38 protein-coding genes, 1 rRNA gene and 1 other RNA gene are annotated in these 41,501 nt (G+C 44.8%); 15 read left to right on the top strand and 25 right to left on the bottom strand.

Annotated features, from left to right (window positions below):
- The first annotated feature begins 146 nt into the window (after nucleotides 1-146).
- A 5S ribosomal RNA gene (gene rrf / locus MSP8886_RS21150) occupies nucleotides 147-261 on the top strand.
- 112 nt (nucleotides 262-373) lie between these two features.
- Complete coding sequence (locus tag MSP8886_RS22740; RefSeq protein ID WP_281197880.1) at nucleotides 374-502, top strand: hypothetical protein; 129 nt, start codon at nucleotides 374-376, stop codon at nucleotides 500-502.
- A 589-nt stretch (nucleotides 503-1,091) separates the two neighbouring features.
- Here the strand turns inward: MSP8886_RS22740 and scpC are convergent.
- Entirely contained in the window at nucleotides 1,092-2,585 is a 1,494-nt protein-coding gene (gene scpC, locus MSP8886_RS21155; protein ID WP_067020911.1) for a succinyl-CoA:acetate CoA-transferase ScpC, read from the bottom strand.
- Between the two features lie 715 nt (nucleotides 2,586-3,300).
- Between scpC and MSP8886_RS21165 the strand changes: the two genes are divergently transcribed.
- Together MSP8886_RS21165 and MSP8886_RS21170 are read left to right on the top strand one after the other, a co-directional pair.
- Nucleotides 3,301-3,738 carry a hypothetical protein gene (locus tag MSP8886_RS21165; protein ID WP_067020915.1) on the top strand — a complete coding sequence of 146 codons (438 nt, stop codon included), beginning with the start codon at nucleotides 3,301-3,303 and terminating at the stop codon, nucleotides 3,736-3,738.
- 127 nt (nucleotides 3,739-3,865) lie between these two features.
- The gene (locus MSP8886_RS21170; RefSeq protein ID WP_067020918.1) at nucleotides 3,866-4,177 is read left to right on the top strand and encodes a hypothetical protein; all 312 of its coding nucleotides are present in this window, start codon (nucleotides 3,866-3,868) and stop codon (nucleotides 4,175-4,177) included.
- Between the two features lie 259 nt (nucleotides 4,178-4,436).
- Here the strand turns inward: MSP8886_RS21170 and trxC are convergent, their stop codons facing one another.
- The 4 genes from trxC to MSP8886_RS21190 form a co-directional block, all read right to left on the bottom strand.
- Complete coding sequence (gene trxC, locus MSP8886_RS21175; protein ID WP_067020921.1) at nucleotides 4,437-4,856, bottom strand: thioredoxin TrxC; 420 nt, start codon at nucleotides 4,854-4,856, stop codon at nucleotides 4,437-4,439.
- Between the two features lie 131 nt (nucleotides 4,857-4,987).
- The gene (ppk1, locus tag MSP8886_RS21180; RefSeq protein ID WP_083201086.1) at nucleotides 4,988-7,204 is read right to left on the bottom strand and encodes a polyphosphate kinase 1; all 2,217 of its coding nucleotides are present in this window, start codon (nucleotides 7,202-7,204) and stop codon (nucleotides 4,988-4,990) included.
- A gap of 202 nt (nucleotides 7,205-7,406) precedes the next feature.
- Nucleotides 7,407-8,396 (bottom strand): porphobilinogen synthase, encoded by a 990-nt coding sequence (hemB, locus tag MSP8886_RS21185; protein ID WP_067020924.1) that lies wholly within the window; start codon nucleotides 8,394-8,396, stop codon nucleotides 7,407-7,409.
- A gap of 135 nt (nucleotides 8,397-8,531) precedes the next feature.
- A complete protein-coding gene (locus tag MSP8886_RS21190; protein ID WP_067020927.1) occupies nucleotides 8,532-10,457 on the bottom strand; it encodes an ATP-binding cassette domain-containing protein in 1,926 nt (641 codons plus the stop codon).
- Between the two features lie 246 nt (nucleotides 10,458-10,703).
- Between MSP8886_RS21190 and hslO the strand changes: the two genes are divergently transcribed.
- Complete coding sequence (gene hslO / locus MSP8886_RS21195; protein WP_175365334.1) at nucleotides 10,704-11,579, top strand: Hsp33 family molecular chaperone HslO; 876 nt, start codon at nucleotides 10,704-10,706, stop codon at nucleotides 11,577-11,579.
- Nucleotides 11,580-11,618: 39 nt separating this feature from the next.
- On the opposite strand, the gene MSP8886_RS21200 is transcribed toward hslO, so the two are convergent.
- Nucleotides 11,619-12,020, bottom strand: coding sequence for a CBS domain-containing protein (locus tag MSP8886_RS21200; RefSeq protein ID WP_067020930.1), 402 nt, complete (start codon nucleotides 12,018-12,020; stop codon nucleotides 11,619-11,621).
- Between the two features lie 454 nt (nucleotides 12,021-12,474).
- Here MSP8886_RS21200 and mqo point away from each other — a divergent pair, with 454 nt between their 5' ends.
- Both mqo and MSP8886_RS21210 read left to right on the top strand, forming a co-directional pair.
- Nucleotides 12,475-13,953, top strand: a complete 1,479-nt coding sequence (gene mqo / locus MSP8886_RS21205) for a malate dehydrogenase (quinone) (protein ID WP_067020933.1) — start codon at nucleotides 12,475-12,477, stop codon at nucleotides 13,951-13,953.
- Between the two features lie 151 nt (nucleotides 13,954-14,104).
- Complete coding sequence (locus MSP8886_RS21210; RefSeq protein ID WP_067020936.1) at nucleotides 14,105-14,374, top strand: YfcL family protein; 270 nt, start codon at nucleotides 14,105-14,107, stop codon at nucleotides 14,372-14,374.
- A gap of 101 nt (nucleotides 14,375-14,475) precedes the next feature.
- On the opposite strand, the gene MSP8886_RS21215 is transcribed toward MSP8886_RS21210, so the two are convergent.
- A complete protein-coding gene (locus MSP8886_RS21215) occupies nucleotides 14,476-15,216 on the bottom strand; it encodes an NAD(P)H-flavin reductase (protein ID WP_067020938.1) in 741 nt (246 codons plus the stop codon).
- A gap of 140 nt (nucleotides 15,217-15,356) precedes the next feature.
- Complete coding sequence (rho, locus tag MSP8886_RS21220; RefSeq protein WP_067021009.1) at nucleotides 15,357-16,622, bottom strand: transcription termination factor Rho; 1,266 nt, start codon at nucleotides 16,620-16,622, stop codon at nucleotides 15,357-15,359.
- A 499-nt stretch (nucleotides 16,623-17,121) separates the two neighbouring features.
- On the opposite strand from rho, the gene MSP8886_RS21225 reads away from it, so the two are divergent.
- Nucleotides 17,122-18,639 (top strand): Ppx/GppA phosphatase family protein, encoded by a 1,518-nt coding sequence (locus tag MSP8886_RS21225; RefSeq protein WP_067020940.1) that lies wholly within the window; start codon nucleotides 17,122-17,124, stop codon nucleotides 18,637-18,639.
- A gap of 15 nt (nucleotides 18,640-18,654) precedes the next feature.
- Here MSP8886_RS21225 and MSP8886_RS21230 read toward each other — a convergent pair whose 3' ends face one another.
- Nucleotides 18,655-18,954 carry a hypothetical protein gene (locus MSP8886_RS21230; RefSeq protein WP_067020942.1) on the bottom strand — a complete coding sequence of 100 codons (300 nt, stop codon included), beginning with the start codon at nucleotides 18,952-18,954 and terminating at the stop codon, nucleotides 18,655-18,657.
- Nucleotides 18,955-19,441: 487 nt separating this feature from the next.
- Between MSP8886_RS21230 and MSP8886_RS21235 the strand changes: the two genes are divergently transcribed.
- A complete protein-coding gene (locus tag MSP8886_RS21235) occupies nucleotides 19,442-21,466 on the top strand; it encodes a hypothetical protein (protein ID WP_067020945.1) in 2,025 nt (674 codons plus the stop codon).
- Nucleotides 21,467-21,613: 147 nt separating this feature from the next.
- Here the strand turns inward: MSP8886_RS21235 and MSP8886_RS21240 are convergent, their stop codons facing one another.
- From MSP8886_RS21240 to MSP8886_RS21285, 10 genes are all read right to left on the bottom strand, one after another.
- On the bottom strand, nucleotides 21,614-21,988 hold the full coding sequence (locus tag MSP8886_RS21240; protein ID WP_067020948.1) for a Na+/H+ antiporter subunit G: 375 nt from the start codon (nucleotides 21,986-21,988) through the stop codon (nucleotides 21,614-21,616).
- 8 nt (nucleotides 21,989-21,996) lie between these two features.
- Nucleotides 21,997-22,266: a K+/H+ antiporter subunit F gene (locus MSP8886_RS21245; protein ID WP_067020951.1), complete on the bottom strand. Its 270-nt coding sequence runs from the start codon at nucleotides 22,264-22,266 to the stop codon at nucleotides 21,997-21,999.
- Nucleotides 22,260-22,745 carry a Na+/H+ antiporter subunit E gene (locus MSP8886_RS21250; RefSeq protein ID WP_067020954.1) on the bottom strand — a complete coding sequence of 162 codons (486 nt, stop codon included), beginning with the start codon at nucleotides 22,743-22,745 and terminating at the stop codon, nucleotides 22,260-22,262. Before MSP8886_RS21250 ends, MSP8886_RS21245 begins: the two co-directional genes overlap by 7 nt.
- Entirely contained in the window at nucleotides 22,742-24,253 is a 1,512-nt protein-coding gene (locus MSP8886_RS21255; protein ID WP_067020957.1) for a monovalent cation/H+ antiporter subunit D, read from the bottom strand. The genes MSP8886_RS21250 and MSP8886_RS21255 overlap by 4 nt, the downstream gene beginning before the upstream one ends.
- Nucleotides 24,254-24,637, bottom strand: coding sequence for a Na+/H+ antiporter subunit C (locus MSP8886_RS21260; protein ID WP_067020960.1), 384 nt, complete (start codon nucleotides 24,635-24,637; stop codon nucleotides 24,254-24,256). It abuts the gene before it with no gap.
- A gap of 2 nt (nucleotides 24,638-24,639) precedes the next feature.
- Complete coding sequence (locus tag MSP8886_RS21265) at nucleotides 24,640-27,438, bottom strand: monovalent cation/H+ antiporter subunit A (RefSeq protein ID WP_067020964.1); 2,799 nt, start codon at nucleotides 27,436-27,438, stop codon at nucleotides 24,640-24,642.
- Nucleotides 27,439-27,935: 497 nt separating this feature from the next.
- Nucleotides 27,936-28,547 carry a Yip1 family protein gene (locus tag MSP8886_RS21270; protein WP_083201088.1) on the bottom strand — a complete coding sequence of 204 codons (612 nt, stop codon included), beginning with the start codon at nucleotides 28,545-28,547 and terminating at the stop codon, nucleotides 27,936-27,938.
- 344 nt (nucleotides 28,548-28,891) lie between these two features.
- Nucleotides 28,892-29,548 (bottom strand): hypothetical protein, encoded by a 657-nt coding sequence (locus tag MSP8886_RS21275; protein ID WP_067020967.1) that lies wholly within the window; start codon nucleotides 29,546-29,548, stop codon nucleotides 28,892-28,894.
- 280 nt (nucleotides 29,549-29,828) lie between these two features.
- Nucleotides 29,829-30,119, bottom strand: coding sequence for a hypothetical protein (locus tag MSP8886_RS21280; protein WP_067020970.1), 291 nt, complete (start codon nucleotides 30,117-30,119; stop codon nucleotides 29,829-29,831).
- A gap of 133 nt (nucleotides 30,120-30,252) precedes the next feature.
- Complete coding sequence (locus MSP8886_RS21285) at nucleotides 30,253-30,468, bottom strand: hypothetical protein (protein WP_067020973.1); 216 nt, start codon at nucleotides 30,466-30,468, stop codon at nucleotides 30,253-30,255.
- A 43-nt stretch (nucleotides 30,469-30,511) separates the two neighbouring features.
- Between MSP8886_RS21285 and MSP8886_RS21290 the strand changes: the two genes are divergently transcribed.
- Nucleotides 30,512-30,973: a helix-turn-helix domain-containing protein gene (locus tag MSP8886_RS21290; RefSeq protein ID WP_067020976.1), complete on the top strand. Its 462-nt coding sequence runs from the start codon at nucleotides 30,512-30,514 to the stop codon at nucleotides 30,971-30,973.
- A 324-nt stretch (nucleotides 30,974-31,297) separates the two neighbouring features.
- Here MSP8886_RS21290 and ssrA read toward each other — a convergent pair.
- Nucleotides 31,298-31,659, bottom strand: a transfer-messenger RNA (tmRNA) gene (ssrA, locus tag MSP8886_RS21295).
- A gap of 117 nt (nucleotides 31,660-31,776) precedes the next feature.
- On the bottom strand, nucleotides 31,777-32,256 hold the full coding sequence (gene smpB, locus MSP8886_RS21300; RefSeq protein ID WP_067020978.1) for an SsrA-binding protein SmpB: 480 nt from the start codon (nucleotides 32,254-32,256) through the stop codon (nucleotides 31,777-31,779).
- Between the two features lie 204 nt (nucleotides 32,257-32,460).
- On the opposite strand from smpB, the gene MSP8886_RS21305 reads away from it, so the two are divergent.
- From MSP8886_RS21305 to MSP8886_RS21315, 3 genes are read left to right on the top strand one after another with little or no spacing between them, the layout of a single operon-like run.
- A complete protein-coding gene (locus MSP8886_RS21305; RefSeq protein WP_067020981.1) occupies nucleotides 32,461-33,819 on the top strand; it encodes a sodium-dependent transporter in 1,359 nt (452 codons plus the stop codon).
- A gap of 1 nt (nucleotide 33,820) precedes the next feature.
- Nucleotides 33,821-34,252, top strand: a complete 432-nt coding sequence (locus MSP8886_RS21310) for a type II toxin-antitoxin system RatA family toxin (RefSeq protein ID WP_083201089.1) — start codon at nucleotides 33,821-33,823, stop codon at nucleotides 34,250-34,252.
- Nucleotides 34,212-34,532, top strand: a complete 321-nt coding sequence (locus MSP8886_RS21315) for an RnfH family protein (RefSeq protein ID WP_067020984.1) — start codon at nucleotides 34,212-34,214, stop codon at nucleotides 34,530-34,532. The genes MSP8886_RS21310 and MSP8886_RS21315 overlap by 41 nt, the downstream gene beginning before the upstream one ends.
- Here MSP8886_RS21315 and MSP8886_RS21320 read toward each other — a convergent pair.
- The gene (locus MSP8886_RS21320; RefSeq protein ID WP_067020987.1) at nucleotides 34,529-34,846 is read right to left on the bottom strand and encodes an outer membrane protein assembly factor BamE; all 318 of its coding nucleotides are present in this window, start codon (nucleotides 34,844-34,846) and stop codon (nucleotides 34,529-34,531) included. The two genes, MSP8886_RS21315 and MSP8886_RS21320, sit on opposite strands and share 4 nt — an antisense overlap.
- A gap of 69 nt (nucleotides 34,847-34,915) precedes the next feature.
- Here MSP8886_RS21320 and fur point away from each other — a divergent pair, with 69 nt between their 5' ends.
- Complete coding sequence (fur, locus tag MSP8886_RS21325; protein WP_067020990.1) at nucleotides 34,916-35,326, top strand: ferric iron uptake transcriptional regulator; 411 nt, start codon at nucleotides 34,916-34,918, stop codon at nucleotides 35,324-35,326.
- Between the two features lie 142 nt (nucleotides 35,327-35,468).
- Here fur and recN read toward each other — a convergent pair whose 3' ends face one another.
- The 3 genes from recN to MSP8886_RS21340 form a co-directional block, all read right to left on the bottom strand.
- Entirely contained in the window at nucleotides 35,469-37,139 is a 1,671-nt protein-coding gene (gene recN, locus MSP8886_RS21330) for a DNA repair protein RecN (protein ID WP_067020992.1), read from the bottom strand.
- A gap of 638 nt (nucleotides 37,140-37,777) precedes the next feature.
- The gene (locus MSP8886_RS21335; RefSeq protein ID WP_067020994.1) at nucleotides 37,778-39,043 is read right to left on the bottom strand and encodes a hypothetical protein; all 1,266 of its coding nucleotides are present in this window, start codon (nucleotides 39,041-39,043) and stop codon (nucleotides 37,778-37,780) included.
- A 31-nt stretch (nucleotides 39,044-39,074) separates the two neighbouring features.
- Nucleotides 39,075-39,473: a hypothetical protein gene (locus tag MSP8886_RS21340; protein ID WP_067020997.1), complete on the bottom strand. Its 399-nt coding sequence runs from the start codon at nucleotides 39,471-39,473 to the stop codon at nucleotides 39,075-39,077.
- A 139-nt stretch (nucleotides 39,474-39,612) separates the two neighbouring features.
- Between MSP8886_RS21340 and MSP8886_RS21345 the strand changes: the two genes are divergently transcribed.
- Nucleotides 39,613-41,409, top strand: coding sequence for a hypothetical protein (locus tag MSP8886_RS21345; RefSeq protein WP_067020999.1), 1,797 nt, complete (start codon nucleotides 39,613-39,615; stop codon nucleotides 41,407-41,409).
- Nucleotides 41,410-41,501 lie beyond the last annotated feature (92 nt).

The following is a 41,501-nucleotide window of genomic DNA, read 5'->3' on the forward strand; positions in this document are numbered from 1 at the left end:
TTCCAGCACTTCCTCCTTCCATGGAGGTCGTAAGACACACAAAAGACACAGAATACGATCCGGTTTGAGCTTGGTTGTCGCTATTTCAAAACAGAATTGTTAACAGAGACAAGTGAACGAATTTGCGCATTGCGCACACGAGTTTGCTTGACGGTCACAGAGGCGTTGAACCACCTGATCCCATCCCGAACTCAGAAGTGAAAAGCGCCATCGCCGATGGTAGTGTGGGAGATCCCATGTGAGAGTAGGTCGCCGTCAAGCTTTAATTTAGAAGGCCCTGATAGCTTATGCTGTCAGGGCTTTTTTTCGTCTTAATAAACGCTCTAAACAATCAACCGCATTGAACCACCTGATCCCATCTCGGAACTCAGAAGTGGCACTTTATTCGCCGCAGGCGCTTGCCATCGCCGATGGTAGTGTGGGCTTGATTGAATTAAAAAGTCATGTGATTGGCGATGTTCCAAAGGAACCAGCCAAAGACGCCGGAGGCGCTGCGAAGTAGGATAACGCATAGCGTTAGATCCGTGAGGTCGTTATCAAGATTTTAAATAGGAAGCCCTGATCAGAAATGGTCGGGGCTTTTTTTCGTCTCAAGAAAATCTAAAAACGTAAAAAGGGGAGTCAACCTCCCTAAAAATTGGGTTCGGGGCCGTGAGAGCGTCTCTTGCCATTCCTACAGATCCCGCATTCACAACGTCATTACCGCGAAGGCGGTAATCTATTGTTTTGCAGCCTTAGACTATCACCTTGCCATCGTATTCGCTTGCGCCTGTTTCGCAGGCTCAACGCGTCGGCGCGAATCCAATAGCAAGGCGACGATTGATCTGAGTTAATCTTTTCAAAGATAGAGTGTGAGATCAAGGGGTGTCATTCCTACAGCACCTGCATTCACAACGCCATTACCGCGAAGGTGGTAATCCATGGCCTTACAGCCTTTGCAGATTGCCACCTTGCCACTGTATTTGCTTGCACCTAAATGCGTCGGCGCGAATCCAATAGCAAGGTGGTTTCAATGTATTCCTATTTATCTTTTCAAATCATGAGGAGAGTAAACTTCCATAAAGTCTCCACCTCGGGTTCTGCTGTTTTAGTTAAAGCAACTTCATGGTGCCATTTTTCTCTAGGTTGATGTGCCAGCTAAAAGCCTCATCTAGAAGGTGTGGTGTATGGCCACCACGAGCGCAAGCACGTTCGAAGTAGTCGAGCATTTGGTTGCGATAGTCTGGGTGCACGCAGTGTTTGATGATTTGCACCGCACGTTCACGAGGAGCTAAACCACGAAGGTCAGCAAGACCTTGTTCGGTCACCAGAATATCCACATCATGTTCGTTGTGGTCCACGTGGCTGGCCATGGGGACAACGCTTGAGATGGCGCCGTCTTTGGCGATGGATTTGGTAACGAAGATGGCCATGTTGGCGTTACGGGCAAAGTCGCCAGAGCCACCGATGCCGTTCATCATTCGAGTGCCACAGACGTGTGTGGAGTTCACGTTACCATAGATATCAAACTCCAGTGCGGTATTGATGGCAATGATGCCAAGGCGACGCACGATTTCAGGATGGTTAGAAATCTCTTGTGGGCGTAGAATCAGTTTGTCTTTGTAATGCTCAAGGTTATCAAAGACTTTTGAGTTCATACGTTCTGATAAGATGACAGAACAGCCTGAAGCAAACGTCATTTTTCCAGCATCAATCAGATCAAATGTCGAATCCTGTAGAACTTCAGAGTACATAGTGAGGTCGGTAAAATCCGAATCCAATAAGCCCATCATCACCGCATTGGCGATATTGCCGATGCCCGCTTGTAGCGGCCCTAGGTTTGGCGCTAGGCGTTTTTCAGCGACTTCGTTTTCTAAAAAGGTAACGAGGTGTTTGGCAATGGCGGCCGTGTCTTCATCGGGCGCCCCAACGGTTGAGTAAGAGTCGTTTTGGCTGGTGAAAACAATCGCCGCAATTTTTTCCGGTGGAATTGGAATCGCAGTGCTGCCAATTCGGTCATCCACTTTAACCAGTGGTACTGGCGTGCGTGTTGGGCGGTAGGATGGAATGTAGATGTCGTGTAATCCTTCGAGCTCTGGCTTATGCGACGTGTTGATTTCGACAATCACCTGTTTAGCAAAAATGGAAAAGCTTGCTGAGTTACCTACAGAAGTCGTTGGCACAATATGACCTTCTTCTGTAATCGCAATGGCTTCGATAATGGCAATGTCTGGCAGTTTTAATTGATGGTTGCGCAGCTGTTCTACGGTTTCAGAAAGGTGTTGGTCAATAAACATGACGTCGCCATTGTTGATGGCTTTGCGTAATGTGGTATCCACTTGAAAGGGCATACGACGCGCGAGACTGCCGGATTCGGTTAGAATTTTATCAAGGTCATTCCCCAGCGATGCACCGGTCATTAAATTGATTTTTAGCGGGTGTTCTTTCACTCGCTCAGCCAGTGCTTTAGGAACGGCCTTGGCTTCCCCTGCACGGGTAAAACCACTCATGCCCACGGTCATACCGTCTTTGATAAATTCACTTGCTTGCTCAGCTGACATGACTTTTTCATGTAAGCCTGCATGTCTAATTCGCTCTAATTGCATCCTGAAACCTTTATGCTGTTTTTATTAATTAGGATCTACTTTAGATAATATAAATCGCTCTGTAGCCAGTTCTCTGGACTAGAGCACGGAGCCTATTTTCTAGGCCTCAGTTTTGGCGAAATTTATATTACGGATAAAAATGAAGAGGTGACTTACTATAAGGCTTCTGCTTTAGAGAGTAAGTTAGACATAAGTCTGAGATTCGGGAAGTGAATGTTGACTATATGCTTAGATAGCGCAATCAATGGGGACATTGATGGCTCTTACGCAAATCAATGAGACTGATCCTATTGGTATTCAGGAATCAATCTTGGATCACGATTAGCCTATACCAGTCCACCTTGCCATTCAATTCGCTTGCGCCTGTTTCGCAAGCTCAACGCGTCAGCGCGACTCAAACCGCCAAGGTGACTAAAAAAGCCTGCTATTGCTATAAATCACAGCCAATGGATCGATTTGTCGATAAAACTTTCTCGTTTTCCTTAGCGAAAATTGAAAATATGCTCTAAGATCAATCATTAAGCAAATTCATAGTCGAAATAACGCGCTGTGGATAAACGGGATAACGAGCATGCTCGTTTTTCTAATTTTAGTCTTTGTTGATATCTCTATTAATGGCTTCAGAGTCAGTGACTTATAGTTAAATCAATAAGATTTGAATGATATGTAAACGCACATGCGCACTATTAAACTGTTAGCTTCAAAGAGGAATTCTATGGAAGAAATAAAATTATTCAAGGAATTGGGCCTTGATGGCCATTTGCATGTTGCGGCTTATGTATTGCTCTTTTCTTTCATAGTTAAAACTCTCTATACGAATCATATTCAGCAGTTCTTATCTGATATCACAGGTTTGATATCACGCATAATGGGGAGAGTTAGAGAGGCAATGAGTCCAAGTCTGTATGACATACTCCCGGAGCGTGGGAAAAGGTTTTGTGATTTTATTGAAGTATTGTGGAGCTATATTGTAACTGTCGTTGCTGCCATTTATTTTGTTATTTTTGTTATGCTGTCGAAGTATATTGATTGGTCAACTTTTAACTTTGAAAAAGGTGTTCTGTATTTTGGAACTTTAATTGTATTTTTATCCTTGGTATTTGCTTCTATGGCAAGTGGTAACAGAGCCATCCAAAGTTTTAGAGGGGTGTAAGTTAACAAACCGCTGCACGCTGACACATACTGCTACGCTCGTTTTTGTGTATACCGCTGCGCTCCATTTTCACACAAAAACGCTCTTCACAGTATGCGCAGGTGAGCGGAGCGTTAGAAGGAGAGACATGGATACGGCATTCCGGCACCTTCATATGCCAAGTGATCTGGCGTGTGAGTTTCTGGTGGTGTTTGCTCGGATGGAGTATGCACTAAAAGCGACAAGATTCGCGTTTCGGAATCGAAACGATATTTTTGCCTCGTGGGATCGATTTGCCAATGAGGCTCATGAACGGTTCCATGCTGAAACCAGTGAGGAGTTGAAAGCAGCCGTTGATTTTCTTTGGGATTTTCCTCCCCGTAAACAGTTCCTTGCTGACGATGAGCGAGTCCGCTTTCGAGATTTTGAAATCGATCCAGCCCAACGCCAACTTCAGTAACTGATACTGATGGTTCGAACCGTTAGAAATAATCTATTTCACGGTGGTAAACATCTCCCAGATGGTGAATCGGAACCAGGGCGGAACGAAAGGCTAGTTCGCTCATCGTTGGTTTTACTGCGGGAATGTGCCCAGTTGGTAGATGATGTACGAGAGGCCTATGGGCGATAGCCCTTCTAACAAGGCCAAGCAACGTGACATTGTGCAAAGGTCTCTATATTAAATTACTTATCTAATCTGTTATTGCAGCGAAAAGTGTCTAGATATTCTGATTAATCCATTGTTCTAATTGGACTTCTGGTAACGCGCCGCTTAGACGGTTTATTTCTTTACCGCTTTTAAAGACGATCAGTGTTGGGATGCTGCGGATGTTGAATTGCGCACTAATACGTTGGCATTGTTCAGTATCGACTTTGGCAAACAAAGCTTTTTCTGAGCGTTCCGCAAGGCGACTAAAAACTGGCCCCATCATTTTACATGGTCCACACCATTCGGCCCAAAAGTCGACCACGATTGGCAAATCGGTATTGGCAATGTATTGCTGGAAGTTTTGTTCTGTGAGGTTTACGGGGTGAGTGGTATGCAAAGCGCTTTTGCATTTACCGCATTTGCCTGCTTTATGGGATTTGCCCTCAGGGATGCGGTTGATGGTGAAGCAGTGTGGACACGCGATATTCATAGTGTGTCTCCTATTAGAATATACTAATGTAAATGGGATGGGATTACCGAAATTCAAGGGTGAGACGCAAGTAAAAAAGGCTCTGATTGGGTCGATCAGAGCCTTATATGACTAACAAGATAAAGATAGCGTTATCGCGTATTGTCGGCCAATTCGCTTAGCAAAGCCCTTTGCGCGCTGCGATATTCGCCTTTGCGAGGTTTTGAGAGTTGATATGAACCATCGCTCTGTAAAATCCAGCTTTGGGTATTATCCGATAAATATAACTCCAGCTCTTTTTTCACACGACGAGATAAACTGACGTCTTGAAGTGGGAAGGCAACTTCTATTCGGTTATTCAAGTTGCGATCCATGCCATCGGCACTGGATAAGTATACTTGAGGGTTACGGTTGTTATAGAAGTAGTAAACGCGAGTATGTTCCAGGAAACGACCAATGACACTGCGGACGCGGATGTTGGAAGACACACCTTTGATGCCAGGGCGAAGTGTACAAATACCACGAACGATCAAATCAATCTTCACGCCCGCTTGAGAGGCTTTGTATAACGCTTGAACCAAGCGTTGCTCCGTCAAGGAGTTTACTTTGATGATGATACGAGATGGTTCGCCTTTTTGAGCATTTTCTGCTTCGCGGTTAACCATGTCCAACAAGCGATCACGTAGTGTGAAAGGAGCATGTAAGAGCTTTTTCACCTTGAGTTCTTTGCTCATACCAGTCAGCTGTTGGAAAACTCGATGCACATCGTCGCCGATTTCTTTGTCACAGGTCATGAAGCTATAGTCAGTATAGAGGCGGGCGTTACCAGCATGGTAATTCCCTGTGCCTAAATGTACATAACGCGTTAGTTCTGAGCCTTCTCTACGGACGATGAGGATCATTTTCGCATGGGTCTTATGACGAACGACCCCATAAACAACAATCGCGCCAGCGTCTTGTAAGCGGCTAGCAAGAGCTAAGTTTTCTGCTTCATCAAATCGTGCCCGTAGTTCGATGACCACCGTTACTTCTTTGCCGTTACGAGCGGCTTCAACCAACGCGTTAGCAACAGGGGAACGCGCACCAGTACGGTAAAGTGTTTGACGAATCGCTACGACATTAGGGTCTTTGGCTGCGTCGCTCAATAAATCGATAACCGGTGAGAAGCTTTCGAATGGGTGCATCAACAGGTAATCGCGTTGGCGAATGGCTTCAAAAATACCACCTGAACTGGCGAGTTTCCTAGGCAGCCCTGGAGAAAATGGTGGATACATTAGATCTGGACGATCGACTAATTCTAATACGGCCAATAAACGGCTTAGATTGACTGGGCCGTCGATACGGTACAAATCTTGTTTTTCAAGGTCGAACTGCTTGAGCAAGGAGTCAACAATGTGCGCAGGGCAGTTATTAGCGATTTCTAAACGTACTGAACTACCATAATGGCGGCTTTGAAGTTCGGTTCTCAGCGCCCCTGCTAAGTCGACACCGATATCATCTGAGTCCACTTCTAAGTCAGCATTACGGGTTAAGCGGAACTGATAACAGCCTTTTACCGTCATGCCAGGAAACAGCTGATCCGCATGGGCGTGAATGATAGACGATAGGAATACTAGATTGTCGCCACCCTCGCACACATCATCGGGCAATTTGACCAAACGAGGTAATGAACTAGGAGCAGGCACAATGGCTAAGCCATTCTCACGACCAAAGGCATCACGGCCTTCTAACTCCACCACAAAGTTAAAGGTCTTGTTGGCGAGCCTTGGGAATGGGTGAGCAGGGTCGAGTCCAATGGGGCTAATAATAGGTAGGACGTTATCCCTAAAATAGCGTTTTACCCAGGCGGCTTGTTTTTCATTCCAGACGGTACGACGAATAAATTTAACGTTTTCGTTGGCCAGTTTAGGAAAAATAATATCATTAAGAATGCGATATTGGCGGCGTACCAGCTTATGTGCATGTTCACTGATTAAGCTAAGGACTTTTTTCGGGTGCATGCCGTCTGGACCATTTTTTTCACGGCTGTACTCAAGTTGACTTTTTAGACCGGCAACACGTATTTCAAAGAATTCATCCATGTTCGAGCTAAAAATGCACAAGAACATAAGACGATTAAAGATAGGGTGATTTTCATCCATGGCTTGTTCAAGCACACGGGCATTAAATTGTAGATGGCTGAGTTCACGGTTGAAATACAACTCGGGATCGGCCAAGTCAATTTGTTCGGGTAAGCGCTCTTCTATCGCAACTTTATTAGGATCTTGAGGCTGCTCCGGAATGGGTTCTAATACCAATTCTTCGGCCTCTACTAATGGCGTTGCAACCGCTTCTTTTTTTTCCATTTCGTTCACAGACTGTTCAGACATGCGCTTTCGTAACTCCCAAATACCGTCTTCTCATATTATTGGTATCTTGCTTTAATGCCTACCTAAGAAAGAGTAGGCATTAACTAACAAATTACACTAACGCAGCTTAGAAGCCTATAGCTCTGTGTTGCTTTGAGTAAATTTTCCTCATCTTAGCAGGCGGAATTTACGTTTAAGAAATCAGAGCTGGATAAGGGGGATATTATCCTTTCAGCAAGCGAGCTGCGTCTTTTGCAAAATACGTTAAGATGCCATCGGCACCGGCACGTTTAAATGCCACTAAGGATTCCAAAATAACGGAATCTTTGTCTAACCAGCCATTTTGAAACGCTGCCATATGCATTGCGTATTCGCCACTGACTTGGTAAGCAAAAGTGGGTACTTCTAATTCGGTTTTGACACGACGAATGATATCCAAATAAGGTAAGCCTGGTTTTACCATCACCATATCGGCACCTTCGTCTATATCTAACATCACCTCACGAATCGCTTCGTTTGAGTTTGCTGGATCAATTTGATAGGTGAATTTGTTGCCTTTTCCTAAATTGCCGCTAGAGCCAATGGCATCGCGAAATGGGCCATAGTAGGCGGATGCGTATTTGGCTGCGTACGCCATAATCAGCGTATTAATAAAGCCTTCTGCTTCGAGTTCATCTCGGATTTCACCAATGCGCCCATCCATCATATCCGAAGGGGCTACTACGTCAGCCCCTGCTTTAGCATGAGAGAGCGCTTGTTTGACAAGCGTTTCTACGGTGATGTCGTTTAATACGTAACCTTCGTCGTCGATGATGCCGTCTTGTCCATGAGTGGTGTAGGGATCCAACGCCACATCCGTTAATACGCCCAATTCTGGAAACGCGTCTTTTAGAGCTTTTACTGCGCGTTGTACCAATCCATTGGGGTTATATGCTTCTTTCGCATCAAGGGATTTTTTATCACCAGAGATCACGGGAAACAGGGCAATCATGGGGATGCCCAGTGCTACAATCTCTTTGGCCTCTTCGAGCAAAATATCAATAGACACTCGTTCAATGTTTGGCATGGAAGGAACGGCTTCTCTCACCTGTTTTCCTTCTATGACAAACATGGGATAGATGAGATCGTCAGCGGTTAAGCGATGCTCTCGCATGAGGCGTCGTGAAAAATCGTTTTTACGCATGCGGCGCATACGGGTATATGGAAAGGTCATCCAATATCTCCTTTTCGCTTGATAAGAATGTACTTTATTTATGTGACAATCTTAAGTCATTGTTGATATAACTGCTGTGTATTATCACAACGTCTAATCATTTTCCCCAATTAAGTCTTTGTTTTGACTCGACGACTAGCTCAGCTGTGCTTGGGCATCTTCCAGTTCTTCTTGTGCTTCAAACCACGCTTCTTCGTTTTCTTCTAGGGCTTTTTTCCATTTGGCCTCCTCGCTGAGGAGTGTCTGCAGTTTGTCTCGTTGCTCCGCTTCGTATAGGGTCGCATCCGTCATGGCGTCTGATATCTTGTCCAAATGACTTTGAGCGGTCTGAACCGCTTTTTCGTATTTTTCTATTTGCTTACGAAGAGGGCGTAATTTTTCGCGCAGTTCCGCCGCCTTACGGCGTTCTTCTTTGCGATCAACTTTCTCCACTTTATCTGGGTTCAGTTCATTTTTTTCGATCTGAGCCGCATTAGCTTGTCTTGCTTGTAACCAAGCATGGTAAGCGGCTAAGTCACCCTCAAAAGGTTGAATGTGATGGTCGGCAACAAGATAAAATTCATCAACGGTACTATTCAGTAGGTGACGATCATGGGAGACCAACAAGATGGAACCAGGGAACTCTTGTAAGGCCTCGGTGAGCGCTTGGCGCATTTCGATGTCCAAGTGGTTAGTGGGTTCGTCAAGGACCAATAAGTTGGGCTTTGTCCAAGAGATTAATGACAAAGCAAGACGTGCTTTTTCGCCACCCGAGAAACCTTTCACCGGACGAAGTGCATCATCACCGATAAAGCCAAAACCACCTAAATATCGACGAATATCGCTCTCTAAGACCTTCGGGGTAAGACGCTGGATGTGCAGTAATGGCGAGGCTTCTAAATCCAGTGCACTTAATTGATGCTGAGAGAAATAGCCTATTTTTAAATTCTCACCCGTGACGCGATCTCCCGAGAGAATAGCCAGTTCGCCCACAATGGATTTAATTAACGTCGATTTACCTGCGCCGTTGGGACCAAGTAAGCCGACACGTTGTCCGTCTCGCAGGGCAAAGTTGCTGTTACCAAGTTGAATTGATTGCTCGCCTGTCGGTGAGGTATAGCCCAAATCGGCTTGCGATAGATTGATCAATAGTTGAGACGTTTTTTCAGCCACGGGGATAGAAAATGAAAATTGCGAGTCGATGTGGGCAGGGCCAATCAGCTCCATCTTTTCCAGCATTTTTAGACGACTTTGAGCCTGCTTGGCTTTTGTGGCTTTGTAGCGGAAACGGTCCACATATTGTTGTAAGTGGGCTCGTTTGGCCTGCTGTCGCTCGAAGTTAGATTGTTGTTGGGCTAAGTGTTCTGAACGCTGGCGTTCGTAGTCGGAATAATTACCCTTATAAAGAGTGAGTTTTTTTTGATAGAGATGAACAATGTGGCTGCAAATACCATCGAGAAAATCCCGATCGTGTGAAATCAGTAACAAAGTGCCTGGGTATTGTCGCAACCAGTTTTCCAACCACATGACAGCATCTAAGTCTAAGTGGTTGGTTGGTTCGTCCAATAGTAGTACATCAGATGGGCACATTAACGCCTTGGCAAGGTTTAAGCGAATTCGCCATCCCCCAGAAAAATCGGCGACGGGTTTATGCATGTCCGACATTTTAAAGCCGAGACCTTGCAAGAGTGTTTCCGCACGGGATTGTGCGGTATAGCCATGGGCGCTTTCATACTCACCAAGCCAGAGGGCATGGTCGTGGTGATTATCTTGTGCTTGTGCTTTGGCGATGTTGGCTTCGATGAGACGCAAATGGTCATCGCCGTCGAGGCAATAATCCAAAGCACTGCGCTGCGTTTCTTCGACTTCTTGGGCCATAAAAGCAATACGTCGTTGGCCTGGAAGAATGACCTCGCCGGTATCGGCACTGAGTTCACCGCGAATCATTGCAAAAAGCGAGGACTTACCGGCGCCATTTGCGCCAATCAACCCTACCTTTTGGCCCTCAAAAATGGTGAGGTCGGCTTCTTCCAAAAGAAATTGTGTGCCACGTTGTAAACTGACTTCGCTAAATTGGATCATAAAACAGGGAATCTCTAAACGTCGGTAAAATATCGCTATATTGGTATTAAGGCAAAGTCGTGCATTTGCGTCTTGGTATGCATTTTAGAGGGCGACACGGGGAAACGAAATAGCCGTCAGCAAGTTTTCCTGTTGAGATCCTAATTAGTTCATCTATTAAGGTAGATGATTCGTAGGCTCAAGGGTAAAATGCGCAGCAATATTATTTGAACTTTACTCACGTCTAAAGAGGCGTAAGGTGATTTTGTGAACAGTGCATTGATTAACGAGATTCAGCGATTTTCTTTTGATAAGACCAACGTGCGTGGCGAGCGTGTGTTATTGAGTAGTGCCTATCAAGAGATTATTAAACGAAAAGTTTACCCCTTAGGTTTGGAAAAATTGTTGGGGGAGTTTGTTGCGGCTATCGCACTGCTACGCGATATTATTAAAATTGACGGTGTGTTATCCATTCAGGCGAAAGGCAATGGTTATTTGTCTGCCTTGATGGCCGAGTGCGATGAAAAGCATAACCTACGAGGCATTGCTCAATGGGATGAGGCTCAAGAAGTGCCTGACATCATTTCGCTAAAAGAAGTGTTAGCTGGTGGTTACCTAGTTATCACTATTACTCCCCGTAATGGTCAGCGTTATCAAGGGATTGTCGAAATCGTCGGAGAGTCTTTATCTGAATGTTTAGAGCAGTACTTTCAACAGTCTGAACAGTTGCCAAGCCGAGTTTGGCTTGCTGCAAATGGCGCCCAATGCGCAGGACTGTTTTTACAACGCCTTCCTGCTGAGCAAGCACAAGAAGGGGATGAGGATGCCTGGGCGCGTCTTACCCACTTAGCCTCTACGGTGAAAGATGAGGAGCTACTGGGGCTAGATACGCTAGAATTATTGCATCGCTTATATCATGAAGAAGAAGTACGCTTGTACGATACCAACCCCATGCAATTTGGTTGCTCTTGTTCTCGCCAGCGGACTTTGGAAGCGGTGATTTCGATCGGCACGGATGAGGTTCGACAGTTATTGATTGAACAAGGCAGTATCAAGGTGGATTGTCAGTTCTGTGCCGAGAAATACGAGTTCACAGAAGCGGATTTAGTAGATTTATTGGGTGACCAAGCACAAACCCACTAAGGGGGGGGGCTTGGCCAGTTAATAGGTTGTGTTGAGTCGTTAATATGTCGCATTATGGATCAAATCACGCCATGAAATAATACCAACGACATGATTCTCTGCATCCACCACGGGCATACAGGAAATAGCGACTTTTCCCATCCATGAGATGACTTCCTCTATCGACGAATGTTCTTTTACCGTTAGAGGTTGTCGTGTCATAACTTGATGAGCGGCATGATTGAGTGTCTCCTTATCTCGTGATTGTTCGGATACACTGCCGATAAAGGGGCTGATAATTCGTAACAGATCACGATCAGAGATGATGCCAACCAACACGTCATTTTCCAACACAGGAAGGTGGTGAAACCCTTTTTCTTCCATGATGTGGATCACCTCTGTTAAGCGCGTATCCATATCGACGCAAACGACATCACGAACCATAATATCTCTTGCTAGCATGACACACCTCCAAAAGGGGATGAGGAAGACGCAAGCTTGCGCTTTTTTTGGGTGCTTCCTAGTAACAGAATTGATCTTATTTATATTGAATATCGTTTTATAAATATATCGACCATTTTTGAGAAATCTTTATTTAAATGTAGAGAAAAAGTGCTGTTTTTTGACGAAAATCCTATAAAAGCCTAGATCTAAGAAAAGCGAATGACACTTTTAGCGACAGTCTTAATTTATGCCACCAAGACATTGCTGGGAAAATCCGTATAATCAAAGAATACCTGCTCAGAATCCTGGATAAGGTTGTGCGTCTCAGATTGTTATCAATCGATTAACAGCAAGAGTCGCTCTGAGGAGAGTGGCACAAAGTATGACAGTATCCCTACATCAAACTGTTGGCCAAAAGCCCCCTTTCGTATCACTCTCAAATTCATAATTGGCTATGACACGGCGAAACCATATGACCTCAAATTCTGTAGACGTTTTATTAGTCGGGGGCGGAGCAATGAGCTCCACCCTAGGAATGTTACTCAAGCAATTAGACCCGAACCTTTCGATTACCATGGTAGAACGCCTAGACGGTGTGGCTAAAGAGAGCACGGATGGCTGGAACAATGCAGGGACAGGTCACGCCGCATATTGTGAGCTGAATTACACCCCTAAGAATACGGATGGTAGTGTCAATATTGATAAGGCCATTACCATCAATGCGGCATTTGAAGTGAGCCTCCAGTTCTGGTCCTACCTTGTAAAAGAAGGTAAGTTGCCAGCGCCTAACGAGTTTATTCATCGTGTGCCGCATCAAAGCTTTGTTTGGGGGCAAGACAATGTGGATATGCTTAAAGCGCGTTATGAAGCCATGAGTGCTCATCCCGCCTTTAAAGAAATGCAGTTCACGGAAGACAAAGAAAAGTTACGTGAGTGGGTGCCACTCATTATGAACAATCGTGATACGAAAGAGCCCCTTGCAGCGACACGTATTGAACATGGTTCAGACGTTAACTTCGGAGCGATTGCCCGTAATATGGTTAACGCATTGCAAGCTATGGATAACTTCGAGCTGCGAGTGAATGCGGAAGTGAATCGCATTGACAAAAATCAGGATGGAACCTGGGGTGTGTTGGTACATCAAAATGGTTCTACACAGCGTTTCAATGCCAAGTTTGTTTTCCTAGGTGCTGGCGGTGGGGCATTACCATTGCTACAGAACTCTGGCGTCGAAGAAGGCAAAGGGTACGGTGGGTTCCCTGTCAGTGGCCAATGGCTTGTTTGTGATAAACCAGAGATCGTTAAACAGCATTTTGCGAAAGTGTATGGAGCGGCACCGATTGGTGCGCCACCAATGTCCGTTCCCCATTTAGATACTCGTATCATTGATGGTAAAAAAGCTATTTTGTTTGGTCCATTTGCCGGCTTTACGACTAAGTTCTTGAAAAAAGGCTCTATTTTAGATTTTCCAATGAGCATGCGCTTGAATAACTTAGCGCCTATCTTATCGGTGGGCAAAAATAACATGGATTTGACTAAGTATTTGATCAGCGAAGTGCGCAAGAGTCACAAAGATCGCTGCGATTCTCTGCGTGATTTCTTTCCCGGTGCGAAAGATGAAGATTGGAAATTGGCCTACGCAGGTCAGCGCGTTCAGGTGATTAAAAGGGGTCAACATGGCGGTGGCGTATTGCAGTTTGGAACCGAAGCCGTTACCACAAAAGATGGCTCGTTAGCGGCGCTATTAGGGGCGTCTCCGGGAGCATCCACAACCGTGAATACCATGATCGGCATTCTGGAAAAATGCTTCCCTGAGCAGATGAAATCACCACAATGGCATGCCAAAATGAAAGAAATGATTCCTTCTTATGGTGAGTCTTTAGTCGAAAATACCGATCTGTTATTGTCGATTCGTCAAAATACACTTGAAACCTTGAATCTTAAACCGTAAAGGTATCAGTCTTACTGAGTACAAAAAAGCTGGTCTTTATGTCCAGCTTTTTTCTATTTCTAGAGAGTAATGGCCAGAGAGCATTGCTCTGCAAGGTGTTTCACTGGGGATTCCCAACACTTACAACGGAAGAAACAACAGGAAAAAGCATATGACAATGACCTTTTCTGAGCGCGCTGATCAGCTTTGTGACGCACTGCGCGAGATCGAACACCAAGCGGAAGAAGGCGATGAACTTTTTTACTGTGCTTATCTATTAGGACTATTAGGGTTGCATAGCAGTGCAGAGGGCGAGGGACAGGCTGAGTTCGATGAAGCATTTGAAGGGACGTTAAGGGATACTTTAGAGGCGGAAAATGTCAGCGAAGCTGATCAAACACTGATTTTGAATTTGTGGCATAAGACGCGTCAAACGGTTTAAGCATCTTATTTGGATCTTCCCATCTGATCGGGACAAACAACGAGCATCATTACCTAACGCTCGTTGTTTATTTTTATGGCATACAACAAGTATGTGAAGACTTACCGTGCTGGCTTGCTTGGATGAGGGGCAAAAGCAAATACATCGGATAGGCAGTTTTCTGTTTTTAGATGGTGGCTTTCGAGTTGATCCAGTGTGCCGTAAACCATGTTTACCGAACCACTGATGATGGCTAAACTGTCGCTTAAATCTGGGTGATCTTTTAATATCGCCTCGTATAGCCAGCCAGTTCTACCTTGCCAATCAATATTGGCCTCGTTTACTACCACATCACAAGAGACTGTCGGATGTTGGCTCTGGGCTTGCTTGATCCACTCTGCCATAAAAGCATCCTCTGGTGTTCTTACCCCCCAATAAAACGCGATTTTTCCTTGGTAGTTTTGTGCTAGTAGACTTTCATAGATGCTCTTCATCTGTGCAAAGCCTGTCCCCCCTGCAATCAACAGAACAGGGTTCGCTTGCTGGGCATGTTGTTGAAAAACGTCGCACCCTATATGGCAATCGCCACCTGCTATTTTGAGCTGAATCGTCTCTTGGCTTTTAATATGTTCAATGACTTTTTGTGCCAATGAATTATGCTCCGAGACCAAAATAAACAAAGAGAGCTTAGGCAGTTCATGGGGAGCACTACCAATGGAATAAGGAACCTTTTCACCAGAGGGCAGAGCAATCATCAAATATTGGCCTGCAATAAAAGTCATCTCCTCGATCTGCAACGTGACTTCATAGACGTTATGGTTTACTAGTTCTACCGAGTTGACTGTTGCGGTGACGTCTTTCAATGCGTTGCTCCATAGTCTGCTGGCCCAATGGTAAAAATTGAGTCATATTGTCTTTATGATCACTGTTTATAGCGCGAGTGGAGGTAAAAAAAAACCACTTCATGAAAGTGGTTTTTCCGATAGTCCCGAAGATGTCGAGACTATTTATTTTTGCCTTTCATGGATTCAAAGAACTCATCATTTGTTTTCGTTACACGTAAACGGTCGATCAAGAATTCAGTGGCGGCAACATCTTCCATAGGGTTCAGCAATTTGCGCAGAATCCACATACGTTGTAGCTCGTCTTCTGATGTCAGAAGATCTTCACGACGAGTACCAGAACGACGGATGTTGATAGCAGGGAAAGTGCGTTTTTCAGCGATCTTACGATCAAGGTGCAACTCAGAGTTACCGGTCCCTTTAAATTCTTCGAAGATGACCTCGTCCATTTTTGAACCCGTATCTACTAGAGCGGTTGCGATAATTGTTAAACTGCCGCCTTCTTCGATGTTACGAGCGGCGCCGAAGAAGCGTTTTGGACGCTCTAGAGCGTTGGCATCGACACCACCGGTTAAGACTTTACCAGAAGATGGGATAACGGTGTTGTAAGCGCGAGCAAGACGGGTGATGGAGTCCAGCAGGATGACCACATCACGCTTGTGTTCAACAAGGCGCTTGGCTTTTTCGATGACCATTTCTGCCACTTGAACGTGACGGCTTGGTGGCTCATCAAACGTAGAAGCAACCACCTCGCCACGAACGGTACGTGACATTTCTGTCACTTCCTCTGGACGCTCATCAATCAGCAGAACGATCATATGGCACTCTGGATTGTTGCGAGTAATGGCATTGGCAATGTTTTGTAGCATGAAGGTTTTACCCGCTTTTGGTGGCGAGACAACCAAGGCACGCTGCCCTTTACCCATCGGTGCGACCAAATCGATGATACGTGAGGTTACGTCTTCAGTGGAGCCATTGCCGGCCTCCATGACTAGGCGTTCATCGGGGAAAAGAGGGGTAAGGTTTTCAAAAAGAATTTTATTGCGGACGCTTTCAGGCTTATCAAAGTTAATTTCGTTAACTTTTAATAGAGCGAAATACCGTTCGCCATCTTTTGGCGGTCGGATCTTGCCGGCAATAGTATCGCCTGTGCGAAGATTAAAGCGACGAATTTGGCTTGGTGATACGTAAATGTCATCTGGTCCTGCCAAGTAAGAGCTGTCCGGAGAACGTAGGAAGCCAAAGCCGTCTTGCAGAATCTCTAGTATACCGTCACCGTAAATGTCTTCCCCGCCTTTAGCATGTCGCTTGAGTATGGAGAAAATGACATCTTGTTTGCGAGAACGGGCCATGTTATCCAAGCCCATTTCAGCGGCGATATCTAAGAGTTCGTGTACTGATTTCTGTTTTAATTCGGTAAGGTTCATAAACGGGTTTTGCATTAGCTCATCTTGAAGGACAATTGACGGGACTAGCCTCTAACTATGCTAATCTGTGTCTGAAGTATTTAACAAAGTATCAGTATTAGTCCGCATAAAACAGCAGCCAGTGAAATTTTGCTAGCTGGTGCTTTTGTTCACCCGAAATAGGGGTAAGGCCAATACTGCGCGAAACGGTTTGATTGGAGTCTTAATGCCCAATAGCGACAGCTTTATGCACTAAGACAGTAACTACTATAGTTCGACTTAAACGTAAGGTCTATAGGAAATCATGCGAAAAAAAGGTTTTTTTGGTAATTTTTTGATCAAAACAGGCTAAAGCTAACTTTTTTTCGCAAACAATACAAAAGATTTATATAACTATATCATTCTTTTTAGCGATTTAATGGCCTTTTTGAGTTGGGAAGTTCGTCTCTTCTATTAAGAGGCTACAAACAACTGATATACTTTCTTTTAACAAGATTTTTCACTGAAAAAAGGCTATCGGATGCAGTCCCTCTTTTTGCAACAGTCACATGATTTTCCGTTTGAAAAAATTGCCGCGATTGATTTAGGTTCAAACAGCTTTCACATGGTTATCGCTCAAGTTTCGCACGGGCAGTTGCGGATTACGGGTGAGTTTGGTGAAAAAGTTCAGCTAGCTGCGGGTCTAAATGATCACATATTGGATGATGAGTCACAGCAGCGCGGTTTGGACTGCTTGTCTCAATTTGCTCAAGTAATAGAAGGTATGCCGCCAGGCTCTGTTCGTGTTGTGGGTACCAACGCGTTACGTGTGGCGAAAAACCGCTACGATTTCATCGGTAAAGCGATGGATATCATGAGCCATCCGGTTGAAATCATTGCGGGTCGAGAAGAGGCCCGTTTGATTTATGTCGGCGTGTCGAAAACTATGGATCATGGTGATTTAAAACGCTTGGTGGTGGATATTGGAGGAGGGAGCACCGAGTTTATTATCGGTCATCAGTTAGAGCCTTTTCTCACCGAAAGCCTGCACATGGGCTGTGTCAGCTTTCGTCAGCGATTTTTTCCTGACGGCACCATCACTAAATCGAATTTTCAAAAAGCGGTGACTGCCGCGCGTCTGGAGCTATTAAGTATCCAAGATGACTATCTAGAGGAAAAATGGGATGTAGCCATTGGCTCCTCTGGTACGATAAAAGCCGTTTTTAATATTGTTAAAGAAAATAACTGGAGCAAAAAAGGCATCACCCCTAAATGCCTTAAGCAAATCCAAAAAGCACTCTTTAGCGCAGGTCATGCTGACAAAATTGACCTTCCTGGCTTGAAGCCAGAACGAAAACCCACCTTCGCTGCGGGTATGGCCATTCTCACGGCAGTGTTTGAATGCTTTGATATTAAGTTAATGGACTTCTCCCCTGGAGCCTTAAGGGAAGGGGTGCTATATGACATCATGGGGCGTTATGCTGAATCGGATATTCGTGAACGTACTGTCAACTATATGTTGAGCCAGTACCACATAGATACTGAGCAAGCGAAACTAGTCACCCATACCGCTTTATCGGCCTTGGCCCAAGTCAAAGAGGATTGGGGATTGAACAGTATCTCTAGCGAGGACTTATTGCGTTGGGCGGGGTTGCTGCATGAAGTCGGATTAGGCATTTCCCATAGCCGTTACCATAAACATGGCGCCTATATCATCAGCGAGTCAGATATGCCTGGCTTTTCTCAACAAGAGCAGCAGGCCTTGGCGAACTTGATTCTGCGCCATCGACGTAAATTCACTCAATCCCTTAACTTTAAATTTACGAAAAGTGATCAACAGGATTTGGATCGTTTGTCTATCTTATTACGCTTAGCAATCTTGTTGCATCATGATCGCAAAGAAGGTGATATGCCCATATTTACCTTAAAAGCCGATGATAAACATTTGCATGCGGATTTTCTTCCGGGCTGGTTGGATGGCCGACCTCTCACCTTGGCGAACCTTCAAAGTGAGGCCGATTACTTATCTGCCGTTAACTACACCCTGACTTTTAGCTAGTTCAACTAATAAATGTTACAGAATGGACTCAATGGAGCGATACATAGCGATCGCTTCATTGCGGGTCAGCCCCGAAGCGCTGGCCGATTTGCCAACACTGGAAGTTACTTGAATGGACTCTGTTTTGGGGGCTTCTTCTTTATCTGTTTTCGCTTGTAGTTGCTGACTGATTAGCTGTGCTTTTGTTGACAAATGAAGGCTTTCCCGTGATTGAGCAGGATGTTGCCCAGACGAGTTATTCGCCAATGCCGCAGAAGCTGGCGCTGTGGGGAGTATTTTTGACCAGTCATTGTAAGACACTGAGGAGACGCTCATAAGAAGCTCCTAAATGTTAGTTTGATTAATTATTGTTCAGTTTTCTTAGAAAAACAACTATCCAGATTCCCCTATACTTATCTATTCCTACTTATTTTCGTATTTTAAGCTCATGATGTGGGTGGTAAAAAGCGGTTGTTGTCTTGCCCGGCTAAGGGGGAGAACCGAGTTGCTGCTTCCGTTATTGCAAAAGTGACCAGCTAGGTTTACCAAGACAATTGCGTTTACTGATTATTTCCAAGGGAGGATATGACGCGTTTACTTCGAGCGGTGGCGGTGCCTAGAGGCTTCTTACTTTTTTTTACAAATTGAAAAATATCTATTTTTACTCATTGCTTACTTTGTATTTAAATAGTGCTATTGTCCTAAATAATGACAGCGAGTAATGATGACCACTGAGTAAGCGGCGCTTGCACTCATTATTCAAGATAAAAAAATTATAATGAACTAAGATTGCAGCACACAGTGATCTTAATAGGGAAATTTTATGAACCGCGATAATCTACCCATAGAACATTTCTTTTTTACCGAACCTAATTTAGAAAAAATCCTTGAAAACCTAGACGTTGTTCGTCAGCAAATCCACCCTGTCATACCGGATGAAGAGTTAAATGTAGAGCAAAATTTCCCTTCGGTATGCCTTGTTGGTCTTGGGCGTTGTGGTTCTAACATCGCTTTGGAAGTAGCTACCTTAGTTTACAACGCCAGAACCAGCTACCTCCACGAAGTGGAATATCATGAGAAACAAGCACAAGAGAGTGATCTTAAGTCGCTCAATTGGATTCGTAAAAAGTTTTCCATCGATAAAAAATCCAGTTCAACCCCACTTTTTCTGATTGAGCCCATTGTCATGCTAGGCGACTTGGATAAAGACATCGAAGGTCGCATCCGTTTTTCTAGTCAAGCAGGGCGCGCGCAATTTCTAGAAGCCTACCGTAAATTGCAGATCATGGATCTGTCTGAAGTACATGCTGGTGGTGCAGGTAACGCGCCTATTTTGGGGCAATATCTCGCTAAGATTATTCTCAACAAAGATACATCCAGCTTCCGTAATGACAGCTGGCGTCATATGCATTCTTATTTAGTGGATTCTTGTGGCATCAAAGCGAATCAATCGCGATTGTATTTTTATATCTTCAGTGCGGGTGGTGGAACTGGATCAGGGATGGCCTCTGAGTTTGGTTTGGCGCAGCAGTTTTCCTATTTAAGCAAAACCTTTGATTACCGTGCAGAGTTAAACAAAGCCGTGGATAAACGTCACAGCTTTGTATTTGAGCCGATTTTCACCTCAGGTATTTGTATTTTGCCAAATATCTCCGGCAAAGATATTGATATTTCTGAAGCATTACACATTAACGCAGGGCGCTTGCTGACGAAATATGTCTCAGAGGAATGGGATTTTTCCTATAACGAAGAGCGAGATAACGACGAAGACCCCGAAAACGTCATGCAACGTATTCGTCCTTGGAACTCCATGATGCTGATATCGAACGATATTATGCGCTACGCCGAGGAAGAAGACGGTAACGATGTGGAAGATATTGATGTTAATACCATGGAGAAATACGCCAATCAGTATATCTCGCAACAAATTTTTAACATCCTAACTGCTCAAGCGGTCACGACAGATTACGATGAGGACTATTTCCGCCGTGCGGGTATCGACATCGCCGAAACCATCCGCTTGGATGCCAACGATCTATTCATGAGTTTAGCTGGCCCCGTGGCGGTTGCTTATGCAGAAAGTGTGGTCAGAAAGAAAGGCCCCATGAGCGAAGTGGACATTGATGATTTGTTTTGTCGCTCCATTGAGCTACCCCACTTTAACGATGATACCTCGGCGATTGAGGGCATCAGTGTGTTGCCTGTGGAGTCTGAGCGTTATCGTAACTGCATTCAAGATTATCGTAAAAGCCAATATGACTCTAATAAATTAAACAATCTACACTTCTTTAAAAACTGTTCGTCCATTGTGTCGATTATTTCGGTGCCAAGGGACTTTAAATTATCCTTCACGGCGATGAACCGTCTAAAAGTACAGTTGAACCGCTTGTTCCCTAATACGACTCTGAAGCGTTATGCCTTAGTGATTGGAGCATCGGCGAATTTATCATTAACCACCTTGATAGCCAAAAGTCCGTGTCTGAGCGATGACTTTTTAACCTTGATGGTATCGTACATGAAACGCTGTTTTGCTCGTGATGAGTATCGCTATAACGATGAAATTGATAAAGCCATCATCGGCTTTATTCAAGGTGACGTGTTCGATGAAGAGGAGGTGGAAAAATACTTCCTTGAGTATGAAAACCCAGCGAAAATTCTCGATACCAACTGGTATGCGATCAAGCCTATGTATGAGAAAAAATACCGAGAATTGATCGAAGATAGCGAGCGCTTTGTGTCCATCAATGATATTCGTTTGGACATGAAAAACGTGAAAAATGCGATTAAATATCTGCGTGAAATTTATCGTCATCGCATCAGTAAAACCAATATGTTGTCGCTTAACTAGTCTTCCTCTTTATATTGAGGAACTAAGCAACTGAATATAAAGCATAGAGTGATATTAAGCGTTCCCAAATAAAAACCACGCTGTCAGCGACAGCGTGGTTTTTTTGTGTTTCACAATGGTGTGATCGAACTGCTGGCTTAAGCCCAATTAGGCTTCATCATTCTCTTTTGGGGCTTGTCGATCACGTATTTTGCTTACCAAATGGGCATTTTTCGTTTTATCTAACGGTGGGGTCTCATGATGAATGGCCGTTTTGGCAATCATATAAGCCGCGACTGGTGCGGTAATCAGTAAGAATAGAGTGATAAGCAGTTCGTTGACTGAAAGGCTGCCATTCTGATAGCTATGAAATACCATAGAAGACAATAAAACCCCTGTAATGCCTAGCGTGCTGGCTTTCGTCGGACTGTGTAAACGGGTAAAAATATCAGGTAGTCGTGCTAAGCCATAAGAGCCAAGCAACAAAAACACACCACCAATCAGCAGCAAAACACAAATAATGATTTCGAGATATAAAGGCATAATCAATCCTATTCTATGATATCGCCACGAAGTAAGTACTTACATAAAGCAGCAGTACTGACAAAACCAAGCATGGCGATTAATAAGGCGGCTTCAAAATACAAACTAGTACCCACGTAAATGCCATACATTAAAATCAGCGCAATGGTATTGATGTACATAGTATCTAGCGCCAAGATGCGATCAGAAATGGTTGGCCCTTTAAAAAGGCGCCATAGATTCAAGAACAAAGCGATACAAATGAAGACGGCGACAATAAAGAGTGTCCAATTTAGCATCCGAAAATCTCCTTAAGAGGGGCTTCGTAGCGAGTTTTAATCAAATGGATCAAATCGGCTTCTCCCTCTAAATGCAGAGCGTGAACATATAGCCATTGCTTGTCTTTAGAGATTTCAGCACTCACCGTGCCCGGTGTCAGAGAAACCGTACTGGCTAAAATGGTGATGCCTAGATCGGAGCGAATATTGATAGGAACCGCGACAAAACCAGGCTCTAAATGTTTGATAGGACGAATGATCAGCCAAGCAACCTCGATGTTAGCCACCAAAATATCGCGCATCACCATTAAAACATAGCGAAACGCACGCCATGGTTTGAGGATCTTAGGGTGCTCATCGCGCATGCCATTAACGAATAACGGAATGGCAATAGCAAAAAACGCAGCGAGCACAATATGGCCAGCACTGACGGAATTATTTAAAAGTAGCCACACCACAAACAATAGCAGGCTGTGAAAAGGCATAGGAAAGACTCTCATGACGTCACTCCTGGTAATAAATCATAAGCCGAAGCATTAAAATCGTGTAAATAGTTCGCGGCGTTTTGCGTGTAATCCGTGATGTCGCCACCAAACACAACCATCAGTGGTAAAGCGACTAATAGTAAGCCAATGGCGATAATCTCTAAGGGCTTTGCCGTATTCACATCGTTATTAGAGTTGCCATTATGACGCCAAAACATGGTTGTCCCACCGCGTGAAAATGCCACTAAAGCCGCCAAACTACTGACGAGAATCAACGGCCATACCCAAGCAGATTCTGCTGTTGTATGGGCGGATTGTAGAATCATGATTTTTCCGATGAAACCGGAGAGCGGCGGCATGCCAATCATAGCCAATGCACAAATAGCAAAGGCAAAGCCAATCATTTTAGGCTGCATAAATGGGCGTGAGCGTACAAAGCGATCCTCCGCTTGACCACGCTGACGCGCGATGACATCCGCTAATAAGAACAGCGCGGAAGAGGCGATGGTACTGTGAACCAGATAATACAAAGCCGCAGAGGTGGCTGCTGCTGAATGAATGGCCGCGCACACCAATAAGCTGCCGCTGGAAACGATCACTAAATTGGCGGTTAAGGTTTTCAGCCCAGGGCTGGCGATGACCCCGATGGTGCCGATGGTGATGGTCAAAAGTGCTAGAGGCCATAACCAAGGTGTAGCGATATTCGCCAGCTCGCCCGCGTGGTCGCCAAAGATCACCACATAAACGCGGAAAATACTATAAATGCCGACTTTGGTCATAATCGCAAACAGGGCCGCAACGGGCGCAGTGGCGCTGGCATAGGTACGAGGTAGCCAAAAATGCATGGGTAGCATGGCGGCTTTTAGCCCAAATACGACCAATAAAAGCGCTGCACCCGTTTTCGCTAGCGTTGCATTTTCACCTTGCAGGCTGCCGACTTTGACCGCAAGGTCCGCCATATTGAGCGTACCCAAGGTGCCATAAATAATCCCTAAACCAAACAGGAACAAACTAGAGCCGACTAAATTGAGAATCACATAGTGCAGTGCTGACTGAGTTCTTGGCTTGCCTCCGCCGTGAACCAATAGCGCATAGGAGGCAATCAATAAAACTTCGAAAAAGACAAAAAGGTTAAAGATATCTCCTGTCAAAAAGGCGCCGTTAATACCCATTAACTGAAACATAAACAGCGGATGGAAGTACGCGCCTCCTTTGTCATGATCATTCAAAGCGTACAGCATGACCGCAAAGCCTAGAAAAGACGCCAAGGTCACCAGCAAGGTCGAGACAGGGTCTGCCACTAAGGCAATACCAAAGGGGGGTTGCCAATCGCCCAATGCATATAAATGAACGCCTTTCATCATCACTTGATGCAGTAAAAAGGCTGACGATATCAGCAAGGCGAAGGTGCCAATGACAGATAAAATTCGCTGTCGCTGAAGGGTCTTCGAAAAGGGGGGTAGCAGCATCAAGGCGCCACACAGCAACGGAATTAGAATAGGGAAAATGCTCAAATGCTGCATTTATTGACCGCCTCCGGCTTTGTGAGTGGTATTGCCCTTTTGCAGGATCGGGGGTTTAGGTTTGGGCACTTGGCCGTCAACATGATCATTTCCCAAGTCCGCTCGGGCGCGCATGGCAAGAATGACCACAAAAGCCGTCATCGCAAAGCCAATGACGATAGCCGTCAGAACCAAGGCTTGAGGTAAGGGGTCGCTGTACTGTTCAGAGCGCCCTAAGACCGCAGCGGCATTAAGCTTCAATCGACCACTGGCGAACAGAAATAAATTCACAGCGTAGGACAATAAGGTTAATCCTACGACCACGGAGAAACTGCGGCCTCGTAACGTCAAAAACACACCACAGGCGGTGAGTAGGCCAACGGAAAATGCGTAAATACCTTCCATAATTATTCATGCTCCTGTTGAGTAGGGCGCTCGCTAGTCGTCAATTTACCTAAATTGGCCAAAATCAACATGGTGGCTCCCACCACGGTGAGGTACACACCAAGGTCAAATACCATGGCACTGGCCAGCTCGAACTTACCAATGAGGGGTAAGGAGAAATAATCAAACCACGTGGTGAGGAAAGGGCGGTTAAACAACCAGCTCCCTAAGCCACTGAGGGTCGCAATGGCAATACCACTGCCGATCATGATCTGATAATCCAGCTTGATACGTGTTTTTATCCATTCCACACCGTGGGCTACATATTGTTGAATAATCGCCACCGACGTGATCAGGCCTGCGATAAAGCCACCGCCAGGTAGGTTGTGACCACGCAAGAAGATGTAGGCGGACACCAGCAAGGCCAATGGCAGCAAGCTTTGTGAAATCACCGCTAATAGCATGGGATGCTTATCTTCTGCCCAAGGACGGCCTTGGTAATCCCCTGATGGCATATAAAGCCGCATTCTGGCGATGAGCTTATAAATACCCAGAGCCGCGATACCCAGTACCGTAATTTCTCCTAAGGTATCAAAACCACGGAAGTCCACTAAGATGACGTTGACTACGTTGGTGCCACCACCGCCCGTTTTACTGTTTTCGGTAAAAAAGGTTGAAATGCTGTCCAGCGGGCGAGTCATTAAGGCATAACAGATGGTACCGACGGTGCCACCGACAAAGGCTGCCAGACCTAAATCACGAACCACACGTCGAGGAGAAGATTCTTTCGGCGTTTTTTGCGGTAAGAAAAACAGTGCTAGGATCAGCAGAATTACGGTGACGACTTCAACGGACAGCTGAGTCAAGGCTAAATCGGGGGCTGAGAATTTCGCAAAAGCCAGCGACACAATCAATCCCACCACCGATAAGGTCAATAGAGAGAGCAAGCGACGTCGATGCCAAATAACCGTTGCTAAACCAGATAAACACAACAGAACCGCCGCCGTAATGGATAACGCATCGACGGGAATTTCGGGGCGAAGCCCAGCGGTTGCGTTTAGCCTCATCAGCGGAATGGTGGTCATCACCACGGCTAACAGCAAGGTCAAAAACGCATAACGCTGTAATGAGCCATTTTCAGTGAGAGTAATAAACTGGCTGGCACGACGGGTAATGTACTGGACAGCACTTTCAAACACCAGTTTAGGGTCGCTCACGGGGAATTGCGCTTGGAATTTGAACAGATGCCGGCGATTTGCATAAACAATCAAGCCACCGCACATCGCGATGATACTCATGAGCAAGGGGAAGTTGACGCCATGCCAAATCGCTAAACTGTAACTGGGGACAGAACCATTGAGTGTTGCAGAGGCTGCTGCGTAGAGCAAATGACCGACTATGACGCCTGGGAAAATCCCCACTAATAAACATAAGGCCACCAAAATCTCCACTGGCACTCTCATATAGCGAGGGGGTTCATGGGGCGTTTTAGGCAAATTAATGGGGTCGCCATTAAAAAAGACATCGTGAATAAAGCGCATGGAGTAGGCGACGGAGAAGACCCCGCCAAGCGTCGCTAATACGGGAACCATCCAAGATAAAGAGCCTAATGACGCTTGATGCAAGGTCTCCGTAAAAAACATCTCCTTAGACAAAAAGCCATTCATCAAAGGAACCCCCGCCATCGACGCTGACGCCACCATAGCCAGTGTCGCCGTATAGGGCATAAATTTCCACAAGCCATTCAGTTGACGCATATCGCGCGAGCCAGATTCATGATCAATGATGCCCGCCGCCATAAACAAAGAGGCTTTAAAAATGGCATGGTTCATCACATGGAAAAGTGCCGCTACGGCCGATAAATCTGTTCCCATGCCCAATAAGAGCGTAATGAGACCTAAATGACTGATGGTAGAGTAGGCTAGTAAGCCTTTTAAATCGTGCTGAAATAAGGCGATATAGGCGCCAGTTAAAAAGGTCGCCAACCCCGTTAAACTGACCAGCATAAACCACAAATCGGTATCGGCCAGTGCAGGATAAAAGCGCGCCATCAAGAAAATACCGGCTTTTACCATGGTGGCCGAGTGTAAGTAAGCACTCACTGGGGTGGGGGCCGCCATGGCATTCGGTAACCAAAAATGGAAGGGGAATTGTGCCGATTTAGTAAAGGCGCCTAACAGCACCAAAACCAAGATGATGGGATAAGCCGAGCTTGCCTTGATCATATCGCCGCTGTCTAGCACGGTCTGTAAGCTGTAGCTGCCAACCGTATGGCCGAGCAATAGCAACCCAGCCAGCAAGGCCAAACCACCCGCTCCCGTGACAGTCAACGCCATGCGAGCCCCTTTGCGGGCTTCTGTTTTGTCTCCCCAGAAACTGATCAGCAAGAAAGAGCTGATACTGGTTAACTCCCAGAAGAACCAGATCTGGATCAGGTTATCCGATAACACCACTCCTAGCATGGCAAACATAAAGAGGATGAGGTAGGAATAAAATTTGCCGATGGAGTCCTTTGCCGACAAATAGTAGCGTGCATACAGGATAACCAGTAGACCAATACCTAAAATCAAAATGGAAAACAGCAGAGATAAACCGTCTAGTCGGAAAGCGAGCTGTAAACCAATGGCGGGTATCCAAGGGATGGACGCAAAAAAACGTTCCCCATGAAAAATCGCCTCGGTATGGGACAACACTAAAAACAAGGTTAAAGCTGGCAAAGCGGCCGTTAAAAACGCACAGGCGGTACGACTAAGCCGTGATGCGATGAGCGGAACCAAGGTGCCAAGTAAAGGTAAAAAAGGTAACCAAATTAAAGACTTCACTGTTCAACACCTTCATAAACGTGACGGTTGTAAAAGGGATAATCCGTAAGCAACATAATGATTCCCGTTTCTATAAAATGCATAATCCTACTATATCGAAGCCGCATTATGGCGGCTAGTTATGTCAGCCATGTTCGATCCCAAGACGCCTATCTAACATTAAAATGATTAATGGCCCCTATGGACCTAGAGTCGAGAAAGTACGCTTTCTCCTCGCCTTGTTGTTAACGTGCCTTGGTCGGCGAATATCGATAAGCGGCGATATATTATGGGCTATTATCTATCAAAGAAAGCGATAGGACTGTTACATAACGTAAACGCTTCCCAATCTCGACCAGAGGGGAATGGCAATGGCGTTGCAGTGGTGTGCGAAAGAGCGCTAGAAAAGAGAGAGCAGCGACTAAAAAAGCGCTTTTCAGGAGAAGCTGAAAAGCGCTTTTTCTTTTTAGTGGGTCATCGCTTAGCCATATGGCGTTGTATTCTAAAAAATTACCCCATTACCGAAAGAAGTACCAAACAACACTGTGTTCTGAGCCCATGCTCCAAAGCAGTACAATACCCGCTAATACGGCTTCTAATACCAAAATGCCAATACCTAAGGTGGAACTGGAAAGGATAAAGCCTTCTTTATGACTGATTCCCAAGAAACTGGGTGTTCCCTTGTACAGTAAGTACGCTGTATAGCAAATGCCTACCACACAGGCGAGGGTACATAGCCAAATAATTGGATAAACCGCGAAAATGCCGCTTAAGAACAAAGGCGTCGCAATGTAGCCAGCAAAGACAATACACTCATGTCGACTAGGTCGGCTCGGGTATTGTTTCGCCATTCTATGAATGAGACTGCCCACAACGGCCACCGCCGCTAAGATAAGAAGGTAGAACAAGACACCAAGGCTTAAGCCATTGAGCATGGAGACCTTGATGGTATCGTTACCACCAAATGTCCAGCCAAATTGGGTGGTACCAATAAAGGTACTTACTACGGGAATGGCCGCTAATAACAGTACATGGTGCATATATAAATGGCTGACGCTTTCATGTTCCTTATTAATGGTCCGCCATTCTTGTTCCGGATGATGAATTAAACCCCAAACGTGATTGATCATAGATTTCCCCTCGTTTTTCAAAAAAACAATTGAATTTGGAAACAACGTATCGACACTGTTTGACACGGAACCACTGCTCAGCTTTTCGCGTGTTCTACTACACAGTATAGATGTCTACGAGTACACGACAGTGTTGGGTCATATAGTTTTTTTATAATAAATACGCTCTTAAACACTTATTGTGATTAAAAAATGCACAAAAATGATAAACTTTATTCAAATCAATTAGCTATAAATAAAGCTTATATTTAGAAGAGAAACGCTAAGAAGAGTAAAAACAAACGTGCCCTTGGGCCAATGCCCTAAATGGACATTGGCCCAAGATGAGAGGGACAGCTAGACAGCTAGTTATCATCCGCCTTACATTGGTAGTTTTCTGGCATTTTCACGGTAAAACCCTGATCCATCGGATTGGTAAAACTGGTTTTTGCCACCGCTTCTTTGGCTAAAAAGGCAAACACCTTCCATTTCGAACAGGTTTCATTTTCAAGAGTACTGCTTGATACCAGCACTGGCGCGCCTTTGCTGTCTTTGATATTAAAATCAAAGGTATACACACTGACCATTGCCGTGACCTTTCTGTAGCCAGTCACACGGGTGACGGTTCGCTCTGTTCTGACACAGTTGACTTCCTGATTGGAGCCCTTGGGCTTGCTACAGGTGGTGTAATAGCCATCGTTTACATCATTAAAAATCGGAACAGACAGATCCTTCTTCTTCTCAGACGAGAGGAAATTGATGGTCAAAATATAATTTGGGTGCTTGTAATCCGTGGAAACATTTTTATAACCCAATGCGTTGAAAGAGGCGATAACATTGGAAATATAGCGCTTATTGGTTAATTCATCGCCTTTTGGATCTCCTTGAATTTTGATTTTGGCGGTTTTGGCAATGCGCACGTCAGGGTCAACATTGCTCACATGATGGCCTTGCATGATCTCAGAAGTGGAGCAGCCTGTTAACAAGACGCTGAGCAAAACCGTAGTGATAAAAAATCTCACGTTTACATCCTCTATAAAGTCGTTATTTCGATTCGCTATTGTGTCATGAGAGCATAATTCAATCACAAATCCGAGTAATAGTTACCCTCTTACAATGTTATGACTAATTGTTGAAAGTAAATGACCCATTATTGTCAAAATAATGGCGATTGCTCGCGCTCAAAAAAGCCATATATGAGTGCGACGCAGCACCATACCATTTTTTGGTCTAGATGAACGCTCTCAGATGAACTCTCTCAAGTGCCACGTTATCTCTGAGTATTTGACGCCACTAGAGCACTCATTCATCAAGCGACTGCATAGGACTAATGGGCTGTTTGGTAATGATGGTGCCACAGCCATTTTGAAATGTCACAAAGGCGTGTATCAGTCGGTGAGAGTCCGGCTCTTCAATCATTGGGGTGAGTGAAATAAGGGCATTGGCGATTTTGCCAAAGGTTTCTAAGTCGACACCAAAACGCTCTTTTAGCGGGGTGTCATAATCTTCGCCATTATCGATCAAGGTATCAGTTTGATCTGCTGTGAGTCCGAGAGCGTACTCGGCGAGTCGTTGTATTCCTAACCTATCCATTTTTGTGTCCTTCCATTGTGTTCAGGTCGTTAGCCTTCTGCTGTCCTTTTTTTTCTACAGGTTTATTTTGGCATCAACCCTACTGTATTCGGCAATTTTTGTTAATGTTTTAGACGATTCTTTTGGTCGAGTTTTATTCAACTACTTGGTTTCCACGTACAATGACACCATAGCGTGCTTTTAGCCCCTCATTAAATATCTGGCGAGCAATTTCTGCAATACCGAGGTTTTCTTCTTCCGAGAGCTCCAAAAGCTTGGTTTTCACCGATTCACTGTGTCGAAAACTGATCTGTTCTGAGACGCGATTTGGCCTTTTTTGTAGTGCTTGTTTCTTTGTTGGTTCTTGCATCCTCTTTCTCCTGATATACTTTGGTTTCAAATGAGGTCAAACAATGACAAAGCAAATTTTAACACCTAAAAAATGGATAGGAAAGAAAAAAGAGGGTGAAATCTATCGATTTCAATTGCTTCTGGCTGAGTTAAATTTAAAACCTGAGGATATTCAAAAAGATACAGGCGTCACAGTAAGAACGATCACAAACAGTATTTATGAAAAAAAACCATTAGGTGCGAAACTGCTGCGTGAAATCCACGCAAAATATGGTGTTTCGATTGATTGGTTGCTTAGCGGAAAAGGGCAAATGTTCGCGTCTGCAGATGATTCCGCTACCTCCGCTGTACGCGAGCCGAACGGCGAATACGGTAGTGACCCACGCTTTGAACGTATCATGACATTGGTTCGTGACTTTATGGCAAACGCCGATGACGACGAAAAAGCCTGGTTGGAAACACAAGTCAAACTCAACATAGCCCAGTACCAACAACACCTTAAAAGCGTACCTGACGAAAACTAAAACACCTTCTAAAAGGTGTTTTAGCCTCCTATACCGAAAATTCTTATCTCCTGAACCTAATCAGCCAACTGCTTTTGCTTTGAAGCGAATTATAAAACTATGGGACGACATACTCAGCTACTTCTTACTAGACGGTAGGCGCCTTAGAAAGCAAGCTGTTGATGATTGCTGAGCGAGAGAAGATACCACCTCAAAAAAGATAGCGTTAAATTCTTCAGGGCAATAAAAAAGCCACCCGAAGGTGGCCTTACATTCTTTGGTGCCTCTAGTGTGCACCGAGCTGAGTTTAAAAAGTGCAAACCCTTTTAAACACAACCACTTAAGTGGTGGAGGTGGGGGGGATCGAACCCCCGTCCGCCAGTCCTCTGCCATCGGCTCTACATGCTTAGTCGCTTCTATTATTTGACCACAAACCGCCCGAAGGACAGGGTGTTTATGGCGAGCCTACTTAGTCTTAGAACCTTATCCCTAGGCGGGGCATCGGTTAGCATCTTGTAATTTATGATACTGCGGAATCTCGGGCTACAAGCAACCTGAGGGCAGCACACTAGCAGGGGTTTAGGCTGCTAAAGCGTAGTTTTTGTCGTTTGCGACTATATAATTGATGCGGGGGATTTACGAGATCACGCATCACTCTCGACATGCACCTCAGGGTTTGCAACCAGCGTCGAAACCATGTCACCCCCTAAAGTTGACGCTATTCTAACTGAAACCGTTTCCCACGGCTAGGGGTGAGAGGGAATCTGCGTATTTAAAGTGGCCTTTATAACGCATTTCCACCTCATTTGATTCATATGTTGTGGTTAGACACTGTGTTTCATTAAACGCTCTTTATCACGGGCCCAATCGCGGTCACGTTCTGTGTCACGTTTGTCGTGGTCTTTTTTACCAGTCACAAGGGCCACTTCGCATTTGATTTTATTGCCTTTCCAGTAGAGCGCCATGGCCGCACAGGTTTTGCCTTTTTGTTCGGTCACTTGGATAATACGATCAATTTCGTTGCGATTCAGGAGCAGTTTCCTTTGGCGCAAGGGTTCGCACACCACGTGTGTCGAGGCGGCAAGTAATGGCGTAATGCGCGCACCAATAAGCCAGGCTTCGTTTTGGTGGATAATGACATAGGAGTCAACCAGTTGCGCCTTGCCTTCGCGAAGACTTTTGACTTCCCAGCCAGCAAGGGCTAGGCCTGCTTCGAATTTTTGGTCTACGAAGTAGTCGTGCTTGGCTCGTTTGTTGAGCGCAATGGTTCCAGAACTGTTTGATTTTTTCTTTGCTTTACTCATAGTCGGAAATTATACGATCGATAGACGTAAAAACCTATGCTTTTCTTGAGGTATGCGTCTTAATGTAAGAAAATTCGCTTGTAATAAATACTGGGGAAGAGTCAAAGACGCTTCCTAGCCATGACGGTTTGGCTTTTTGACGATTCTGCCAATTTCTGTCGTCCATTCATTCAAGCTACTTTGATGTAGCAAGAGCGTAAATTTATGCCTGAAAGTCGAAGTTTACAAGGTATATGGTCGAGTCCTTGGATATTTATTTTTGCGGCAAGCGGATCTGCTGTGGGTTTAGGGAACATTTGGCGATTTCCTTATTTACTAGGCGAAAACGGCGGCGGAGCGTTTTTGTTTGTTTATTGTGCCTGTTTGTTATTGGTTGGTTTGCCGATTTTAATGGCGGAGGTAGCATTAGGGCGGACAGTTCGTTCTAATCCGATTGATACGGTAAATGATTTAAGTGAGCGCCGTCTTATTCATTCAGCTTGGGTGTTAGTTCCTTGGTTGGCAGGGGTGACGGGCTTTCTGATTCTGACCTTTTACAGCGTGATCGCGGGTTGGTCGATGGCCTATGTTGAGCGTGCGGTGTCTGGTCAGTTTGTGCGTATTTCAGAGTCAGGCGCTCAGAGTATGTATGACGCACTGTTATCCTCTCCTGGGGAAATGCTGCTATGGCATACTCTGTTTATGCTGTTGGTGGTGGTCGTTGTGGGGCAGTCGGTGACGCGTGGTTTGGCTGCCTTAGTGCGTATTTTATTGCCTGTATTGATCGTGGTATTGCTCATGCTGGCAGGGTTTGCTTTGTATAAAGGCAATGCATGGGAAGCGGTTCAGTTTTTATTTCGCTGGTCATGGCAAGACATTACGCTAAAGGTGGTGACGGCGGCGATTGGGCAGGCATTGTTTAGCTTAAGTGTGGGCATGGGGGCTATGTTTGCTTATGGTGCCTACATGAGTAAGCGTATGTCGATTGCCAGTGCGTGTTCGACGGTGGCCTTGATTGATCTGGCCGTTTCTTTATTAGCGGGGTTGATCATTTTTCCGTTGGCCTTTGCCTTTCATATCAATGTGCAATCGGGGCCGAGTTTGACCTTTGTGTCTTTGCCAATCATTTTTGGCAGTTTGCCTGCGGGTCGTGAAGTGGGGGGCTTTTTCTTTTTGCTGCTGACGATTACGGCTTTAACCTCGGCGATTTCAATGCTGGAATTGTTCGTCGCATGGTTGCACGAGAAGTATTATATCGCCCGTATGAAAGCCGCCCTTTTGTTGGGGTTCTTGGTTTGGTTGGTCGGCATTGCTGTTTTATTGTCGTTTAATCATTGGGACAGTAAATTGCTGTACCATTTAAATTTCTTCGAGATTCTCGATAAGTTAACTTCCCAGATTTTGTTGCCTTTGGGGGCAATGTTATTGTCAGTTTTAGTCGCATGGTTTTTGCCCCGTTCGGTTTTGCAGAACGAAATGGTGGCAAAGAAAAGTATGTGTTTTCAATGGTGGTACTGCACCTTGAAGTACGTCAGTATTCCTGTATTGGTGTTGGTCACTTTTGCGGGTTGGATAGGAGTCTGATTTGAGTCGTATAGAGCGCTTTGCGCATGTTGAGTACAGTTGCAAGCAAATGTTTGATTTGGTGAATGATATTAATGGTTATCCGGAGTTTTTGCCGGGGTGTATGAATTCGACACTGATTTCAAAAACGCCAACGGAAATCGTGGCTTCGTTGGAAGTGGGCAAAGGGCCTGTCCGTCAGTCTTTTACGACGAAAAATCATTTGCATGAGCCAAATGAAATCGTGATGGGGTTAGTGAAAGGCCCGTTTAAAAAGTTACATGGGGTGTGGTCATTTACAGAGTTGTCCCCCACGAGTTGTAAAATCGCCTTGAGTATCGACTTTGAATTAAGTGGTATGCTCAAGTTTGCCTTTGGTGGTGTTTTCAGTCAGATTGCCAACACCATGGTGGATGCATTTAGTAAGCGAGCGAAGGTTGTTTACGGTGAATAAAATTCATGTTGAGGTGGCCTACGCGTTGCCCGAGAAGCAAAAAATTATCGCTTTGGATGTTGAAGAAGGGTGTTCTGTTAGAGAAGCGGTGCGTCGTTCGAATATTACGAACTTTTTTCCTGACTTGGATATTGAGAATGCGAAGCTGGGGATTTTTGGCAAAGCGGTTCGTAACGCCGATGATCAAGCGCTAAAAGAGGGAGAGCGTGTAGAGATTTATCGCGAACTCAAAGTTGACCCTAAACAAGCTAGAGCCAACCGAGCCGCGAAAAAAAGCTAATCGTTTTGGATTTTGGCTAACGTACCATCTTTAAAAATGAGCGTTAGCTTAGGCGCAGCACTTTTGGGTGTATCCGGTGTTGCGTATTTGGTGGTGTACAAGTAATGCCATATATCAGGTTTGAACGTATCGCGAACCAATGGCGTACCAAGGAGGTAAAGTACTTGGGACTGTGTCATACCCACTTTAAGTTGGGTCAACTGATCCTTTGTGACTATGTTGCCTTGCGATACGGGCACTTTATATGGCGGTGGAAATAAACTGCATGCGCTGAGTGAAAATAAGGCGCATATAACTAAAATTGATTTTTTCATTGATAACATCCTAATTCGGGTGTGCTAATGATAAAGTAATTATTAACAAGATCGAATAGAGAATGCCTCATGACCAGTGAAAATCAAGAACTAAAAAAAGTTGGACTCAAAGTAACCTTGCCTAGAGTCAAAATTTTACAAATTTTGGAGAATGCTGGAGAGCATCATTTAAGTGCAGATGATGTTTACCGTACTCTGCTAGATCATGGTGAAGACGTGGGCCTTGCCACGGTATACCGTGTTCTAACGCAGTTTGAAACCGCAGGTTTGGTGATGCGTCATCACTTCGAAGCGGGCACGGCTGTGTTTGAATTGGCGAAAGGGGATCATCACGATCACATGATTTGCCTAGAAACGGGCAAAGTCATTGAATTTGTTGACCCTGTTATTGAGAAGCGCCAACATGAAATTGCCGAAGAGTATGGCTATGATATCGAAGATCACAGCTTGATTATCTACGTTCGCCCTAAGAAAAAATAAACGGCGCCTGCGTTTTCTGGCTGTTCTATGGATGGGACATGAGGTTGTAGCAAAAAAATGTGGTAGTGGGCTGTTTTAAAGCGCGTAGTACGATATTTAAAGGCCAACCAAGGAGTAAGACTACCTTGGCTGGCCTTTTTCGTTATTGCAGTTGAACATTGCCCAGCATTTCTCTTGCATGGGCGAGGGTTTGTTCGGTTAGTTCTAATCCGCCCAGCAAACGGGCAATTTCTTGAGTGCGGTCCTGATCTTTTAGTGGTGAGACTTGTGATGAGGTTGCATCGTCTGCCACTTTTTTGCTGACGCGTAGGTGTTGGTTGCCTTGCGCGGCTACTTGCGCTAAGTGGGTGACGCAGAAAACTTGTCCGCGTTGTCCAACAGAACGCAACATACGACCGACCACTTCGGCAATGCCACCACTGATCCCCACATCGACTTCGTCAAAGACCAGCGTCGGAATGATGGAGGTATGGGCAGTAACGACTTGAATCCCCAAACTAATACGTGATAGCTCACCGCCTGATGCGACTTTACGTAGTGGCTGAGCGGGTTGTCCTGGGTTAGAGGCAATCATGTATTCGATTTCTTCAAAGCCATGGGCCGTCACTTGATTCAGTGGCTGACAATCAATAAAGAAACGCGCATGGGGCATGCCAAGGCCGTGTATTTGCTCTTCCACTTGTTTGGCTAACTTGTCTTTGGCAGCAATGCGTTTTTCGGTCAGCGTGGTTGCCAGCGCCGTGAGTGACTCATAAGCGCGCTCTTCTTTTTCTTTAAGATGGTCAAGGCTTTCTTCTCCACCTTGCAATGTTGCAAGTTCGGCGTCTACAGACGTTCGTAGTGCGATCAAGGCCTCAGGTAATACCCGATGCTTGCGTGCCGTGTCATATATATCAGACAAGCGCTGTTCGATGTCACTGAGCCGTTCAGGGTCTTGTTCTAAGGTATCTTGGTAGTGATGGAGGCTATCTGCGGCTTCCTGAGCTTGAATCAAGGCCGCGTTCATCATCTCCAGTGCGTCTTCTAGCGCTTTTGTGGCCGGACGAATTTGGCCAGCACTGTTGAGTGCCTGGTTCAGCAAAGAGCAAACGTTACCTTCGTCGCTGTCCACTAAAATCCCACTGGCTTGATAGGCCTTGTATTGGGAGTCGGCGATATTCGACAGAAATGCCTGCTCGTTTTCCAACGCCTCGATCTCGCCTTCTTTTAAATCCAGTTGTTCTAGCTCTTGAGACTGATAAGACAATAACTGAATTTTCGCATCCTGCTCAGCCGAGCGGTTTTGTAATAAAGAAAGTTCCTCTTTAAGTTGGCGCCATGTGCTGTATTGCTGGCTCACTTGCTTAGCAAGCTCGGTAAGCTGACCGTACTCGTCTAACTGCTTGCGCTGTGCGCTTTTCTTTAATAGCGACTGATGCTCATGCTGACCATGAATATCGACCAAATAACTGCCGACCTCTTTTAAATCACCAAGGGTGCAAGGACGGCCATTGATGTAGGCTTTAGAGCGACCTTCTTTGCTGATCACTCGGCGTAGAATACAGTGTTGATCGTGCTCTAAATCTCTTTCTTCCAGCCATTCATAAACATGTGGGTATTCTGTAATGTCAAAGGTTGCGGAAATATCCGCTTTCTTTTCCCCGTGGCGCACGACGGCCGCATCGGTTCTATCGCCCAAACACAACGACAACGCATCCACCATGATGGATTTCCCAGCACCTGTTTCGCCAGAAATCACCGTCATGCCTTTTTTAAACTCCAACTCAAGAGACTCAACAATAGCAAAATTGGAAATAGCGATGCTTGTTAGCATAGTCGGCTCCACAAAAGGAAAATATTTATATGGTTATTTATACAGTATTTGTTTGTTTTTTGACAAGTAGGCAGGGATTTAATTTTTGTAATGATTTGATGAAATTAAAACGAAGACAAACTTTTTAGAGCGAAGACAAAACACAGCTGTGTACTACTAAAACGTTGATTTTAGGCGTTTAAAGTGCTTTGTCTTCGGTAGCAAAATTTGAAGGTGACTAAACAGGGAAGTGTTAAAACTTTTTTAACTTAAAAGAGCCAAAAGCACGCCTGAACTCTTGGCTCTTTTGTATTTTATGTCCAGCTATCAGACAATGCTTCAGCTTGTTCTAGAACTAAGCGTATAGCCTCGTCAGAGCGGTCTGGTGGGTGTTTAAATCGACGTGGTAGACCGCAAGTTATCGGCCAACATTCCTGGTAATCCTTAAAGGCTTTGCGTTTTCGATATAGCAATTCAGTGCAAGATAGGAATTTGGGGAGCAACAATAGACCATTACAAAATCATATAATAAGGGGTACTGATGGGCCGAGTTTGGCACAAAGCCGTCCTAAAGCTGTAACTCATTTTTGCCCCTAAATGAGTTTCAGCCACTCAAATTCGGGATTAGATTTGCTAGGCTCATGTGAATAACCCTACCTTCAAATATTTTGAGTACCTGCTTTGTCTTGTTTATGTTCTTCTAAAGCATTGAAGATGACACAGAGTGATTCATGGCATCTTTCGCAGAGGTCATTGAAGTGGTTTCTAAGTGAACCAAAGTCCTTGATAGCATCTAGTCTGATTTGCTCAGCGGTTTGTCCTGAAATATGTCCCTTGAGGACACTTCTCAGATTATGAGCATCATGCCAAGGAGTAAGGACGCTACGTGCATGTTCTGCATCAAAACCACACCCCAAGAGGCACCATTCAACTAGTTTCAATTCTCTATCTTTATCCGGTGGATTTTGACCAAGCGTCTTCGCTTTAGCTTTCAATTGTTTCTTGACTAAACCTTCGACTAATACCTGATCCAACCTCAAAATCTCCTCTTTCCACTCATCGACAGACTTTGAATAAACAGAGTGGAGGGATTGCTTCACCACACGGTTTTTCATTCTCCACCAAGTTGTTCCTTTGGAATCAAGCTCGTCCAATTTTCGCTTGAGATCTTCAACTGGGTTACAAACTTTAAACCAATTTCCCTTAAAGTCTGTTTCTAAAGATCTCTCTGAAATAGGTGCTTTAGGCTTCTCATTATATTGCTTCCAGTGCAATTGTTCTGAGTATGGCAGTTTCTGTAGATCGCCTAGATAAGTATGGATTTGTCCAGCTTCGTTAATGTCGTAGCTCTTTAAATACCAACCAGCTCTAGATGTAATTGATCTTTCCTCTAAGGTGTATTTATCAGTGTCGGACTTGTATTTGAGAATAACTTCAGCATTGAAGAATGCTGGGCTTAATTCAAAGGCTTTATCTGAGTCTGTAAAGTAATTATCAATAGCGGATGGAGCACATGATATCTCTTCAACACGCTTGTTCTTCCAATCTTGAGCAATGAAAGTGGCATACTGCTGTTCTTCTGAGGTATCGTCTTCCTTATCTTCATGTATCGGCGCAAATGCTTGAACACCTCTAAAGTAGCTAGCGTTAGAGATGACTTTGCGCTTGCCAAACACACCTTGTTCAGCCACGACTTCTTCTGGTGATGAGCCCCAACGAGTGAAGTTTGCATAGTCAATTCTATCAACATCAAATAACCTTACGACCGCTGTTTCGGTTAGATAGCAGTACTCTGCTAATACGCTGAATCTAATCGAAACTACAGTGCCATACTCTTCACCTTCTTTCTCCAACTCATGAATTTTGATGATTTCATCGATATCACCATTTTTATCAAGTTTGCACCAAGAATTCAGTTCATGCATGTAGTGCAGATCCATAACTTGCAAGAACTTTTCAGAGACCTCTATGTAGCTCTCGCCCTCTTACACCGTGAAAAGAACGCTTAAATAGGAGAGGCTCACCTTTGCTAAGAACATTAGGTTTACAACTTTCTAGTGGTGGTTCGACCCACGATTTGTCACGACCACCACCGCTACAAACAGACCATCCACTATTGTTGTAATCCCAAGAAGCCATTTGATGAGGGTCAGATTTAGACAGTTCATTTTTAAGAACAAGGACAGTATTAAGAAGAGTAGTTTTTGCTGATGCATGAAGAATTATGTCATCGTCATTTACATCACTAACCAAAAAATCAACGACATCCTTCTGGGATACCCACTCTGTAAAATCCTCCTTTTTAGAGGGCATTGAAAAAAAATTGATAAGACTTCCAAGACGACAAACATCCATTGCAACAATCCTCATGCAGGGCTTATGATACCAATAACATACTAATCTACTATGCACATATTGAGCGGCTGTTGCAATTAGTGGCCTGATTACAGGTTCAGCAGTTCATATATGAGGACTAAAAATCGGGTTGTTAACCATGAATTTCAATTATCTTGAATCGTTCCCTCTGTCAGAATCCATTTTGCCACATAGACTAAAAGAGTTACTGAAGCCTGTAGGCCTATCTCCTGATTTACGTGTTGAGGTCGCTTGCATGCAGGAGACTGATCTTTTTGGAGAAAATGCAGAACACTTACACCTTCAGATGGCTGTTGTTCCTGAGGATAACGATGGCCCAATTGAAGTCTTGAGGGAGGCAGGTGAAGGTGTTGTGGCTTACTCTGTTCCTTTTGGTGAAGAAAAGGCAGAGTCTGCTCAATTCAGTCCTTCAATCTCTGGGTATGATTACATAGTTGCGGCTTGGGGGGACGCTTCCTTTTACACTTTTAGCCTCGCTGAAAAAGTTTGGATGACTCTTGGTCTCACCCCTCGCTGCATAGGTAATGAAGAACAACGACTCATATATGACGCCCTAAACCTACCAGAGTTTGACGTCGCTGAGGGGGAAGTATCAAGCGAATATCAAGGTCACTTGAAGCGCGACGTATGCTGGAAAATGTCCAATGAATACCTTCGCCGTTATTTGTGGTTGCGTGGCGCTAAAGGCGTGCGGGTTTTTTTCTACGAAGCTCAATTAGAAGACACCCCAGAGTTGCGAGAATCATTGAATGGTAAATCTCATATTGTATTAAAACCAACTGAAGGCCCCCAATGGTATGAGTTAGACCTCCGAGAACACAAAGGAGGGATTCTCCTTCAGCTCTGGGCTTCGGTTGAAGCCGTTTTACCAGAACTGTGCTTGGAGCAAGACGCAGAAACCTTGCTCTGGGCAGATGACAAAGAGCCTATGACACATGCTAGGGCAAATGCGCTTATGGCTAACTACAACGTCTACTTGGATGATCGATTCCTCGAAAAATATGAGCAAAGTAACTTCTATGACACCACACCCATAAACATCTATGGACAGTGGTGGTGTGCACCTTCATATAAAGGCCAGTGGAGCTTTACAGAATGCCAACGAGTTGGGAGAAACTTAATCCGAGTATCGATTCGTGAGCTGTATAAGGCTAAGCCTGATAGAGAAATTGTTCATGCGAATAATTACGAGGTCAAGCCAGAGGTTGTTGAACAATTAGATCTAGACGAGGAGCATATAGCAATAAAGGTACAAAGACTTCTAGGAGGCCTGCTACGTTTGGGAGAAGGGTTATCAGCACTAGGAGAGACTACTGGGCAACTGTATTCCCCTGAAGACCTCACAGGTTTTAGTCGAGAAGAAGTAGACGCTAATGGATGGTTGCATTACCCATCTCTTGTGCGACTAGCTCAGGTCGCACCGCTAGATATGACACAACAGGTATTTTTGGCTCGGTGCAAGAGTCTCCATGAGATTCTTCAAAAAATCCCAAATGGTTTTCTCAAGTCACTTCTTCGCCATGCTGGGTGTCCAAGCGCTGACGTGAAAAACCTAGGAAGTTTAAAGTTGATGCAAAGTCTTTTGAACGTACTCGAATCTTTGAACGAACAGCATGAAACTATTGATTGCTTTACATCAGAAAATGAACCCGAGGGTTGGAAAAAACGCAATGCCACACTAGCGTCGCTGTTCTTGAATAACGACCTTAGGATCGCTGATGCCCATGATGCAGTTAAGAAATGTATTGATACTCTGCAAGACCTTGGGTTTGATACTGCCAGTTTAAGCGTCGGCTATGGAAGAGCTTTTGACTTTGTTATAGATGCTGTCAGTGAATCTATTAGCTGTATTGCCACTCACATTGAGCAACTGCTAGAGCGCGGCGTTTTTCAAGGTAGTTGTCGCCTAAAATAATTAGGCAGCGTCTTTGTGTTGCTCTGGATTTAATTCCACATCACCTATTGGCTGCCAGTTTCTTTCTGCTTTTGACCAACGCTCAGGGCGTT

The organism is Marinomonas spartinae (assembly GCF_900089775.1).
Classification (GTDB): Bacteria; Pseudomonadota; Gammaproteobacteria; order Pseudomonadales; family Marinomonadaceae; genus Marinomonas; species Marinomonas spartinae.

Coding starts and splice junctions, on each gene's coding strand:
- hemB (WP_067020924.1), bottom strand. CDS start 8,396: ATGACCTTTCCATATACCCGTATGCGCCGCATGCGTAAAAACGATTTT.
- MSP8886_RS21305 (WP_067020981.1), top strand. CDS start 32,461: ATGCCTGAAAGTCGAAGTTTACAAGGTATATGGTCGAGTCCTTGGATA.
- mqo (WP_067020933.1), top strand. CDS start 12,475: ATGACCTCAAATTCTGTAGACGTTTTATTAGTCGGGGGCGGAGCAATG.
- MSP8886_RS21345 (WP_067020999.1), top strand. CDS start 39,613: ATGAATTTCAATTATCTTGAATCGTTCCCTCTGTCAGAATCCATTTTG.
- MSP8886_RS21225 (WP_067020940.1), top strand. CDS start 17,122: ATGCAGTCCCTCTTTTTGCAACAGTCACATGATTTTCCGTTTGAAAAA.
- scpC (WP_067020911.1), bottom strand. CDS start 2,585: ATGCAATTAGAGCGAATTAGACATGCAGGCTTACATGAAAAAGTCATG.
- MSP8886_RS21170 (WP_067020918.1), top strand. CDS start 3,866: ATGGATACGGCATTCCGGCACCTTCATATGCCAAGTGATCTGGCGTGT.
- MSP8886_RS21315 (WP_067020984.1), top strand. CDS start 34,212: ATGCATTTAGTAAGCGAGCGAAGGTTGTTTACGGTGAATAAAATTCAT.
- MSP8886_RS21270 (WP_083201088.1), bottom strand. CDS start 28,547: ATGATCAATCACGTTTGGGGTTTAATTCATCATCCGGAACAAGAATGG.
- rho (WP_067021009.1), bottom strand. CDS start 16,622: ATGAACCTTACCGAATTAAAACAGAAATCAGTACACGAACTCTTAGAT.
- MSP8886_RS21200 (WP_067020930.1), bottom strand. CDS start 12,020: ATGCTAGCAAGAGATATTATGGTTCGTGATGTCGTTTGCGTCGATATG.
- MSP8886_RS21285 (WP_067020973.1), bottom strand. CDS start 30,468: ATGCAAGAACCAACAAAGAAACAAGCACTACAAAAAAGGCCAAATCGC.
- MSP8886_RS21210 (WP_067020936.1), top strand. CDS start 14,105: ATGACAATGACCTTTTCTGAGCGCGCTGATCAGCTTTGTGACGCACTG.
- smpB (WP_067020978.1), bottom strand. CDS start 32,256: ATGAGTAAAGCAAAGAAAAAATCAAACAGTTCTGGAACCATTGCGCTC.
- ppk1 (WP_083201086.1), bottom strand. CDS start 7,204: ATGTCTGAACAGTCTGTGAACGAAATGGAAAAAAAAGAAGCGGTTGCA.
- MSP8886_RS21190 (WP_067020927.1), bottom strand. CDS start 10,457: ATGATCCAATTTAGCGAAGTCAGTTTACAACGTGGCACACAATTTCTT.
- recN (WP_067020992.1), bottom strand. CDS start 37,139: ATGCTAACAAGCATCGCTATTTCCAATTTTGCTATTGTTGAGTCTCTT.
- fur (WP_067020990.1), top strand. CDS start 34,916: ATGACCAGTGAAAATCAAGAACTAAAAAAAGTTGGACTCAAAGTAACC.
- trxC (WP_067020921.1), bottom strand. CDS start 4,856: ATGAATATCGCGTGTCCACACTGCTTCACCATCAACCGCATCCCTGAG.
- MSP8886_RS21340 (WP_067020997.1), bottom strand. CDS start 39,473: ATGGATGTTTGTCGTCTTGGAAGTCTTATCAATTTTTTTTCAATGCCC.
- MSP8886_RS21290 (WP_067020976.1), top strand. CDS start 30,512: ATGACAAAGCAAATTTTAACACCTAAAAAATGGATAGGAAAGAAAAAA.
- MSP8886_RS21165 (WP_067020915.1), top strand. CDS start 3,301: ATGGAAGAAATAAAATTATTCAAGGAATTGGGCCTTGATGGCCATTTG.
- MSP8886_RS21230 (WP_067020942.1), bottom strand. CDS start 18,954: ATGAGCGTCTCCTCAGTGTCTTACAATGACTGGTCAAAAATACTCCCC.
- MSP8886_RS21320 (WP_067020987.1), bottom strand. CDS start 34,846: ATGAAAAAATCAATTTTAGTTATATGCGCCTTATTTTCACTCAGCGCA.
- MSP8886_RS21255 (WP_067020957.1), bottom strand. CDS start 24,253: ATGCAGCATTTGAGCATTTTCCCTATTCTAATTCCGTTGCTGTGTGGC.
- MSP8886_RS21335 (WP_067020994.1), bottom strand. CDS start 39,043: ATGCATGAACTGAATTCTTGGTGCAAACTTGATAAAAATGGTGATATC.
- MSP8886_RS21240 (WP_067020948.1), bottom strand. CDS start 21,988: ATGCCTTTATATCTCGAAATCATTATTTGTGTTTTGCTGCTGATTGGT.
- MSP8886_RS21280 (WP_067020970.1), bottom strand. CDS start 30,119: ATGGATAGGTTAGGAATACAACGACTCGCCGAGTACGCTCTCGGACTC.
- MSP8886_RS21260 (WP_067020960.1), bottom strand. CDS start 24,637: ATGGAAGGTATTTACGCATTTTCCGTTGGCCTACTCACCGCCTGTGGT.
- MSP8886_RS21235 (WP_067020945.1), top strand. CDS start 19,442: ATGAACCGCGATAATCTACCCATAGAACATTTCTTTTTTACCGAACCT.
- MSP8886_RS21250 (WP_067020954.1), bottom strand. CDS start 22,745: ATGAGAGTCTTTCCTATGCCTTTTCACAGCCTGCTATTGTTTGTGGTG.
- MSP8886_RS21245 (WP_067020951.1), bottom strand. CDS start 22,266: ATGCTAAATTGGACACTCTTTATTGTCGCCGTCTTCATTTGTATCGCT.